Source organism: Micromonospora andamanensis, assembly GCF_016863495.1.
Lineage (GTDB): Bacteria > Actinomycetota > Actinomycetes > Mycobacteriales > Micromonosporaceae > Micromonospora > Micromonospora andamanensis.
This window is the reverse complement of record NZ_BOOZ01000043.1, coordinates 1-41,510: the sequence shown is the minus strand read 5'-3', so window position 1 is coordinate 41,510 and position 41,510 is coordinate 1. Positions and strand designations below refer to the sequence as shown.

Sequence of the window (41,510 nt, the reverse complement as noted above, 5' to 3'; positions counted from 1 at the left end):
CCGTCGCTGTTCCGGTCATCTCCGGTGGCCTCCTGTGTCGCCCCGAATCGTGTCACTGGTGTCCTGGTGGCGCTCCATCTCTGACGACGCTGCGGGCTCCATGGCGGCCCTTCTCGCTGGTGGAGGCCCCAGCGTAGGTTTGCCGTTCGTCTGAGTCAATGACCATGTTTTGGCGAGGTGACGACACATGGATGCATCCCCGTGTGCTTAACTCGCGCTTCGAGGTTGATGTGGCAACGAAGACGGACAGAGGGAGCGGACAGCCGGTGGTCGAGCGGATGACGAGCGCGGCACGTCGTGAGCAGCTGGTACGGGCCGCGACGACGATCCTCGCCCGGGGTGGGCTTCGGGGCCTGACGACCCGTGCGGTCACGGCAGAGGCAGGAGCGTCGCTGGCGAGCCTGCACTACGCGTTCGACGGGGTCGACTCCCTGCTCAGAGCTGTCCTGCAGCACAGCCTCACGGTGACGCGAAACGAGTTGTCACGAGAGCTTCCCCAGGGACTACCACTCGACGCTGCGGTCCGGACATGCGTCGCCGGCATCTGGCGACTTGTCGAAGCGAACGAGGAACTGCAAACCTCGCAGTACGAACTCACCCTGCACTTCCTACGCAACGCGAGTGACGACGCCGGAGCCCGACAGTACCGGAGCTACGTGCAGATCATCGAAGATCAGATACGGTTCATGACGAAGGTCGACGACCTTCCGGACCAGCGCATGCTGATGGCTCTGTGCCGACGGCTCGCGGCGATCCTCGACGGCCTCATCCTGCAACATCTGGTCGAGCCGGACCCGGGGCGGTCGAGGAACGACCTCAGGATGCTGACGGATGCCGTGCTCCACGGCCTGCGTGACGACCAGACGTCCACCGATTGGGTCACCATCGACGCCGCCGGATCGGTCATCCCGCCGTCAGCTGTAGTGCTGGAACCGGGGCCATAGCACCGCCCACGACTCCCGCGGGTCCCGGCAGACGGTGATCGGACGGCCCTGCTCCTCGTTGCCCACGCCCAGGCCGTGATCCAGGTGCTCGGCGACCTCACAGGAGGCGAACCACTGCCGGACAGTGCTCCCGTCCTCGCCGAAACCCACCAGAACGGCCACCCTGGCCCTCTCCGGCGGGCTACCCAGGCGGTGCAGCTCGTTGTGTCCGCTGTAGAGGCGGGCCGTCGACAGGCCGGAACCGTAGCGGTGCAGGGCTCCGTACTCGCCGTAGTTGCTTGTGATGACGACGGCGCTCGCCCTTTGCTGGGGCGGTAGAGCCGTCACGACGTCGGTGACCTGACGCGTGTACTCGGGCCAGCCGATCTGGTCCCTGGTCGCCTGGTTGATCTCGGTGATGCCGAGTTGGGCCTGCGCTGCGATGGAGAACACCGGCAGTGCGAACGCCACCGCGGCGACGACGTTGACGACGACCGCCGCCGCCAGCGCGACGCGACGTGGCACCGTGCCGGACCACATCTCCGCCCGTGCCGCACCAACCGCGTAGATCGTCAGGAAGAGACCGAGGCTGTAGTACGGCTGAGCGGCCAGCAGGAACATGACCACCAGCAGAATCCCGTAGCCGACAGCGAGCGCGCGCACCGGTCGCAGGGCCGGACGGCGCACCAGCGCCACCATGCCGGCGATGAAGATAGGCACCAGCGTGAGGCCGACGAGACTGAGCTGAAACGGCACCAGGAGGATGCGCGCCTCCTCACCCTTGTTCTCCTGCAGGGCCTGGGCCATGGTGAGCTGCGGGAAATCGTTGACCACCTGGTAGGCGACCATCGGTGAACCGAGCGCCAACGCCAACAGGGCACCGGCCCAGAGCCATCGGGAGGCCAGTGCCGACCGTGGCCCGACGAGAAGCAGCGCGACCGCAAGCACGGCCAGCAGCAGGACGACCAGCAGCTTGAACCACAGCGAGACTCCGACCACCGCGCCCACGGCGAGCCACCAGCGAGGCTCCTGCCGCAGCAGGGCCCGCATCGCGAACAGCAGGACCAGCACCCACGCCACCATGTCGACGGTGGCCGTGAGCAGGACGTGCCCGAACACCAGCGGGAACGTGCCAGCGGCACCGACGGCGGCCAACCCTTGTCCCCACCTGCCGGCACCGACCTCACGGGCCACCAGGGCGAGCAGTACCGCCACGCCGACGGTCGCCAGCATCGCCGGTACGCGCAGACCCCACAGCGAGTCGCCGAAGATCTGCACGGACGCGCGGGCGAGCAGTGGCGTGCCAGGAGGTTGATCGACATAGCCCCACGACGGGTGGAAGCCCAGGACGCGGAAGTACAACTCGTCACGGTGGTAGCCGTACCTGGACGCCGTCGCCATCAGCGCGACCGCTACCACGGCAGCCGCCACGGCCACCGGCGCGAAGGCGAACGGAGGTAGTGACGCCCGGGAAGGACGCGCCTTCTCCGTGTCAGCCTGTGGAACACCCGCCATGAATCGCCTCGGCCTCGTTTGTGTCCCCTTACGGGGCTCCAGCTATGCTGACCTGCCACCCCCGCGGGGCACCCGCATGCCAGCGACGCACCGTTACCTGGTGGCAGGCTACGAGCGGCACCGGCGGAAGTCCCAACAGTTACAGATTTGTCGAATGAACGCCCCGGGTTATGCGGAGGCCGATGCGTGTCAGGCGGAGCAGGTTCGGGTGGTGGTGTTCGCGAATCCGCTGACTGAGCAGCGGCGGAGCGTCCTCGGCGAGATATTCGGCTGCTGCGTGATCAGCGGTGAAGACCACTTCACGCGGGACGACGTCCCTGCCTTTTCGGGATAACAAGATCGTAAGATCGGGGCATGCTCGAATCCCAACGCGAAGCCGTGCCACCCAACGACGACGGCGAGCTCGACACCGCCCTCGCCTTCTTGTCCTTCGCTCGATCATGCGTGCTCAAGAAGGTCGCCGGCTTGAACGAGGAGCAGCTGCGGCGCCGCCTGGTCGTCTCCGACACCACACTGCTGGGGCTGGTCCAGCACCTGACCCACGCCGAACTGTATTGGTTCGGCTACACGTTCGCCGGCGACCCGCGCTACGCCGACGTCGACTTCGACATGGTGGTCGCACCAGACCGGTCCCCAGACCAGGTCATCGCCGACTACCGGGCTGCGATCGCCGACAGCGACGCCCACCTCATTGCAGCCGCCGGCCCCACCGTGCTCACCGCACAGCCCGTCGGCGACGCGCCTCGTACGCTTCGCTGGGTGCTCGCCCACATGACGAGCGAGACCGTCCGGCATGCCGGCCACGCCGACATTCTGAGAGAGCTCATCGACGGCACCACCGGGCGGTAAGAGATCGCGACTCGGAGCCGTTGACCGGTCCGATGCTACGCAGCCGCGTCGAGCGCTCGGCGACCACCACGGCCCGAAGGACCGCCAGGGTGACGGCGAGGAACACACCCCCTCGGCTCCCAACCTTTCACGCCAGCGGTGGGAGGAGGTTGCCAGAGGAGGCGTCGACGGGGCGGTGCCGTCCCAGGAGGCGAAAGGGGCCCGGTTCGGGAATCGGGTGATGTCGCCGACCTCGACCAGCAGCCGGGCGCCGCCGGAGGGTCCGATGCCGTGCAGGCTCGTCAGGGTGGTGCCGGTGGAAGCGACGAGTCCCTTGCGGCCCTGGCCGGTGGCGAACACCCGCGCCCGGGCGGACAGCTTCGGTGGCGCGTCCTGCGAACTGACTGCTGCGGCGTGGGCAGTGTTTGCAGCTGCCCGACCCCGGGCGCTCGTGGCCCCCGGGGTCGGTACGCGAGCGGGCCGCACGGCTGCTTGGCGTGCTGCGAGGCGCCCGGTCGCCGGCTTTCGCTGGGGTGTCAGCGCGCCGAGCGGCCCGGCGTGACAACCGCGGCGATGCCGGCGGCAACACCGGCGGCAATCGCGGCGGTGAGGAAGCCGTCACGGAAGCCGGTCAGGGTGTCGCCGATCAGGCTGGCGGCGGCGACGCTGGAGACGACCGCGGCGCCGATGGACGCGCCGAACTCGTGGAAGGTGCTGACGATGCCGGACGCGATGCCGGCCTCGTGCGGCGCAACCTGGCCCAACGCCGTGGCGGACGCGACGACGAACAGCGCCCCGGTACCCGCCGCGGCGATCGCGACGCCGGTGGTGATGGCGGTCGGATTCATCGACAGCGCCGGCACGGCCATGCCGGCCGCAGCGACGACCAACCCGGCGACGGCAAGCTGGCGGGCACCGAGCCGGCCGATGACGCGGCCGGTGAGGTTCGCACCCAGCATGGTGGCCACCGCAATCGGCAGGAACAACAGACCGGTGTGCAGGGCTCCGTAGCCGCGAGCCTGCTGGAAGTAGAACGTGCCGAGGAAGAACACCGCGACCATCAGAGCGGTGGCCATGAGGATGAGGAACGTGCCGGTGGTGACCGGCCGGCGCGCCAGCAGGGCGGCATTCATCAGGGGCGAGGCGGCGCGCTTCTGCCAGGCGACGAACGCGATGTAGCCGATCACAGCGGTCAGGAGCAGCCAGCCGGTGGCGGCGGTCAACCAGCCGTGGTCTCCGGCGCGGATCAGCGCGTAGATGACGGCGCCGGAGGAACCGGTGACCAGCAAGGCGCCCAACAGGTCCAGGCGCCCGCCCGTCGCGGTGCTGCGGCTGCTGGGCAGTGTGCCGGCGAGCGTGGCGATGATCACCAGCCCGACGGGCACGTTGATGAAGAACACCCACGGCCAGCCCGGCCCGGCGGTGATCAACCCACCCAGCAGGACGCCGAGCGCGGCACCGCCGCCGCCGAGCGCCGACCATACGCCCAGGGCTCTGCTGCGTTCCTCGCCATCGAACAAGGTGACCACCAGCGACAACGCCGCGGGTGACAGCAGGGCCGCCCCGATGCCCTGGGCGACGCGGCCAGTGATCAGGACCTCGGCGGAACCGGAGAGGCCGGTTGCCAGTGATGCCGCGGTGAAGATCAGTAGGCCGGCCAGGACCCCCTTCTTACCGCCTATCAGGTCGGCGATGCGACCACCGAGAAGCATCAGCCCGCCAAAGGTCAGGGTGTATGCGCTGACCGTCCACGTCAGCGCGGCGCGGCTCAGCTCCAGATCGGTTTCCATGTGCGGCAGCGCGATGGCGACCACTGTGACGTCCAGGATCAGCATCAGCTGGGCGACGCCGAGGAAGCCCAGGATGCGCCAGCGTTGCGGATGTGGCGCCGACGGCGCGCTCGTACGCGTCTCATGTGTGGTCATGGTCAGCCTTCCTCAACCAATAACTCGTATGACTGGGTACGACTTACAACGGTGAAGGCTAACCTGTACATTCCCGTACGAGCTAATCTGGGGGCATGGTTTCTGCCGAGACGCCGACACCACGGCGGCGCGCCGATGCCGAGCGCAGCATCGCCCGCATCGTTACCGCTGCCCGGGTGAGCCTCAGCCGCAATCCCGACGCGACAGTCGACGACATCGCCAAGGCCGCGGGCGTGGGCCGGATGACTCTCTACGGCCACTTCCGCACCAGGTCGGAACTGGTTGAACGCGCCCTGGTCGACGCCCTCGAGGCCGGCGACAAGGTCCTCGCCGACGTGGATCTCGGCGGCGACGCACGTAAGGCGATGGCTCGCCTGCTGGCATCCAGCTGGCAACTGGTCGCCGAATCGGCAGCGTTGCTCACCGCGGCGCAGTCAGTGTTGCCCGCTGGCCGGCTGCAGGACTTGCACTCCGACGCGGCCGAACGCGTCGAGGGCCTGATACGGCGCGGTCAAGAACAAGGCGTGTTCCGCACCGACCTGCCCCTGAGCTGGCTGGTCAGCTCGATGCACTACATACTGAACGGTGCCGCGCAAGAGAACCGCGCCGGCCGCCTGGACGCCACGCAGGCCACGCAGGTCGTCGCCGCCACGGTCCTGTCCATCCTCTCCGCACCAGCCGCCGAGAACCTCACCACGCCATAAGAGCAAACGAGCCGCAGGCAAACCCACCGTCTGGGTGACCGCAGCCGTCCTGTTCGCCCAGCGGCTGTGGCCACGTGCACCAGATGGTTGGCCGCGCTCCCCGCTCTGACAGGAGCGCTACGTGCGCGTCGGCTGCGAGGTCGACCAGATTCGCGACGAGGTCCGGGGCGTCGGGCAGGTCGGGTCGCATCAGGTAGACGGCGTCGGCGTCCTTGACCGCTTCGGGCCACGTGGTCGGGTCGGCCCAGTCGAACGGGGTTTCCGCGCCGGGCCGGGACGAGCCCTTCCGGACGGTGACGCCGGGGACGTTGCTCAGCCGGGTCACCACCTCTCCGCCGGTCTTGCCACGGGCGCCGGTCACGAGGATCCTCATGGCCGCACCACTGCCTTACCGGTGATGGGCGCCCCGCTGGAGAGCAGGGAGAGCAGGGCCTCGGGCACCCGCTCGATGCCGTCGAGGACCGTCTGGTGGTAGGTGACGTCGCCGTCGCGCAGCCACCGGGTCATCTCGGCGCGGAAGTCCGGCATCCGGTGCAGATGGTCGGTGACCAGGAAGCCGTAGGTCGTCACACGCTTCGTCACCAGATCGAAGAGGTTGCGCACCCCGTACGGCTCGCGGCCGTCGTACTGGCTCACCATGCCGCAGAGTGCGATCCGTGCGCCGACCCTGAGGTTACTGATCGCAGCCTCCAACTGGACACCGCCGACGTTGTCAAACACCACGTCGATGCCGTCGGGCGCAGCTTGTTCCAGGTGTTCGCGCACGTCGCCGTCGTGGTAGTCGAAGGCGACGTCGTACGTCCCGCGCAGGTAGTCAACCTTCGCGGCCGACCCGGCGCTGCCGATCACCCGGCCCGCGCCCCGCAGCCGGGCGATCTGCCCGGCGATGCTGCCGACCGCGCCGGCCGCACCGGTGACGAACACCGTGTCGCCGGGCTGCACCGCAGTCAACTCGCTGATGCCGATCCAGGCGCTCAACCCGGTGGGGCCGAGGGGGCCCAGGAATGCCTCGGCGGGCAGCCCGTCGACGTCGATCGGGGAGACGGCCGCCGCGTCGGCCACGGTGACCTCACGCAGGCCGGCGAAATGCTCCACCACCTGACCGGCCGCGAGTTGCGGCGTACGGGACTCGACGACCACGCCGACCGCCGAACCCTCCAGCGGTGCGTCGAGCGGGAACGGCGGAATGTAGGACGGCCTGTCGTCCATCCGTCCGCGCATGTACGGGTCCACCGACAGGTGCGTGTTGCGCACCACCACCTGGCCGGGACCGGGCTCCGGTACGTCGGTCTCGATCAGGGCGAAATCGTCAGGGGACGCGTTGGTGCGCGGACGGCGCACCAGGTGCCACTCGCGCGCCTTCGTCAGTGCGGCTGTCATCGGGTCTCCTTAAATGCTTTACTCAATCAAGTATCATGCTAGGCGCAATGCCTGAGGCAATCAAGCTTTCTGGTGGGGTGATCGCATGGCGGTTGCCGCCAGGCCCCGTTACCGCGTCCACCGAGGCCGAACGCGCTGGCCGACAACGGCCACGACGGAGATCGAGGCTCAGTAGTAGGTATCTTCGTGGGACTTGCGGTACTCGACGATGTCGTCGAGCCGGCCGGCGGCAGCGTTGGTAACCCAGTCGGGGTTGCCCAGCAGAATCCGGCCGAGCGCAACGAGGTCGAACTCGCCGGCCGTCGCCCGCTGGACCAGGCCGGAGATCGACTCGGGGCCGCCGGGCCGGAGGAAATCACGGGTCAATCCGACCGAGCCCACCGTGATCGTCGGCAGTCCGGTGAGCTGCTTCGCCCAACCGGCAAGGTTCAGTTCAGAGTCGGGGAATGCCGGCTCCCAGAATCGCCGCTGAGACGCGTGCAGCGCACTCGCGCCAGCCTCGACGAGCGCGGTCAGGATCTGGTCCAGCTCGGCAGGGGTCTCCGCGATTCGGGCGTCGAACCGCCGTTCCTTGAACTGGGAGAACCGCACTATCACTGGCCGGCTCGCCGGGAATTCCGCACGAACGGCGCGCACGACCGCAGCCGGGAACGCTGCGCGCCGAGCCGGCGAGCCGCCGAACGCGTCGGTGCGCCGGTTGGTGAACGGCCACAGGAACTCGTCCAGTAGGTAACCGTGAGCGGCGTGAATCTCGATCGCGTCAAACCCGGCCCGGGCCGCCACCCGTGCCGCCTGAGCGTACGCATCGAGCAACTCGTCAATGTCGGCGGCGGTCATCGCGTGGCTTGCCGGGCGGCCCGACTCACGCACCCCAGACGGCGTCCACGCAGCGAGCCCGTCAATCGGCTCTCGCAAGCTGCCGAGGTGCCACAGCTGCGCCGCGATCCGGCCGCCCACGGCGTGCACGTCGTCGACCACACGCCGCCAGCTTGCCTCGGCGGCACCCGCGGTCATCCGCGGCACCGTGTCCTCGTGGCCTGCGCTCGGATGGTCGACCCAGACTCCCTCGGTGACGATGAGCCCGACGCCGTGCTCGGCGCGGCGGCGGTAGTACGCGGCGACCTCGGGCGCCGGCACCCCACCCGGTGAGCGGAACCGAGTCATCGGCGCCATGGCAAACCGCGAACTCAACGACATACCGGCGAACGTGACAGGCTTCAGCAGCGGCGCCAGTGCGATACTGCCAGCCGGGCGAGCGGTGAGGTTGGCTGTCATGCCCTCACCGTAGGAGTTGACACCAGTGTCAGGGGCAAGCCGCTGGCACAGTCAGATCAGGCTGCGGCGCCTGCGCCCGATACCTGCGGCTGCTCGTCAACAGCCATGTCGTCGATGATGTCCTCCAGCGCCGACACCGTCCGGGCGAGCTGCGCCATCTCCGCGACGATGCGATCACGCTCCTCGCCAAGGCGGTCGGTCAACCACGAGGTGCGGATGTCCGGATTGGTCATGCAGGGCAGCAGCTCATACATGCGCCTACTACTCAGGCCCGCGTCGAACAGCCGCTGGATCAGCCGCACCCGCTGCACCGCCGCCTCCGAGAAGATCCGCTGGCCGCTCGCCGTACGCGTGGAAACGAGCAGTCCTTGCTCTTCGTAGTACCGGATCGACCGGGCACTCACGCCGGTCCGGGCCGCAAGATCGCCGATCCGCATCGCGTCCCTCACACCCAACTCCCGTAGCCTCGACTCGGACCTCGAATCTATGCCGTCCCGGCGTCGTAACGAACCATTCGCCTGACGAAACCCTCACCGCAGGAACTCATCAGCCGATGAACATGTCCAGGTGAAGGCCACTGACGACGCCCTTGCGACGTTCGACACGTTCATCGCCGGCTGCCCGACATGGCGGCGTCAGGCTCTCCCTGGCCTTCACTGACGGCGCCCTTCGCCGGGTGCCGGAGGAGGCGCGGTCTCGTGACGTGCTGCCAAAGCCGCCAGTTCAGTCCGGTTCGCGATGTCCAACTTGGCGTAGACGTGCGCCAGATGCGCCTTGACAGTGCTGCGGCTCACGAACAGCTGACCGGCGATCTGCGGGTTGTTCAAGCCCTTGACGGCCAACTCAACGACCCGCAGTTCCGTCGGTGTCAGGCTGTCCCAGCCGGCGTCCGGCCGGTCGCGTCGACCGCGACCACGCCTCGCGAACTCCATGACAACGTCGAACGGCATACGCTCGCCCACTGCCGTCAGGTCGTCGAAGACCAGGGCGCCGAGGCGCTCGTGCAGGACCGCCCGGTCCCGTTCGTGAACGGTTTGCAGCTCCGCCGAGCGGGGGTGGCCGAGGTCGCGGCGCAGAGCGGTCCCTGCGGCGGAGAGCTGGGCGGCCACGTCATGGCGCCCACGCCGGACGGCGACATGGGCGAGCCCGTCGAGGCTGTCAAGACATGCTGGGCGCAGCCCGCACCGGAGGCGGATCGCGAGCGCCTCATGATGACGGTCCGTGGCCGCCTCGGCGTCCGTGTCCACGGCGAGCCACGCCAACTGCTCCAGACTGTCGGCGAGCGTCGCCGGAATGTCGAGCCGCTGCGCCGACGCGTACGCCTGCTCGGCGAAGTAACGGGCTTCAGTGATGCGGCCGGCCATCCGCAGCGCTGCCGCCCGTTGCGGCAGCGTCGGGGTTGTGAGGTGGGTGTGCCGAGCATCCGGTGCGGCCCCAGCCGCCTCCAGCCACCGCACTGCCGGAGCGATGTCACCCCGCCTGAGATGCAGCCCACCGAGCGCACCGGCCAGCCAGGGCACGAACGTGGCGGGTGCGGTGCCGTCGAGCAGGCCACGGACGGGCTCCAACAGGGTGAGCCCGCCCTCGACATCGCCGGACAGTCCGCGGATCACCGCGAGCACCGCGCGGGACGAGCCGACTCGGTGGTGGTCGAGCAGCGGCGCCGCCACGGTGACGGCTGCCTCGGCGAGCAGGCGTGCCTCGGTCAACTCGCCAGTCTGGGCGAGGTCGGCGGCGAGGACGCCCATCGCGGTCGCCGCGACCCCGCGATCACCGCGGGCGCCGAGGCGGTCGATCGCCGTCCGCAGCAGCGTACGCGCCGTGGCATGGCGGCTCCGCAGGTGATGAATGATGCCCTGTAAAGCACGCGAGCCGTCCACGACAAAGCCGTCACCGGCGGCCATTCCGGCATCCTCGGCCGCCATGGCGAGCTCGAGTGCGACGTCGAGATCGTCGTACATGGTGCCGACCGCGAGCAGGAGTGCCGGTAGGCTGCGCAACCCGGGGTCGGCGAGCTCATCGGCGATCGCGAGGCTGCGCGCCGCAAGCTGCGCCTCCGCGTCGACCGGGTTGTTGGTGTCCGCGACGAGCGCGGCGGCGGTGAGCAGTCGAGCGAGGAGCTGGCGGTCGTCGGCCGGGCACCGGTCCAGCGCGCGACGCAGAAACCGCGCGCCCTCGGTGCCGTGCGCGGTGAGATGCCACCACCAGCCCAACTCGGCCGCCAGGCGAACGGCCGGCGCCGGATTGTCCTGCTCGAGCCCCCACGCCAGCGCGGCTCGGTACTCGTCGTGATCCGTGCCGATCTGCGCCCGCCATGTGTCTTTGTCCCGATCCAGCAGCGGCGACGCCCGCTGGGCGCAGCGGAGGAAGTAGGCGAGGTGACAGCGGGCGGTCTCCGCGTACTCGCCCGCTGCGAGTAGCTGCCGGTGGGCATAGCCGCGCATGGTTTCAGCGAGCCGGTACCGGCCGGCGCCCGGACCCGTCTCCGCGATCACGAGCGACTTGTCGACGAGGCTGTGCAGGAGGTGCTCTATGCCGGATGTCTCATCGGATGGCACGCACACCGCGCCCGCCGCGGCCGAGTCGAAGGTGGCAGCGAACACCGCCATCCGGCGCAGCGCGCGCTGTTCGTCGGCGCTGAGCCGGTCGTAGCTCCAGTCGATAGAGGCCAGCAGAGTCTGGTGCCGGCCGGCGACGCCGCGGGGGCTGCGCACGAGCAGTCCGAACCGGTCGTCGAGCGCAGCCTCGATCTGCTCCGGCGAGGTCGACCGCACCCACGTGGCGGCGAGCTCGATGGCCAGCGGCAGTCCGTCCAGGCGTGAGCAAAGGCGGCGGATGCTCGCTGCTTGTGCGTGGTCGGCCGCGAAGGCCGCGTGGACAGTGCGAGCCCGCTCGGCGAACAACGCGGTGCCGTCGGCAGGTGACATCGCCGGCACAGTCCAGACCGTTTCGTTGGCAAGGCCCAGCCGCTCCCGGCTGGTGGTCAGTACGGCGGCTTCCGGACACGCGGACAGGACGGCGGCGACCAGGTCGGCGACCGGCTCGAGCACATGCTCGCAGTTGTCGAGCACCAGCAGCATGCGCCGTGGGCGCAGCCAGGCAGTGAGCGATCGGATCGGGTGCTCTGCGACGAGTACGCGCACCCCGACCGTGGCGGCGACCGCAGCGGCCACCGAGGTCGACGGCTGTGCGCTCAGGTCGACCCACCGCACGCCGTCGGGCCACAGTCCGGCGATGTCCGCCGCCGCGCGGGCGGCGAGGCGGGTCTTGCCGACACCGCCGGTGCCGATGACGCTGACCAGCCGGTCACGCACCAGCAGACCTGTCAATTCACGCAGCTCCTCCGCACGCCCGACGAAGCTGGTCCGGAACGTCGGTAGGACCGTCGTCTGCGGATCCAGCGCGTTCAACCGCCGCGTTGACTCGCACCCCTCCCGAACCAGGTCGAAGACGCGCTCAGCGTCGCCGAGATCGAGCGGTTGGCGCACGCCCAGATCGCGCAGCAGCCACCCGGCCGGCAGCGCCGCGCGCACGAACGGGGCGGCCGCGGCCGACACCAACACTTGCCCACTTGCGGCCATCGTGCTGATCCGAGTCGCCCGTCGTGGTAGCGGCTTCCCTTGCTCAAGGTGCACCGTGACGTCTAGCCCGATGCCGGGTGCGGCCTCGGAGGGAAGTGCGTCGGCCAGCGGTAGGAGTGCGTCGAATGCCTCGCCGAACGTCGGGAACCAAGCGACGGCGGCCGAACCTCCGGTGGCGTTCACGATCATCGGCAACCCGGCCGGCCAAACAGCCGCGGTCCCATCTTGCGCGGCCCTGCCTGCCACGGTGGGTTCAATGGTGGAGGCGACCGCCACGGCGCCGAAACGGTCGGTCGCGTTCTGCGGTGCCCAGGCGTCGGCCGGTTCGGGCATTGGACCAGTATGCAACTGCCGGTGTGCGCCCGGGCCACCTGGCCAGCCCTTAACCCCTGGTCATGGCCAGGTGGCTGATGTTTCGTCGCCCGCCCCGTACCAGGCTCCAACGTGCCGCCGGTGATCGCGACCGGCCTGACCGAGGGGTGAGCGATGACGAAGGTAATCGCCGACATGTCGATGTCGATCGACGGGTTCATCGCCGATGCCGCCGATGGCGTCGATGAACTATTCGAATGGTACGGCAACGGCGACGTGGAAACGGCCACCGCGCATCCAAACATCACTTTTCCTACGTCCGTCCCGAGCGCAGATCGCCTGCGCCAGGCGCTGAACGACGTCGGTGCCCTCGTGGTGGGCCGCCGGCTGTTCGATCTGACAAACGGCTGGGGCGGCCGTCACCCGATGGGCGTCCCGGTCTTCGTGGTCACGCACCGGGCCGCCCCGGACTGGCTGGCCCCCGACGCTCCGTTTGTGTTCGTGCACGACGGGGTGGAGGCTGCTGTGGCCGCTGCGCGACAGGCGGCCGGTGATCGGCTGGTAGGAGTCGCCAGTGCCTCGATCACCCAGCAGTGCCTGCGGCTCGGCCTGCTCGACGAGCTGCACGTCAACCTCGTGCCGGTGCTGCTCGGCACCGGGGTCAGGTGGTTCGAGAAGGTGCCCGGACCGGTCTGGGCACACGATCCGCAGATCCTCGAGGGCACCCGGGTAACGCGCCTGGTGTTCCCGCTGGACAGGTCACGATGAGCGGCTCGAGCGGTCCTGCGTCGGCCGACGCCTTCGTCGAGCAGTTCAATCAGCTCGGCGGTGACCCGCCCATGCGGGATATCTTCGCGCTGGCTAAGCGGTTCGTCGCCATGCCGGTCAGCGAGGTGGAAGCGCTGCTCGAGCAACAGGCGCACGCACTGCGCGTCGGCGCGGTCAGCATCATGGACTGGCAGGCCCGCAGCCGCCGCACGTCGCCCACCGTCCGCGCGGCGCTGTTCGAGCTGTACGTGCGCCGCCACGACCGCATCGACAACTGGGACCTCGTCGACCGGGCCGCGCCGTCGGTCGTCGGCGGGCACCTCATCGACAAGCCACGCGATCCTTTGTACGCCATGGCGCGATCTGCCAGTCAATGGCCGCGCCGTACGTCGATCGTCGCGACGTACCACTTCATCCGACACGGTGAGGTCGACGACACCTTCGCCATCGCCGAGATCCTCGCCCATGACACGGCGGACCTGGTCCAGAAGGCTGTCGGGGGTTGGGTGCGCGAGGCCGGCAATCGCGCGCCGGAGCAACTACTGGCCTTTCTGGACACCTACGCCGCCACCATGCCGCGCACCGCGTTGCGCTACGCGATTGAACGGCTTCCGCAACAACAGCGGCACCACTACCTGAGCCGGCGAGCGGCCATCGGGAACAAAACAACCAACTGAGGAGAGGAACCGAACGTGACTACGACGAGAATTGAACAACGCCCTGAGCAGCCCGTGATGCTGGTCCGCACGGTGGTGCCCGTCGACCGGCTGATGTCCGCGCAAGGTGAGGCACTCACCGCGTTGTGGTCGGCACTGCGGCAGTCGGACATCGACCCGGCCGGTGCGCCCTACGTGCGATACCACACCTTCGGCGACGACACTGACATGGAGGTCGGAGTGCCGGTGACCGCGCCGCCGGCCAGCCCGACGATCGGAGGGGTGACGGCCGGCACACTTCCAGGTGGCCGGTCACTCGTCGCGACGCACGAGGGCTCCCACGACCGCCTGAACGAAGCTTATGGGGCGTTGCAGGGGGCTGTCCGGCGCGACGACCTGACTGAGGTGGGCGCGGCGTGGGAGGAGTACCAGTGGATCGACCTGCGCAGGCAGCCCGACCCGGCGAGCTGGCCCGCCCCGGACGTCTGGGTCACCGAGGTGGTGCTACCGATTCGCTGACCTAAGCCTGGCTGGCCACCAGTTCGCCAGGCCTACGAGCGACGGGGTCGCTGCCGGGTAGGCGACACGAAGCTGATGTGTAACCGGGCACTGCAAGCCTGGCGCAGAAGGTCGCATCGCGGAAGGGATGATCGATGACCCCTTTCTGGTGGCGAGGCAAGCTGTGAGGGCTGCTGCGGAGACCCGTCCCGTCCGGGGCGGGTCTCCGACAGCGACGGTGGCGCAACGAGGCCGGACGCCGGGGCTTGCGGCGAAACTGCCGTCGGCGGTAGGGGCGGGCACCTTGTGAAGGACGTTTTCATGGCTGAGCGCCGGGTCCAGTTCGGACGACGAACTGCCGCGATCACCGCCGTCTTGTCGGTGGCGGCAGGAGGCTACCTTCTCGTGTCGGGCATGACCGGGGATTCGACACTGGGCATCGGTGTGGACGGCACCGTCGGTTCGAGTGCGGCGGGGTCGGCTGTCGAGGTCGGCGGTACCGAGGTGCCGGTCCTCGACTCTCCCAGCCATTCACCATCGACGACGTCGACCCGCACGCCCCAACCAACGGGTTCACCGTCGGTGACCCCATCTCCCGCGCCACGGTCGACCAGCCCAGATCCGGAGCCGCCGCAGTCCACGGCAGGGCGTCCGAACAGTAGCAACACCGGCTACCGGGCCGGGGTCGACCTCAGAGCCTGGACCGGTCCCACCTACGACAGTTCGTCCAACCGGGTTATCGACGGCTTTCGCCTGGCGGGCTCGTACACCTTCACCGGCAAGAACGTGACGTTGCGGAACTGTGAGATCACCGGGGGAGTGACACTTGCCCTCGCCTCGGGCGTGACGATCGACAGTTGCACGATCAGGGGCGGTGTCGCCATCTCCAGCAGCCAGAAGGTGACTATCCGCCACACCAACATCCACGACTTCGGTGCGGACGGGATTCACATCACTTCTGACCGCGACGGGATACGCGTGGCCGATGTGACCATCGCCAACAGCTACCTCCACTCGCCCTCGCCTGCTTGTGACGCGCACGCCGACGGTATGCAGGTGCGCGGGGTGGACAGGTTGACCCTGCTGAACAACCACATCAACATGGGTGCCTGGCGGCAGGTGTGCGGCAAGGACGCTTTGAACGCCGCCGTGTTCCTGCAGGACGCCAACGGCGGCAACCAGAGTGTCACGCTGCGGGACAACCTGCTTGTCGGCGGCGGTTTCACCTTCTATCTCGGCGCCGGAACGCGCACGAAGCTGATCGACAACGTCATCAAGCGGGGTCGGTACGGCTGGGTCAACAGCACGTCGGACGCGGGCGATGTCATCCAGGCCACGAACAACGTCAACGAGAACGGTGTCTGCCTGAAGGCAAGCGACGATCGCGGCATCGGCTTGAACGGCTGTACCCGGTAGCGTCGGGGAACCGCACTCAGCGAACACGAGCTGTGTTCGGTCCCGCAGGAGGTGTGACGACCCGATCGGCTCTGAAAGGGGCTTACCTGTATGCACTCGATGGGTGGTCAGGATGTCCAGCGAGCGGTGACTGAGATGGTGCGCGTCCTGACGCCATACGAGTCAGCGGACTGGCGGAACCGAGCCGGCACACTGGATTGGAGTTGCTGGACGACGGCAGCGCACGTAGCCCATGACCTGCTGGCATACGCCGGGCAGGTTGCTGCTCGACCAGACGACGCCTACCTGCCGTTCGACCTCAAGGTTCGTGACGATGCGTCTGCTGGAGACCTACTGCGCATAGTCACGGCGTCCGGCCGACTGTTGAGCACCGTGTTGGCCGCATCCGAGCCTTCGGCACGTGCCTGGCATTGGGGGCCGACCGACCCGAGCGGCTTCGCCGCGCTGGGGGTGAACGAGACCCTGATGCACACGTTCGACATCACCGCAGGGCTCGGGATCACCTGGCATCCGCCGGAAGATCTGTGCGCGGCTGTGCTTTCCCGTCTCTTTCCTGATGTTCCAGGAGACGATCCGGTCCGCGGACTGCTGTGGTCCACCGGGCGCGCGGATATTCCCGGTCGTCCTCGCCGTACCTCGTGGATCTCGAAGGCGGCCGTCGAGTAACAGTGGTCCGTTGGCCGGGCCCGGGTCTGTACCCGGACCGCGACACTCCCGTCGACGCCAGCATCCCGTCGTCAGGAGTGCCAGAGGGTTCTCGGACCGTCGTTCGAGACGTCGGACCGGGCGTGGCCGTCGCGGCGGGCACGAGGTGACCCGCAACCACACGTGTCAGCGGCGGCGAATTGGTTCGCGGGTGTCCCAGCGATCAGTTCATCGAGTGCATGGATCAGTTCCGGACACCGCTGCGCGGGCCGAGGGCTCGGACACTCGAGGGCGTGACCGAGTAGGCATCTCGCCGCTTGGGCCCGCGCGATGAGGTCGTCGACCTCGGCGATCCGGTCGCGAACCACCGTGCGCCATGTCTCCTCCGGAGCGTCCAGCAGTACGCCTGCGGTGCTCAGTGGGATACCCAACCCGTGCATGAGCTGGACCAGCGCTGCGCGGCGCAACTGCTCGGTCCCGTACATACGGTGCCCACCTCGCCGTTCGGCCGGCGGGACAAGCCCCCGCTCGTCGTAGTAGCGCAGGGTCGACGTGGTGAGGCCGAGCGCGGCTGCGGTCTGACCGATGGACATCAACGGCATCGCTCTATTTGACTTCAAGTCGGCAGGAAGTGCCAACGTCTCGTCGTATGCAACGGAAAGGGACACATTCGATGTCGGGACGTTTCGGTGCGGTGATCATCGGTGGCGGGCAGGCCGGCTTGGCGGCGGGTCAGTACCTGCGTCGGCTCGGGGCCGACTTCGTCGTCCTCGACGCCGGTGAGGAGGTCGGCTGGACCTGGCGTCGCCGTTGGGACTCACTGCGCCTGTTCACCCCCGCCCGTTTCAACCACCTACCCGGTCTCCGGTTCCCGGCTCGTCCCGACCACTACCCCAGCAAAGACGAGATGGCTGACTACCTGGTCGAGTACGCCAATCGGTTCGCGCTGCCGGTCCGGCACGATCGCCGGGTTCGTGAACTGAAGCGGGACGGTACCCGGTTCACGATTCGAGCGGACGGCGGCGACTTGGAGGCTGACCATGTGGTGGTCGCCACCGGGCCGACGATGATTCCCCACCGACCGTCGTACGCTGGACGGTTGGACGTCCCGCAGTTGCACTCCAGCGATTACCGAAACCCCGATCAGTTGCCCGACGGGCAGATCCTGGTCGTCGGCGCCGGAAACTCGGGCGCGGAGATCGCGCTGGACCTCGCTCCCACCCGTCGTGTAGTGCTGGCCGGGGCCGACACCGGACGTTTGCCGGTGCCGCTCGGTGGCCTGCGCTACCGTCTGTTGAACCGGCTGCTCACGGTAGACAACGCCATCGGCCGCCGTATCGCCTATCGGTCGACCGGCCGGGGTAGCCCGCTGGTTCGGACCCGGCCGGAGGACCTTGCCACGGCCGGCGTCGTACGCGTAGCCCGGGTCATCGACGCGGACGGCGGACGGGCCCTGCTGGCCGATGGCCGAAAGGTCGACGTTGCGGCAGTGGTGTGGTGTACCGGCTATCGGCCCGACTACCACTGGATCCGCATCCCGGTGTTCAACGACGGGCGTCCGGTGCAGCATCGTGGCGTGGTCGCAGGCTGCCCCGGCTTGTACTTCGTCGGACTGCCCTTCCAGTCCGGCTTCGCCTCCTCCCTGGTCGGCGGGGTCGGCCGGGATGCCCGCTACGTCACCGACCACCTCGCCGCCCGGCGGACTGCTGTGGGCCGTCCGACGGCACCGCCCGGGCCCTGGGATGCGGATGTGACGTGATCGCGTCGCTCAACAACTGGAGGAGCGTGGGTGTGGCACTCGCGTCACCGACTTCTACCCGGAGGCGGACGAAGGGTCGTGGTCAGGGTGGCCCGACGGGGGGAGCGAGCCACCCTGACAGCGCTAGGAGCCGCACGCGGCCGCGAATGTCCTCATGAGACAGGCTCAAAGCACATTGAGTCTAAGGTGGACAGGCTTCATCAAAGCTCCTGGACGGCTTCACCGCTGAGACACGTACTGTCGTAGTGGGTGAACGCCGCGTGGTCTCGACGATGGCGAGCTGAGGCGGCACCTGGGGGGGCGCGGAGCAGCAGACGGACGGCATCGAACGGCGCGTCAACCGGCTCGAGCAGCGCCGCAGCGTTGTCGTCCGCTAGTCGCCGCCACACTTCGAGGTGCCTCGGCGTGGCTCATCGGGCTGGGCGAGCCTGAGTGGCGGGACCTAGGCACCCGAGAGGAGGTCCAGCAGGGCGTCGCCGCGCTCGGTGCGACGGACGTGCGTCTGACGGCCCCGACGCTCGCGGTATAGCAGACCTGCGTCGACAAGTGAGGTGCAGTGGTAGGTGACGACGCTGGGTGCGCAGTGCAGCAGGCAGGCAAGTTGGCTCATGCTCAGCCCCGAGCCGGCGTGACGTAGCAGGGTGGCCCGCATGGGGCCGAGCACCAGAGCGAGGGGGTCCTGCCTGCGTCCGGGCCGTTGTTCCTGCCAGGTCCTCCAGAGGTTCGGTACCGGATAACCCAGCCACAGCATGTCCGCCATGTCGGGATCGAAAATCGAGGCCCCGACGCCCGACACGGTCGGAGTCAGCACCAGCCGCCTACCGTCGAGGGCGAAGTGCGCCGGGTGGCGGTCGGGGATCAACAGGGACTCGTCGCGGAAACGCCAGCGTGGATTGATGTCGGCGAGAACAGCGTCGAGCGCGCCCCGCACCGATGCAGTTCCCACCCGGACGATCTCCCGGTCCAGCAGCGGCTGCGCGCGCTGCCAGTGCGGATGGAAAACCTCCCACACCGACCGCAGCATCGCTACGTAGGCGTCCACCCATCGGCCCGGGCGCCGCAGGGCCCAACCCCAGTGATCGGGGGTCGTTTCACCGTAGAGCTCCGTGACCTGCTCGGTGAGCCGCTCGTGGGCGGCCGTCGCGATCTGGTTGAGGTGACTCTCGAAGTCCACGTCACACAACGCGACGGAGGGTGTCAGGCAATGGGGAATGCTCGACGCCGAAGGTCCGAACATCGGGGTGAGCAGGCGGGTCGCCTCGTAGGGAAGGTTGGACCGTACCGCCGACCGTAGGAACGGTGGAACTCCCTGCGGCCGGCCAGCGGCGTCTCCCAACAGGGACAACACGCTCGCCATTGGCATGATCTTCACATCGATGCGGAGATCGTCCAAGCGCCCGAAGCTCACCTGACTGTGTATCGATGCTGGCTTGACCATAGCTGCTGCGACCCCCCTCCGGTCGCCTCCGGCGTGACGCACCGCCGACGTGTGACACCGTCGACGCGATCGTGAGCCGGAACGTTCGCTGCCATGATCGCAATGCCCAGCGTCAGGCGAGCGTCAGCACTGCTTCGGGTCGACGTCAATGCAGCGTCCTTCGCCCGGTGGTTCCGCTTTGGCGAGTCCTCTCGCTCGATCATCACCGTGCGGGATGAGCGCTGTCGACACTGACCACCACCGTCCCTCCGTCGTCCATTCAACGAGGTCAGCCGTCAGCGTGAAGCTGCAACGAAGGCGCGTGCTGGCAGGCTGCAACGTGGCCGCGCATTCCCTGCGGTCGGCAATGAACGACGAACGTGAGAGGTGGACGAATGTCGCCAACGCCCAACCATCTCGTCGCCGATGAGGCTGTCGAGTTCATCGCCCTGGACGGTGGGCCGCAGCTTGACTCGATTTTTGAGGAGGAGTTCAGCCTCAGCCCGGACGAGATCGTCGCTGGAGGATCTTCTGGCTCGGTGAGCACCTGCGGATCTAGCGTCTGCACGTTCGGGTACAGCCCCACCGAGCAGGTCGGCGACCCGATCGCCTACGTGACGTCTCCGGCCGAGATGTAGCGCATTGCCCGAGGTGCGGGGGAACCCGTGGCGGGCGGGCGGCGGGACCGCTCGCCACGGGCGCCTCGATGTCAAGTCGAAGGGAGTGGCGATGGCAGAGCCGGCATCAGTCGATACGCGGCCGATGAAGAACCTCGTGGCTGCGTCGTACGTCGCCACGGTGCTGCCGTGACAGTCGACCAGCTCGACGCGCGGATCCGGCAGCACGCCCGCCGGTACGGGAAGCGGCAGGCGCTCGTGGTCGTCAACCGTCGCAGCACCGTGTCGATGTCCTGGGCCGAGTTGGATGAGGCAACTGGGCGGGTGGCCGACCGGATCTCATCCGCAGCGGGCAGTCCGTATTGTCAGGTCGCCACGCTTGTGGACCACGACGTGGCCGAGATCGTGGCACTCGTTGCCGCCATGCGGGTGAGCGCGCCGGCTGCGGTACTCAATGCCCGTCTACCCGCCGCGTTGCAGGACGCACAACTGTCCCGCATTCGTGACAGCGGATACATCCCCGTGGCGGGGCAGGCCTTGACGTCGTCATGGCCCGGTCTGCAGCGACCGAGGGGCATGAAGCCGCCGCATGTTGCCTTGGCGCCGCACGCCGTCCTGCTGGCCTCGGGTGGTTCCACCGGGCGGCCCAAACTGGTCATCGATCACCTCATTCGGGCTGCCCCGGTCCGGCCCGCTGTGGCCCGACCCTTCCTGCACACGGGATGGAGCGCTGGCCAGCGGCAGATCGTCTGCAGTCCGCTCTACCACGCAGCCGGGCTGACACCCTTCGTCGAAGGTTTGGTGGCCGGTAACACCATTGTGGTGGCACACCCGTTCGACGCATCGACATTCGGGTCCCTGATCGAGGAACAGGCCGTCGACTGGGTGCAGATGACCCCCTATCACATGACCTCCCTGCTGATGAGCGGAAGCGGTCCGGAAGGCTGGAAACGGCTGCCCCACCTGGTACACCTGGCCGATCGGTGCCCGGGTCGGGTCAAGCGACGGTTCCACGCGGCGCTTGGCGACCGGAAGGTCTTCGAGATGTACGGCGCCAGCGAGGGTATCGGCATGACGATGGCTCGCGGCGACGAGTGGGAGGAACGACCCGGCACTGTCGGCCGGGGGTTCTTCACCCTCCTGCGCATTGTGGATGACAACGGCAGGACCCTCGGCCCCGGCGCCGTCGGCGAGGTGCACATGCGCACAGGTGTGCGTCATCACGAGACGTATCTGGGTGCGGCTGCTCGCCTCCGCTTCGGACCTGATGGCTTCGCCACCCTGGGCGATGTCGGCCACCTCGACCAGGCTGGTTACCTGTACCTCGCACCTCGGCAGTTGGCCGTCATCAACGTAGCCGGGGTGACGGTCAGCCCTGGGGATGTGGAAGCCGAACTGATCGAGCACCCGCAGATTGTCGATGTCGCGGTGTGCGCCCAACCCGACGGCGTCTTGGGCGCGCGGGTCGTTGCGGTAGTTGTTCCCGCAGTCACTGCTCCCACAGCCGACGAGGTACGCCGCTGGGCCACCCAACGAATGGCTCCCGCCCAAGTGCCGTCACGGTACGTGTTCACCGCCGCGCTTCCGCGTGGCGATACCGGCAAGCTCGATCGGGTCGCGTTGTCGGAGCTGGTCCGTCAGACAACCCTCGGCAAAGAAAAGGACTCGCTATGTGGCAGGTAGTCGACCTCGGTGGGGCTGGGCATCGACTCCGGGAGCGTGCCGAGATCAACGATGTCGCGGCTGTCCGTTCACCGGACGGCCGTCTCTACGTGCTTCTGGAGCGGCAGGGCCTCGTCTACGGCCCCTGGGCGCGGGACCTCGTGCTAGACGAGGTCGACGAGGACCACGCGAATGTGTCTGTCGTCGTGGTGGGCACCGTGCCTCGATGCGCACGAACGGGCGCGCTTGACGATGCGGCGTGCATCGCGATCGGCGAGCAGGCTGCGGAGAATCCGGGACGGGTCTTCAGCCTCGATCCACCCGCTACCGAGGAGGAGCGGGTGCTCAGTGAGCTGATCGTGGAGTTGCTGCCGATCCGCAGGTTGAGCATGACGGACAGCTTGCCCATGGTCGGCGCCGACTCACTCGTCCTGGCGGAGCTGAGTGCGGCGCTGACCGTGCGGTTCGGTGTTTCTCTGAACGCGATGACACTCTTCGAGGCGGACAACGTCCGCGAGTTGGCGGCGGCCGTCTTCGGTGGCGCGTTGAACAAGCGCGATGATGTCGCCGGGTGACGTCGTGCGTGCATCGGCAGGTACCTGGTCGGCCGGTGGGTTGCCGCGCACCCGTTTTTCCCGCGTCCGTCGTAACGCCGCCCGGGGAATGTCGTGAGGATCAGCGAGTCGCTGCACGGGGTCGCGGACATCCTCGAGCGGTCCATCCACGAGGGACGAATCCTCGGCGGTCATCTGTACGTCAGCCATCGCGACGACATCCTGGCCGACGTCGGATTCGGCGACGTGGTGCCAGGTATTCGGTCACGAGCCGAGGATGTCTGCGAGATGCTGTGCGCGACGAAGCCGCTGACTGCGGTGTGTGTCGTCCGTGCGGCGGAGGACGGTCTGCTCAGCCTTGACGATACGTTGGCCAGGTGGGCGCCGGCTGGGGCGGCCCCCAAGGTCGCTGCCATTTCAGTTCGCGAACTGCTCACGCATTCGAGTCGACTGCCCAATTATCTCGGGCCGCAGGTGTATGACCTTTCGTTCGACGACTACCTCGCCGCTGTATTCAAGTCCCAGTTCCCGGACGGCTTCTGGGAGGCGCACTCCGTCTACAATATCGCTCAGGGTTGGCACCTGCTCGGCTGGGTGTTGCAGCAGGTGTATTCCCTCCCGCTGACCGACGTTGTAGCGGAGACGGTTCTCAAGCCACTCGACTTGACGAGAACATACCTTCTTGACCCCGGTGAGCCGGCCAAGCCATTCCATCGCCGTTCGGTGGAGGGCGAATGGGTCGCCATCCAGAATGCGGATGAGGTCGCACGCGCCACACGGCTCAACCCCGCGTACGGCGGATCGGCGACACTCGGTGATCTCGGACGCCTCTATGAGCACCTCGGGGGATGTCTGTCCCATGACGGGATTCTGCGTACCACGACGATGCGCCAGATGATCACAGACCACGGCGGCCTCCGGTTCTGGCATGGCGACGAGAGGCGTCCTTTCGGCTTGGGATTCTATCTGTCGGGTGGCGCTGGCGGGCTCGGAACCGCCTGGGATCCCGGCAGCTTCGGACATCCAGGAACGATATCTTCTCGTTGCGTCGTGGCCGGATTGTGCGATCCCTTGTCGAATACCGTCGTCGCCTTTCGAGTATCCAGCGTGGGCACCGCGAACAATGATTTGTTCGGGAAGGTTGGTCGGGCCATCCGCGCAAACCTGCAACTTCCCCTGGCCGAGTTATGAGGTTGGTGCCTGCAATGGCTGAAACTCACGTGAAGCACTGGCGAAGGCGCACCGTGCAAGAGTCTCCCACGGCGGTGTCGCGCCCAGCGGTGGTGGAACGGCCGGACGCGAAAGGGGGGATGCAGTTGGAGGCAGCCCGCTCGCGTGATTCATTGATTGGACCGCAGATGTGACAGCCCTGCCCGGGATTGGGCGCGTCGTCTGCACATAACGCCGTTCGAGTCGGAGCCCGTTCAGGATCCACAGAGGGAGTGACCGTGCAGCAACCGGCACCAGCGGACCGGTGGCCGATCGAAGACCTGGTCGGCGCCTACGGGATCGCCGCCAAGCCGCGGTCACTGGACACGCGAGGCTGGCTGCCTCCCGATGTGTCCGTCTACATCTGCTCGATCGGGGACGTCGGGTGGTTACGGGGTGCCTCTGTGCCGGAGTTCAGCGACGGCGCAGGCCGCACGTACCGGGATCCTGAGCTGGCGCGGCGGATCGCGATATGTGAGGCGGTCGAACGCTACGCGGGCCTGTACTCGCGGCCGGCACCGATCATCACCGCGACCGCGCGGGAACTCGGCAGCCGCGCCCTGTCGCTCGACGAGGTCGCTCGCTGCTCGGCAGCTGAGTTGCGCCGGCCGGACTGCCCGGTGGTCCTGCCGGATCCGGATGCGGTGATCCGCTGGACCGAAGCCGTCGAGCTGACCAACGAGGAGCATCGGCTGATCCCGTTGATGATGGCGCGGATGTGCCCACCGGTGATGCCTGCTGAACGGTTCTGGTTGTCCATGTCCACGGGCTGCGCGATCCACCGCACCCCCGCGCAGGCGCTGCTGGGCGGCCTGTACGAGGTGATCGAACGGGACAGCATCTCGGTGGCCTGGCTGCGGCGGCTTCCGCTGCCGAGGCTGGATCCCGCAGCGGTCTCCACCGATGTGGCGGAGATCGTGTCCTGGTTCCGCGACCGTCACATCACGGTGCACCTGTTCGACGCGACGACCGACGTTGCCGTTCCGTCGGTGCTGTGTGTCGTCGAGTCGCCGAACGACCGGCGGGTGTCCCAGGTGATGGGCGCCGCGGCCGGGTTCGACGTACCCGGTACCGCGTTGAAGGCGGTCCTGGAGGCGACGGTTCTGATCGCCCCACTGTCGGGGCGGATCCGCATCCCGCGCCGGTACCGCGACTTCGCCGATCCGATGGCCGGTGCCGCGAACATGGCCAGGGCGTCACGTCGGCGGGCGTTCTCGTTCCTGCTCGACGGTGCCGGAGAACGGGACACGAGCATTCCGCCGGGTCGCCAGGTCGGGTCGCCGGAGGCGGAGTTGGCGCAGGTGCTCAATGTGCTTCGTCAGCGAGGTATGACGGCGTACGCCACCGACGTGACGCCGCCCGAGGTGGCCGCGGCCGGGTACACGGTGGTGCAGGTGCAGGTACCGGCCCTGCAGCCGGCGTCGCTTGCACCGCAGATGCAGTACCGCGGCCACAACCGGCTCAGGCATCCGCACCCGGCCACCGGACGCGTGCCACGTCAACGTGACCTCAATCGATGGCCACTGCCGATCTCCTGACCCGATCGACCGCGAGAGCGAGTGACACCTGTGATGACGCACCGGAGGGCGGTGGACACGTCCACCTCGGCGTACCTTGCCGTGAGCGGGGCCTTCGCCGACGCGTTGGCCATGAGGCTCGTACCCGCGCTGGGCAGAAGCGGGTATGCCGTGTCCGTGGCGCCTGCTGCTGCCGCCGGCCCGGACGTCGACCACGGCGCGGATTCGGCGCCCACTGGCCCATCGGTCGGCATCCTCGTGGCGGATCATGACGACCCGGCTCCCTCGGGTTTCCGGGCACGCTGGCACCGCAGCGGGAGGCCGTTGCTCGAGGTTGCGCAGAAGCACCCGGACATCCGGATCGGGCCATGGGACATCCCCGGTACGTCGGCGTGTGGCCACTGCTTCCGTATGCGGGCCCGCCAGCACGGCACCGCGACGCCATCACATGAGCCTCCGGTCGGGGCGTTACCCGCCGTCAGCGTCGACGGCTTCCCGCCCTATGTCCTCGCCATTGTGGTGGCGCTTGTGATCAGCGGCCTGGAGCGCCTGGCGACCGATCCAGTGGTACCTCGGAACGAGGTCACCATGGTCGACACCGCACTGCTCACCGTCCGTACCCTGCCCGTTGTTCCGGTCAACGGATGCCCGCACTGCGCCACCCCGGCCCCGCCTGGTCCGTCGCTGCTCACCTGGTCGGCCGGAGCGTCGCGATGACACGGAATCCCCGGTACGTGGAAGGACTTGGGCTCCGGCCGCACGCGGCCGGCATCGACGTCGTAGGCGGCCCCGCGACCCTGCGACTGAAGCGGCCGACCAGGCAGGCCGAGATCCTGGGTGTGGTCGACCTGATCCGCAGCGGTCATTCGCTCGACGAGGCGGCGGTGATCCTCGGCCAACCCGTCGAAGCGATCGATGCGTGGGTCGCGCCGCTGGTCCGGACGGGGGTGCTGACGCACGCGGCCCCCACGAACACCGGTGCCTCCCGACAGATGGTCCGCTACCTCGAACGCACACTCGGCGTGCAGGCCGCAGCAACAGCACTGCACCGCCTGGCGGAAGCCACGGTCTGCCTCCACGGCGACGCTGGGTTTCGCCGCGCCATGGCCGCATTGTTGAAGGACTGCGGTGTCACGACCCTCGACGATCTTCCTCCCGACGTGAGCGGTCGAGTGCTGCTCGTCCGGGGCGGCCCGACCCCACCGGACGACGGAGTGGGCAGCGTGGTGCCGACGTTGTTCGTCACACCGACAAGCAACGGAATGCTTGTGGGGCCGCTGTGCAACGTGCCCGGCGGGCGGTGTTCGCACTGCTGTCGTCCGTGCCGCGCGGGCGACATCGAGTCATCGGCAGGCGTGAGCGATGCCGCGTCGTTCGAGGTGGGTCTCGCCGTCGCCGCCGGTGAGGTGGTCCGGTGGCTGGCCGGCATGGGGTACTGCCGCACCAGCGGCGGCGCAATCGAGGTACGCGGCGGCGGCACTGACCAGACCTTCAAGGCGATCTTCCGGGATCCGACCTGCACCCAGTGCGGGATCCCAGACGGGTTGCCGGCGGACGCGGTCGGGGCATACCAGACGCTCCAGACCGTCGACGTGCCGGTGAAGGAGAACTGGTCTCCGCCGCTGCGGGCTGTGCAGGCGTCCAGTGCGAACAGCACCATCAATGTCTACTCAGTGCCGTCGCTCACCCTTCGCATCCCGGAGCGAACCGGAGCCTTTGGCGTCGTCACCGACGTGTTCGCACCACTGTCGGTGGCTCGGAGCGGATGGCTGTCGGTGGCTGGTGCCGATCTGCTCAACGTCTTCCTGTGTCACCGCGACGACTCAGGTGCCTACGCCGCGTACCTGCTGGATCGGCGGCGAGGCATGGTGCGGCCGATCCCGACCGCGACGTTGCCGCAGCGCTTCCCGCTGCCGGACGGTCGGTTGACCGTCATCGTCGCGGCCACGCTCAACAGAGCCGAGATGATCTTCGGCAGCAGGGCGTTCCTGACCGTGCACCAGGACACCGGATACGCCCTCGGCACCCTGCGGAGCGCACTGGCAGGACATGGTTTCAGCGTTCGGTCGCGCCTGGAACGATCGCTGCCGGGCGATGTGATGCACGCGTTCGGGCTCGACCCCGGCCGGGACCGTGTCACCGCCGTCGTCGACGTGCCGTTACGGCCGGACCTGCCGGTGCCGCGCCCATCCCGACGTGCACGGCGTACCCGTCGCGCGGTAGACCTGGCAGACCTGGCCGCCATGCTCGCGACCGGTACCGGCGACGGGGGCGAGGTGCTCGTCCGCTGGCGGGGCACCGGCGGCATTGATGCCGAGTGCTACCGGTGGTCTGACGGCCGATTGGATGCCGCTCGTCTGGCCGGTACCGAGGTCGATGACGCATTACGTGAGCGCGGCCTGGATCTCGACGCGCTTGTCGTCTTCACCACCGACATCGGTCGCACGCTCGCCGAACAGGGACGGGCCGGCATTGACACCTGCGTGATGGCTCAGGCCCGAGCCGCGCAGGAACTGCACCGTACGGCCCGCGAGCGCGGGTTCGACGCGATGGTCTTCGCGGACCTGCCGTCCACCGCGCTGGTACCAGACGGCAGGGGGTGGCGAAGCGCGTACCGAAGCTTCGCCGCCGTGGGGATAGCAGCCCCCGGCTCGCTCGGCGATGCAGCAGGCTCGGCGGTGCTCTGGTGACCGACAGTTGGCAGGACCACCTCGTCATCCGGCCGCAGTACCCGCTGGGCGCCTCGGCGCGGTCGGACGACACGGTGACCTTCGCATTGAAGCGCTCGACAGTGACGATGAAACGCCTCGACGTCGGCGTGCGTGCAGCGCTCCTTGCGCTGGACACGGGCAGCGCCACAGGTTGGATCTCAATCGGGGACCTGGTACGCGCGGCTCGCGGCCCGTATTCCGAGGCCGACATCGATCGGCTCGTTCTGGAGGTCGGCCGACTGTATGCCCGCGGCGCACTCGCCGTCGCGGTCCACGATGCCGGCCAGATCGTGTGCGAACTTGTCTCGAACAGCAGCCTGGGCGGCTTCGGCCTCGAGCTGCATGACTCGGCGACGCGCTATCGCCTCTCCCGGTTCGCCATCATTCGCCGCATGGACCGTGAACTGTGGGCGGAGAGCCTGGTGGCCTCGGCCTGCCTCCGGATCCACTCAGCCGAACTCGGCGCGGTCATCACGGCGCTGCACGAGCCGGCCGAGGAGACGGACGTGGTCGGCTCCGTCTGGCCGAAAGCCGCGTCGGTCCTTCGGGCCTGCCTCCGGTTGATGGCGGCAGGCGGCATCATCGCCCCGGTCGATGAGGACGGGTTGTTGCCCGAGGACCGCGAGCCGGCGCTGGCGACACGAGATCCGCACGACGTTCTCCTCCACAATCACAGTCGACGTGGGCTCAGCCCGCTGCCGGTGGGTGCGACCTTCCGACACGCGAGCGTGGTCCCGCCGCTTCCCGCGTTGCGTCCGCCATGGCCAGGCGAGCGGATCCCGCTACCGCGTCCGGACCCGCACCGGCTGGCTCGTACCGACATGCCCGTGTCGGTGGCGATGGAGCGGCGCACCTCCAGTCGGGAGTGGGCCGACCAGCCGCTGAATGTCGAGGACCTGGGCGAGTTGCTCTACCGGGTCTTCCGAGTCCGTCACCTGGTAGCCCGCGATCCTGCCGATCCACACAGCTACGAAGTGTCGATGCGACCGCTGCCCAGCGCGGGGGCTGCACACGATCTCGAGGTGTACGTCGCCGCCGGGCGGGTCACCCAGGTTGGACGAGGCCTCTTCCATTTCGACCCGTTGCAGCACACCTTGACGGAAGTGACGACCGACCCGCAGACGCTGTCCATGATTCTCGGGTCGGCGCAGCACAGCGCCGCCGCCACCGCGGAACCGCCTGTGGTTCTCGTCCTCGCGTCCCGGTTCGCTCGATTGAGTTGGAAGTACGAAGGCATGGCCTACGCGGCGACGCTGAAGAACGTCGGCGTCGCCTACAACGCCCTGTACCTGGCGACGACCGCCATGGGTCTCGCCGGATGTGCACTCGGCACCGGAGATGCGATCGCCTTCGCGACCGCCACCGGCATCAAGCCGTACGTCGAATCGCCCGTCGGCGAGTTCATGATCGGACCGGTGAGAATCTGATGCGACGGCACCTGACCGACCATCGCCCGCCCCGCGTGAGACGTGCATCAGGAGAGGCGATCGGCCTGTCGAACGTTCTCGGTGTGACGCCGATGGCGATCGACCTGTTCGAGGCGAAGGCCGTCCGGGAGCTCGATCAGCTCTTCGCGTGGTACCGCTCGACGAGAGGACCGCGGTAGATGTGCGGGATCGCCGGATGGGTGAGTTACCGAAGCGACCTGACGGCCGAGCGCGACACGTTGCTTGCGATGACCCGCACCCTTGCCGCCCGCGGCCCGGACGGTGAGGGCCTGTGGGCCGACACGCACGTGGCACTCGGGCATCGCCGGCTCGCCGTCATCGACCCCGACGGTGGGGCGCAGCCGATGTCGGCGATGTCCAACGGCCGCACCGTCGCGGTGGCAACCTACAACGGCGAGATCTACAACTACCGGGAGCTGCGTCACGAGCTGGAGCTCGCCGGGCACACGTTCGACACCCGCAGCGACACCGAGGTGATGCTGCACGCCTACCTGCAGTGGGACGTCGACTTCGTCAGCCGGCTCAACGGCATGTACGCGATCGCCATCTGGGACGCCCGCACCGAAGAGCTGCTCCTGGTACGCGATCGACTGGGCGTCAAGCCGTTGTACTACGCCCCGCTTCCCGGAGGCGTCCTGTTCGGATCGGAACCGAAGGCGATCCTGGCCCACCGGGAGTTCTCCGCGCGAGTCACCCCGGAGGGCCTCGCCGGGCTTCTGACGAACCTGCGCAGCCCCGGATACGCGCCGCTGCGTGGACTGCGCGAGGTACGGCCGGGCCACCTCGTGAAGGTGTCCCGTTCAGGCTGCACCGAGCGCCGGTACTGGGGGTTGGACGCACACGACCATTCCGATGACCTCGGCACGACGGTCAGCACGGTCCGCAGCCTGCTCGAAGACATCGTCGACCGCCAGGTGGTCGCCGATGTCCCATTGTGTACGTTGCTGTCCGGAGGGCTCGACTCCAGCGCCATCACCGCCTTGGCGGCCAGAACACTTGACACGCCGGTCCGCTCGTACGCGCTGGACTTCACCGCGCCGGCCGGGTTCGTGCCCGATCCGGTCCGGACGAGTGCTGACGCGCCGATCGCCGCACTGATGGCCGGACACCTCGGCGCGCAGCACAGCACTGTCGAGTTGAGCGCCGAACAACTGGCTGCCCAGGAGGTCTTCGACGCCGTCCTGCGGGCCCGCGACCTGCCTGCCTGGGGCGACCTCGACAACTCGCTCTACCTGCTGCTCGACCGGGTTCGTCAGGGGGCCACAGTCGCGTTGTCCGGTGAGGCCGCCGACGAACTCTTCGGCGGATACCTGTGGTTCCACACCCCTGAGGCGATTGGGGCCGACACCTTCCCGTGGTTCGCGCGGCTCATCGACTGGACGCCGCAGCGCGGAGGTTCTGTGCTCGACCCGACCTTCATGTGGGGGGTCGTGCTCCCCACCATCAGACAGCAGTACGAGGAGGCCCTCGCGGAGGTGCCCCGGCTGTCGTCCGACAGCCCGGCGGAGCGTCGGATGCGCGAGGTGTCGTCCATGTTCCTGACCCGCATGCTGCCGGAGATGCTCGATCGCAAGGACAGGATCAGCATGGCGGTCGGCGTGGAGGTGCGGGTGCCGTTCTGCGACCACCGACTCGTCGACTACGTGTTCAATGCGCCGTGGGCGCTGAAGACCCATGATGGGCGGGAGAAGAGCCTGCTGCGCTCCGCAGTGGCCGATCTGCTGCCAGACGTGGTGGCGCAGCGGGTGAAGGTCCCGTATCCGGCGACGCAGGATCCCGGGTACGAGCGCGCGATCCGGCGTCGGTTCGCCGCCATCGTCGCTGACCGGAACGCCCCGGTACGCCCGCTGCTCGACCTGGCAGCGGCACGCGAAGCCCTCACCCGCCCGGTAGGACAGGCAAGTATGCAGCACGAGCGGCTCGAGTTGGAGCGGATCGTGACCATGAACGACTGGCTCAGCCGATATGGGCCCGAGCTGATCTGATTCCCGCTCGTTCAACCCCGTCAGAACGGAGGTTACTGTCACTGTGAACTCACCTGTGGAAGAGCTCAAGGCGTGCGTCGACGGTACGCATCGCGTCCGCCAGCCGGACGAGACGCTGCGCTGGATCGAGCCCATGTTCGCCGAGGTCGGCATCACCCGGCTCGCTGACGTCACCTGGCTGGACGAGATCGGGATCCCGGTCTACCAGGCGATCCGGCCGGACTCGCGATCCCTGTGTGTCTCCCAGGGCAAGGGACTGACTCCCGACCTGGCGAAGGTGTCTGCGGCCATGGAGTCGATCGAGCTCTGGCATGCCGAGCAGATGCCGGCCGGACACCGTACCGCCTCACCGCGCCAGCTCGCTGGCGAGATCGGCTACCAGGTCGATGAGCTCAATCTCGGGTACAAGAGCACCGTCAACCAGGACTGCACGCTGGAGTGGTCGTCCGCGACAGTCATCCGCACCGGAGTGTCGACCTGGCTGCCGACCGAGTTGCTGAACATGGACGGCGTCGTCGGCGATCGATGGATCGTGCCGCGTTTCGACACCACCACGAACGGCCTGGCAAGTGGAAACAATCTCACCGAGGCCCTGCTGCACGGACTGTACGAGGTGATTGAGCGGGACGCCCTCGCGCGTCGGCACACCGAGCCGCAGCCCTTGCAGGTTGTCGACCTCGACACGGTGACCGGACCGGCTGTCTCGCTGCTGGACACCATGAGCCGAGCCGGCGTGTCCGTGTCCGTCACGGTCGTGCCGAGCCCGGTGGGGCTGCCGGTGTTTCGGGCCCGGATCTGGAGCGACAATCTGCTGCTGCCGTTCGGCGGCACCGGCTGTCATCTCGACCGCGATGTTGCCTTGTGCCGAGCTCTGACCGAGGCGGCGCAATCGCGTGCAACTGTCATCGCCGGCGCTCGGGACGACATCAAGCCCTTGGACTATGCCCGGGCCGCCAAGGCTGGCCGGGAGCGACCCGCAGAGTTTGACACACCCACCGACGGCCTCGACTACACCCGGATCGGTACGGTCCGGGAACCGAACCTCGCCACGGACCTGCGGATCACCGCCGACCGCGTGGTGGCGGCCACGAGTCGAGAGCCGATGTACGTCAATCACACGCGCCCCGACCTGGGAGTGCCGGTCGTGCACGTTGTCTGTCCTGGTCTGAGGTACGACGTTCTCTCTCATTGAGGTGCTGTATGCGTTACCTGTTCATCGGACCGAGCCTGCCGGACGTTCGTGATCATCTTGACGGCACCGTTCAGGTGCTGCCGCCCATCGCCGCCGGTGACCTGTTCCGGGTGCCGCTCACCGCGGACGACGTAGTGGGGATCGTCGACGGCTATTTCCACCACACCGCCGCAGTGCGCCACAAGGAGATCTTCGCTGCGCTCGCGGAGGGTGTCCGCGTCATGGGCGCGAGCAGCATGGGTGCATTGCGGGCCGCGGAGATGTACCCGTACGGCATGGAAGGCATCGGCGAGGTCTACGCCGACTACCGCTCCGGCCGCCTCGTCGGCGACGACGAGGTGGCGCTGCTCCACGGCCCTGCCGAGGCGGGCTACCCGGCGTTCTCGCAACCGCTGGTGAACCTCCGTGCCACGATCGCGGCAGCCGTCCGCGACGGGATCATCGAGCAGGTCCACGCCGACGACCTGGCCGACGCGCTGGCCGCGATGCCCTATGCCCGGCGCCATTATCGAACGCTCGTCGAGCTGGCCGAAGCATTGGATCTCCCCGCCGGTCAGGCACAGAAGATCGGGCGGTACTGCCAGACCAACACGGTGGACGTCAAGAGACTGGACGCCCTACGGCTGCTGGAGCGGTTGGCAGCTGACGACCCTCCGGTGGACCCGCCGCGGCCCGCCCTGCACCGCACGTCGTTCACCGCGAATCTGGAGTTGGCGTCGCGTGGTGAGTCACCCGACGGCACCCTGCCGATGCTGAGGGCCGTCTCGCTCGTCAACATCTGTCAGTTGTTCGCCCACGACTATCCGGAGTTCCACCGCGACCTGGTCTATCGGTTCATCGCGCAGGAGTGCGCGCTCGGATGCGCCGTCCACCGCGCCGAGCTGAGCCCAGCGCAGATCGCCGTCGAGCACGGGCGGCACCGCGGGTACTACTCCGATCGGCCGGACCAGGGCGACTTCACGTTTCTCGCGCGTTGGACGACCGAAGCCGAGCGTGCGACGAGATCCACGGAGGAACTCCTCGCCATCTTCGTCCCCAGGGCGTTCCGCGTGAAGCCCGGCATCGCCCACAAGACGGGCGCTATCACGGTGCTGCGAGACACCACGGCCTGGACCCGCGCCGTCCGGATCGCCCGGGCGACCTCGCAGATCGAAGCTCGACTCCGGATCGCCAACCGGGACAGCGCCACCCTCGCCCCCGAGCGGGTGGCGGGGTGGTTCGCCCGGCACTGGAAGGTCGACCCGGACGACGTGGAAATCGCCGCGCTGGACCGTGGCTTCGAGTCGATGAACGCCTTCCTCGGCGTTGCCAAGAGCTACTACCTGCTCACGAAAGTCAGTCCGGCGCTTGTCGATTTCACAGTTGGTAACGGAGGGGAATAACCGTGCGCATCCTCATGATCACGCATGCCTATCCGCCGACCTTCGGTGGCACCGAGAGTCATGTGTGGGACATCTGCCACCAGTTGTCGTCCCGCGGTCACCAGGTGCTCGTCCTGGCCGGTGGTGAGGATGTGCCGACGCTCGGATCGGTGCCCGTCCACCGGCACCTGGCTCTGTCCGCTCGGTCGATCCTGCGGGCCAGGGAGAACCTGCCGGGCAACGCCCCACCCGACACCCGCCTGCTCGCGGAGATCCGGTCATGCCTGGCAGGGGAGTTCGCCGACTTCAAGCCCGACATCGTCCATGTCCACAACGCGCATCACTTCGGACCCGAGCTGGCCCGCGCCTGTCTGGACCTTGCCGAGGTGCCGGTCGTGAACGGCGTGCACGACCGGGTCGGGGAGTACCTGTACCCGGAGGTGCTCGACTGGCCGTGGGCGCTCGTGGTGTTCGTCAGCGGTCACCTGCGGGACGCCCTCCCGACCGGACGCCCGGCGGTCACCCGCTGGCTCGGTATCGACATGGACAGCTTCCGGCCGAACGGGCCGCGCGACGAGCGCCTTGAGCAGCTTGAACGGCCGGTCATCTTCCATCCGGCGCGCCTGCTGCGGTGGAAGGGCGTGGAATGCGGAGTGCGGGCGTTCGCCAGGTTGCACAATGATTTCGGCGGCACACTTGTGCTCTGCGCCTCCGAGGACATCGTTGACGACCCGCAGGACGTAGCCGCGTTTCGGCGGGAACTGGTGACCATCGCCGAGGACCTGGGAGTAGCGCAGGCGGTCCGCTTCACAAGCTTCGATCGGCAGCGCATCGCCGACGCGTACCGGGCGGCCGATCTGATCTGGTACCCGACTATCGACGCGGAGCCGCTCGGCCTGGTGCCGCTGGAAGCGATGGCGTGCGGCATACCGCTTGTGGTCTCCCGGTCGGGCGGGATGCAGGAGACGGTGGTCGACGGCGAGACCGGACTGATGGTGCCCCCCGGTGACCCGGATGCGCTGGAGTCCGCCGCCAGACGCGTTCTGTCGGATCCCTCCCTGCGGGCGGCGCTCGTGCGGCAAGGACTGCTCCGCGCAGCACGCTTCGACAACACGGCATACGTTGACTGGCTGGAGCGGACGTACCTGATGACTGTCGAAGCGGGCACCGAGCGGGAGCGGTAGGCAGCGGTGGCTGTCGACCGCACCATCCACCACGACCTAGACCAGGGGGCTCCGGCATGACAGACGATCCACACCGCTGTGTGGACCAGCGTGACGTGGACGCGATCCTCGACGAGTTTCTTCGGTCTGTCGACGTCCCCGGTGTCGCGGTGAGCCTCTTCACCTCGAAAGGGGTGACGGCCCGGGCGGCGCGGGGAGTGAGTTCGCTGGAGAGCCCGGACATTGCCATGACGCCCAGGACGGTAGGCGTTGTGCACAGCCTGTCGAAGGTGATGACCGGGACCGCCGTCGGCGTGCTCGCAGCGAGGGGACAGGCCGACCTCGACGAACCGATCGTCCGTCACCTGCCGAACGTCGCGGGGCGCGACCGTTTCGCGGACACCACGATGCGGCATCTGCTGAGCCACTCCGCGGGCTTCGTCCGCGGACCTGTGCCGTTGCTGTCCGAGGCGACGCGACGCGACCCGCTGGAGCAGTACGTACTCGGCGCCTGTCTCGGGGCACCGCGATTCGCCGAGCCCGGTGAGGTCTTCGGGTACAGCGAACTTGGCATCGTGGTCGCGGGTTACGTCCTCCAGCGCATCGTGCGGAAACCGTTCGTTCAAGCGATGCGCGAGCTGTTGTTCGAGCCGGCCGGCATGCACCGCACCACGCTGGATCCGTTCGTCGCCATGACGTTTCCGCTGTGCCAGCAGCACGTCAGGACGTCCTCGGGTAACCTGGTCGTACGCCGCAGATTTGACGCCAACCTCATGACGGCGCCCAGTGCCGGAGTGTTCAGCTGCGCCGAGGACCTCGCTCGTCTCGGCGTCGTCCACCTGCGCGGTGACCGGGGCAACCGTGGCCGGCCCCTGCTCACCGCCACCGCCGCCGGGCACCTGCACGAGCCGTGCGTTGATGTGGGTCTGGACATCGAGCGTGGCTACGGTGTCGCCATAGCGTCCGGCCCCCGGTACGGCGACGTGCTGAGTGTCGGCCATGAAGGCCACTACGACGGCAACTGGAGCAAGCTGCAGCTGATACCCGACCTCGGAATCGGAGCAGCGTGGCTGGACAACCGCGGTGAGGATCCGACGTTGCGGCCGCGAAGGCAGGAGTGCTTCGACCAACTCCTTCATCTGCTCGGCGCGGGCGAGCGGTCCTGGCAGCGCGACGAGGAAATAACCGGTACGTCGGACTCCGCCGATGTGGACCCGGCCGCCGTGGCGGGCACCTACGGCCGGCTGGCAGGCCGGGCGCTGACGATCACCGCCGAACCGAACGGGTTGCGCGCCACCGACGGCGTCACAAGCGTGGAGTACGCGCACCTTGGCGGCCGTCTGTACGTCGCATCCCCTGCTGCGACCGGCGCACTCAAACACATCCCGTGGGCGCCCGACCCGGACTCCACCCGATCTGCGTTGTCCGTCGTGGGGCCCGCACGGACACCGACCCATGTCCTCCTGAACGGACTACCGTATCCGCGGTTGCGATAGCGCTGACGACGCTCCTGGGAGCTGTACCGACTTGGTCGGCTCATGCTCGGCTCAGGTTGGCCCGCTGCGCCGTCCAGCTCGGCGGCCACGAGGTGCCACACGGTCCGGCCGCGGCGACCGTGTCACTCGTCTCCGCTGCGGCCGAATGAGCGGCGGTAGCCGGCCGGCGTGGTGTTCACCAGGGTTCGGAATCGCCGGCGGAGGTTGGCTGCCGAGGACAGTCCGACTCTGGTCGCGATCGTCTCGACAGTGAGGTCCGTTTCCTCAAGCATCGCTCGCGCCGCCGTGATGCGCCGGTGAAGTAACCATTGTCCGGGTCCGACGCCGAGCTGTTCGGTGAATCGGCGGGCGAGGGTGCGTGGGGAGACGTTCGCCCTGGCGGCGAGGTCGCTGACACTGAGCGGCTCGTGCAGCCTCTCCGCGGCCCAGTCGAGAACCGGTGCCAACGATGCCGGCGCATGTACGGGCGAGGGCGCGGCGGCGTACTGCAGCTGACCGCCCTCACGATGCGGCGGCATAACCATGTGTCTGGCGACCTGGGCGGCATGGGCGGCACCGTGGTCCCGGCGTACCAGATGCAGGCAGAGGTCGATCCCGGCAGCCGTGCCCGCGCTTGTCGCGACATCGCCAAGGTCGATGTACAGGATGTCGGTGTCGACCTCGACGTCCGGGAAGCGGGCGCTGAATTCGGCGGCCATCCGCCAGTGCGTGGTGGCCCTACGCTGATCGAGCAGCCCGGTCTCCGCGAGCAGGAAAGCACCGGAACAGATCGCGACAAGGCGCGCGCCGCGCCCGTGTGCCCGCCGCAGCGCGTCAACGACGGTCGGTGGGGCTGGTTGCTGGCGGCCTTGCCAGCCGGGGAGCACCACCGTGTCGGCCGTGTCGAGTGCCTGCAGCCCCCGGGTGACCGCCATCTCGTACCCGGCGATGGTCGGCACATTGCCTGGTTGCTCGGCACACACCTCGAACTGGTAGTGCATGGGCAGTCCTGGCCGCTGTACGCCGAACACCTCGGCGGCGCAGGCAAGCTCGAACGTGGCCTGCGGCGGTAGGACGAGAGCGACGACCCGGTGAACCACCATGGCAGGAAAGTACCCGATGATGTCAATCCTGACAATTGGCGGTGAGAGAGGGCACCACGAGCATTACCCGCATGGCAAACGAGAACGGTGATGTACAGATTCTGCAGGTCGACGAGGTTGACCCTGTCGAGGTCGTGCCCGGCATCGTCCGACGACGCCTTCCCGCGACCGAGTGGGCACGGGGCTGGTTGTACGACTTCGCTCCGGGAGCCGAGTGGCCGGAGGTGGATGTCCACGAGGGCGAGGAGCGCTACTACGTGGTGTCGGGCGAGTTCATCGACTGCGGTCGTCGCTTGGGTCCGGGCAGCTACGTTGTGTTCGCGCCAGGTAGCCGGCACCGTCCGCGCACCGAGACCGGTGCGCGCATGATCGGCATCAGTATCCCTACCCTGTAGGAACGTGTCGCAGCGCGATCACCAGAACGGTGAGGTCCCGGTCGGAGCGGCTCGCGATTGCGACCCGTGTCGAGCGGAAGCGACGGTGAAGCACGCCTGTCGTCAGGCTGAAGGCGGGTCAGGTTAGCGTCGCTCGCCGCCGCCAGCCTGACGACGGCGATTACCACAACGTACGATTGGACCAGAAATGGCTGGTTATGCCATCGCCCACCTCAGGACGCCGACTGCGAACGACGAGGTGTTCGAGTACCTCGAGCGGATTCAGGCGACGCTGGACCCCTTCAACGGCCGATTCCTGGTGCACGGCGGGGCGCTCGACGTCCTCGAAGGAACGTGGCCAGGTGCGGTTGTTGTCATCGAGTTTCCCGACACCGACAGTGCTCACTCGTGGTACGACTCGGCCGCGTACCAGGCGATCCTGCCGTTGCGCACCGGCAACATCGAGGCTGATGCGGTGATCGTCGCGGGTGTGGGGCCAGCCTACGACGCGTCCTCGACGGCTGCCGCCATGCGTGCCCAGATCAACGGCGCAAGCTGACACCAGATCGGCATCAGCATCCTCACCCGTGGACTTCGGTAGAAGTCGGCCGCAGGCCACCGACTGATGTCGGCGGGGGATTTGAACGCGGCACAGCAGTAGCCAACAGACCGAGCACCTAGGCTTCGAGTGTGATGTCCGGCGAGTATGGATTGAAGCGTCACTTCACCGGCGAGGCGGCCCGGCTCCTCGGCGGGCAGATCCGAACCGTTCTGCCGACGTTCAATGTCGACGGCTACGCCGACGAGGTTGACCGGCGAATCCCAGGTAAGGAACTCAAGGATCGGGTCTTGGTCCTGGCCGAGGGGCTGCGCAGCCGGCTGCCCGCCCGGTACGTCGACGCGGTCGAGGTGCTGGTGTCGATCCTCGGTGATGAGCTTGGTGAGGGCGAAGGCATGTTCAACACAAGTTGGTACCTCATGCCGGTAGCCCGGTTCGTCGAGGAGTACGGCCTGGACGATCCGGACGCATCGTTGGATGCCTTGACGGAGATTACGAAGCGTCACACGGGCGAGTACGCGATCCGCCCCTTCATCGATCAGCACTACGACACAACGATGAAACGGATCTCGGCCTGGAGCGTCGACTCAAGCCCCAACGTGCGTCGGTTGGCCAGCGAGGGCACTCGTCCCCGCCTGCCCTGGGCGCGGACACTCACCCGCTTCGTCGAGGACCCACAGCCGGTGCTGAAGATCCTGGAACCGCTGCGCAGCGATCCCTCGGAATACGTTCGCAAGTCCGTCGCCAACAACGTGAACGACATCACCAGGGACTCCCCGGCGATCGCCCTGGACACCGTGCGGCGCTGGCTCCGGGAGAGCCCCACCCCGCAGACCAACTGGATCGTCCGGCACGGATTGCGCACGCTGGTCAAGAAGGGCAACCAGGAGGCACTGACTCTTCTCGGTGCGACGGGCGGCGAGCACGTCGAGGTCGTCGCCCTGCGGTGCTCGCCCGCGTCGGTGCGGATTGGCGACAAGGTCATGCTCCGGCTCGACGTCGAGAACACCGACGACCGGCCGCACAGCGTCACGCTCGACTACGTGGTGCACCACGTCCGCAGCGGCGGGCGCAGCATCCCCAAGGTCTTCAAGCTGGCCAGAGTCGACCTGGCTGCGGGGGAGCGGCGGTCCATCGAGAAGGCCCACCCTATGCGGGAGATCGCCACCCGCCGTTACTACCCGGGCGAGCATCTCGTTGACATCCAGGTCAACGGTTTGGTCAAGGCCACCGGCAGTTTCGAGCTGCTCTGCAGCACGGGCGGTGCCGGACACCGCGACGATTGACCAGGCTGCGGACGTGGCTCAACTGTTCCACCTGCTGGTCGGCTCAGGCCGGGCGGGTCGACGTGTCCGTGGCATGGGCGGCGGCCGAGCGGGTCGATCCGCGAGAGCAGGTGGCCGCTTCGCCGGGGCATCCGCTGCCTGACGGCGATGGCGACGATACGGCGGTGCGGGCGAACATCGCCGCCCGCTACGGCGTGGCCCGCCTGCTCGTCGAGCTGCTGGCCGAGGCTTCATCGGACCCGACTCCGGCCATGACGGCGCTGCTGCACGCGCTGCGCCGGCTGGCCGAGCTGCTGCTGCGGCGGGTCTCGCAGAAGCCGCTGCAATCGGCCGAAGTGGCGGCGACGCTGGTGCCGGCGCTGTGGCGGCAGGCGGTGCCCGCCGGCCGGCGCCCGCCGACCGGGCCGGGTGAGCAGACGGATCAGGTCGGCGACGTGGTTCAAGGATCGAGTGGACGACGGGATCGAGGCAGGGTAGGACAGCGACGAGGCGCCCGGGAGGGGCTCTTTCTTGGTCGATACTTGTCCTACCAGGAGCCTCACCTCGCCCGGCTACCGGCCTCCTCCACGTTACTGACCTGCACCATCAGGTTGGAGAGGGCTCGTTGATAGGTTTCCGTAGGCCGTCGTACCCGTCTCGCTGAGGGGGATCGCCGAGTAGGCGAGGCGACCGATCTGATGGACATGCTCAGTGCCCGGAAGAAGGGCCTGGCGGTGGCCCTGGAGAACCCCTTCCCACCGCATCCCGGCGAGATCATCCTGCCGCTCGCCGCCTTCGCTGCCAGCCGGGGCGAGATGAGCCTCTGGTCGGCAATCTTCTGGACCACGCTGCCCAACATTGGGTCAGGAACGCTTTCTCCTACCGGCCGTCGATTGTTGGGATAGCGAGCCGGTCGTCGAGCGTCTGTAAAGGGTGAACGAGGAGACCTGGGGGTTGGGTGGACGAAGACGAACGGGCGCGGCTGGCTGAGTTCGTGGCGAGCCGTGCGCCGGCATTGATGCGGGTTGCCTACCTGCTGACCGGCGATCTCGGCGATGCCGAGGACCTACTCCAGTCAGCGTTGGCGAAGACGATCCCGAGGTGGGGAAGTATTCGCCACTCCGATCCGGAGGGGTACCTGCGGGCGGTTATGTACCGAGAGCAGGTCAGCTGGTGGCGGCGGTTACGTCGTCGGCGGGAGGTGCCGATCGGGACCAGCGATTCTGGGGTTAGAGATTCGAGCGCGGACGCGGATCTACGGCTGGCGTTACGGGCCGCGCTGTGGCAGTTACCGCCAAGGCAGCGAACCGTAGTGGTCCTTCGCTACTACGAGGATCTGCCAGAAGCCCGGGTCGCCTACCTATTGGGCTGCTCGGTTGGGACAGTTCGCAGCCGCACCCACCGGGCGATCACCCGCCTGCGTCAACTTCTGCCGAACATGGAACCCCTGGAGCTGCGGCGATGAGCGACCCGTTCGACCACCTACTCCGCTCCACCCTCTCTGAAATAGCCGAGGAGGCACCGACTGTGCAGGACCCATTAAGCAAGGCGGAGCGGCGGGCACGTAATCGCCGCCGGAGCACCGTGGCGGCGAGTGCGGCGGGAGTGCTGGCCGCCGTTCTGATCGGCGTTCCGTTCGCGTTTGCCGATCGTGGAAACGATAACGATCGACCGTCCCAGCCTGCGAACATCGTCCCAACGCCGAGCCCGACG

At 67.9% G+C, this 41,510-nt stretch carries 39 protein-coding genes and 2 pseudogenes; 30 read left to right on the top strand and 11 right to left on the bottom strand.

What is annotated here, in order from left to right; all coding sequences use genetic code 11:
- The first annotated feature begins 278 nt into the window (after positions 1-278).
- Positions 279-944, top strand: a complete 666-nt coding sequence (locus Van01_RS26525) for a TetR/AcrR family transcriptional regulator (protein ID WP_204013095.1) — start codon at positions 279-281, stop codon at positions 942-944.
- Here Van01_RS26525 and Van01_RS26520 read toward each other — a convergent pair.
- Entirely contained in the window at positions 915-2,438 is a 1,524-nt protein-coding gene (locus tag Van01_RS26520) for a glycosyltransferase family 39 protein (RefSeq protein ID WP_204013092.1), read from the bottom strand. The two genes, Van01_RS26525 and Van01_RS26520, sit on opposite strands and share 30 nt — an antisense overlap.
- 100 nt (positions 2,439-2,538) lie before the next feature.
- Here Van01_RS26520 and Van01_RS26515 point away from each other — a divergent pair, with 100 nt between their 5' ends.
- Positions 2,539-2,772: a hypothetical protein gene (locus Van01_RS26515; protein ID WP_204013089.1), complete on the top strand. Its 234-nt coding sequence runs from the start codon at positions 2,539-2,541 to the stop codon at positions 2,770-2,772.
- A gap of 20 nt (positions 2,773-2,792) precedes the next feature.
- Positions 2,793-3,287 carry a DinB family protein gene (locus tag Van01_RS26510; protein ID WP_204013087.1) on the top strand — a complete coding sequence of 165 codons (495 nt, stop codon included), beginning with the start codon at positions 2,793-2,795 and terminating at the stop codon, positions 3,285-3,287.
- 174 nt (positions 3,288-3,461) lie between these two features.
- On the opposite strand, the pseudogene Van01_RS33250 reads toward Van01_RS26510, so the two are convergent.
- Positions 3,462-3,626, bottom strand: a pseudogene (locus Van01_RS33250) (transposase); the annotation flags it as partial.
- 176 nt (positions 3,627-3,802) lie between these two features.
- Positions 3,803-5,191, bottom strand: coding sequence for an MFS transporter (locus tag Van01_RS26500; protein ID WP_373306295.1), 1,389 nt, complete (start codon positions 5,189-5,191; stop codon positions 3,803-3,805).
- Between the two features lie 95 nt (positions 5,192-5,286).
- Here Van01_RS26500 and Van01_RS26495 point away from each other — a divergent pair, with 95 nt between their 5' ends.
- Positions 5,287-5,895 (top strand): TetR/AcrR family transcriptional regulator, encoded by a 609-nt coding sequence (locus Van01_RS26495; RefSeq protein ID WP_204013082.1) that lies wholly within the window; start codon positions 5,287-5,289, stop codon positions 5,893-5,895.
- Here the strand turns inward: Van01_RS26495 and Van01_RS26490 are convergent.
- The 5 genes from Van01_RS26490 to Van01_RS26470 form a co-directional block, all read right to left on the bottom strand.
- Complete coding sequence (locus tag Van01_RS26490) at positions 5,882-6,256, bottom strand: SDR family oxidoreductase (RefSeq protein WP_204013080.1); 375 nt, start codon at positions 6,254-6,256, stop codon at positions 5,882-5,884. The two genes, Van01_RS26495 and Van01_RS26490, sit on opposite strands and share 14 nt — an antisense overlap.
- A gap of 8 nt (positions 6,257-6,264) precedes the next feature.
- The gene (locus Van01_RS26485; protein ID WP_204013078.1) at positions 6,265-7,275 is read right to left on the bottom strand and encodes an NADP-dependent oxidoreductase; all 1,011 of its coding nucleotides are present in this window, start codon (positions 7,273-7,275) and stop codon (positions 6,265-6,267) included.
- 168 nt (positions 7,276-7,443) lie between these two features.
- Positions 7,444-8,550: an oxidoreductase gene (locus tag Van01_RS26480; RefSeq protein WP_204013076.1), complete on the bottom strand. Its 1,107-nt coding sequence runs from the start codon at positions 8,548-8,550 to the stop codon at positions 7,444-7,446.
- A 56-nt stretch (positions 8,551-8,606) separates the two neighbouring features.
- On the bottom strand, positions 8,607-8,987 hold the full coding sequence (locus Van01_RS26475; RefSeq protein WP_204013100.1) for a MerR family transcriptional regulator: 381 nt from the start codon (positions 8,985-8,987) through the stop codon (positions 8,607-8,609).
- A 216-nt stretch (positions 8,988-9,203) separates the two neighbouring features.
- Entirely contained in the window at positions 9,204-12,131 is a 2,928-nt protein-coding gene (locus Van01_RS26470; protein WP_204013075.1) for a helix-turn-helix transcriptional regulator, read from the bottom strand.
- 486 nt (positions 12,132-12,617) lie between these two features.
- On the opposite strand from Van01_RS26470, the gene Van01_RS26465 reads away from it, so the two are divergent.
- The 5 genes from Van01_RS26465 to Van01_RS26445 all read left to right on the top strand — a co-directional run bounded on the left by Van01_RS26465 (position 12,618) and on the right by Van01_RS26445 (position 16,447).
- Positions 12,618-13,211: a dihydrofolate reductase family protein gene (locus Van01_RS26465; RefSeq protein WP_239093936.1), complete on the top strand. Its 594-nt coding sequence runs from the start codon at positions 12,618-12,620 to the stop codon at positions 13,209-13,211.
- Positions 13,208-13,888 carry a DNA alkylation repair protein gene (locus Van01_RS26460; protein WP_204013073.1) on the top strand — a complete coding sequence of 227 codons (681 nt, stop codon included), beginning with the start codon at positions 13,208-13,210 and terminating at the stop codon, positions 13,886-13,888. The genes Van01_RS26465 and Van01_RS26460 overlap by 4 nt, the downstream gene beginning before the upstream one ends.
- A gap of 15 nt (positions 13,889-13,903) precedes the next feature.
- Positions 13,904-14,386, top strand: coding sequence for a GyrI-like domain-containing protein (locus Van01_RS26455; RefSeq protein WP_204029806.1), 483 nt, complete (start codon positions 13,904-13,906; stop codon positions 14,384-14,386).
- Between the two features lie 300 nt (positions 14,387-14,686).
- Positions 14,687-15,781 carry a right-handed parallel beta-helix repeat-containing protein gene (locus tag Van01_RS26450; RefSeq protein ID WP_204013068.1) on the top strand — a complete coding sequence of 365 codons (1,095 nt, stop codon included), beginning with the start codon at positions 14,687-14,689 and terminating at the stop codon, positions 15,779-15,781.
- Between the two features lie 99 nt (positions 15,782-15,880).
- On the top strand, positions 15,881-16,447 hold the full coding sequence (locus Van01_RS26445) for a maleylpyruvate isomerase N-terminal domain-containing protein (protein WP_204013067.1): 567 nt from the start codon (positions 15,881-15,883) through the stop codon (positions 16,445-16,447).
- A gap of 71 nt (positions 16,448-16,518) precedes the next feature.
- Here the strand turns inward: Van01_RS26445 and Van01_RS26440 are convergent, their stop codons facing one another.
- Entirely contained in the window at positions 16,519-17,019 is a 501-nt protein-coding gene (locus tag Van01_RS26440) for a MerR family transcriptional regulator (protein ID WP_204013065.1), read from the bottom strand.
- Positions 17,020-17,099: 80 nt separating this feature from the next.
- Between Van01_RS26440 and Van01_RS26435 the strand changes: the two genes are divergently transcribed.
- Positions 17,100-18,185, top strand: a complete 1,086-nt coding sequence (locus Van01_RS26435; RefSeq protein WP_204013063.1) for a flavin-containing monooxygenase — start codon at positions 17,100-17,102, stop codon at positions 18,183-18,185.
- Positions 18,186-18,627: 442 nt separating this feature from the next.
- On the opposite strand, the gene Van01_RS26430 is transcribed toward Van01_RS26435, so the two are convergent.
- The gene (locus Van01_RS26430; RefSeq protein ID WP_204013061.1) at positions 18,628-19,359 is read right to left on the bottom strand and encodes a helix-turn-helix domain-containing protein; all 732 of its coding nucleotides are present in this window, start codon (positions 19,357-19,359) and stop codon (positions 18,628-18,630) included.
- A gap of 638 nt (positions 19,360-19,997) precedes the next feature.
- Here Van01_RS26430 and Van01_RS26425 point away from each other — a divergent pair.
- From Van01_RS26425 to Van01_RS26365, 13 genes are all read left to right on the top strand, one after another.
- Positions 19,998-20,240 (top strand): hypothetical protein, encoded by a 243-nt coding sequence (locus tag Van01_RS26425; protein WP_204013059.1) that lies wholly within the window; start codon positions 19,998-20,000, stop codon positions 20,238-20,240.
- 27 nt (positions 20,241-20,267) lie between these two features.
- Complete coding sequence (locus tag Van01_RS26420) at positions 20,268-21,902, top strand: class I adenylate-forming enzyme family protein (RefSeq protein WP_308442427.1); 1,635 nt, start codon at positions 20,268-20,270, stop codon at positions 21,900-21,902.
- Positions 21,890-22,456 carry an acyl carrier protein gene (locus Van01_RS26415; RefSeq protein WP_204013054.1) on the top strand — a complete coding sequence of 189 codons (567 nt, stop codon included), beginning with the start codon at positions 21,890-21,892 and terminating at the stop codon, positions 22,454-22,456. The genes Van01_RS26420 and Van01_RS26415 overlap by 13 nt, the downstream gene beginning before the upstream one ends.
- Positions 22,457-22,549: 93 nt before the next feature.
- Positions 22,550-23,626, top strand: a complete 1,077-nt coding sequence (locus Van01_RS26410; RefSeq protein WP_204013051.1) for a serine hydrolase domain-containing protein — start codon at positions 22,550-22,552, stop codon at positions 23,624-23,626.
- Positions 23,627-23,883: 257 nt separating this feature from the next.
- The gene (locus tag Van01_RS26405) at positions 23,884-25,182 is read left to right on the top strand and encodes a YcaO-like family protein (protein ID WP_204013048.1); all 1,299 of its coding nucleotides are present in this window, start codon (positions 23,884-23,886) and stop codon (positions 25,180-25,182) included.
- Positions 25,183-25,485: 303 nt separating this feature from the next.
- Positions 25,486-25,878 (top strand): TOMM precursor leader peptide-binding protein, encoded by a 393-nt coding sequence (locus Van01_RS26400; RefSeq protein ID WP_204013045.1) that lies wholly within the window; start codon positions 25,486-25,488, stop codon positions 25,876-25,878.
- Positions 25,875-27,851 (top strand): hypothetical protein, encoded by a 1,977-nt coding sequence (locus tag Van01_RS26395; protein ID WP_204013043.1) that lies wholly within the window; start codon positions 25,875-25,877, stop codon positions 27,849-27,851. The genes Van01_RS26400 and Van01_RS26395 overlap by 4 nt, the downstream gene beginning before the upstream one ends.
- Positions 27,848-29,299, top strand: coding sequence for a SagB family peptide dehydrogenase (locus Van01_RS26390; protein ID WP_204013041.1), 1,452 nt, complete (start codon positions 27,848-27,850; stop codon positions 29,297-29,299). Before Van01_RS26395 ends, Van01_RS26390 begins: the two co-directional genes overlap by 4 nt.
- A 179-nt stretch (positions 29,300-29,478) precedes the next feature.
- On the top strand, positions 29,479-31,305 hold the full coding sequence (gene asnB, locus Van01_RS26385; RefSeq protein ID WP_204013039.1) for an asparagine synthase (glutamine-hydrolyzing): 1,827 nt from the start codon (positions 29,479-29,481) through the stop codon (positions 31,303-31,305).
- A gap of 43 nt (positions 31,306-31,348) precedes the next feature.
- Positions 31,349-32,497, top strand: coding sequence for a YcaO-like family protein (locus Van01_RS26380; RefSeq protein WP_204013037.1), 1,149 nt, complete (start codon positions 31,349-31,351; stop codon positions 32,495-32,497).
- Positions 32,498-32,505: 8 nt separating this feature from the next.
- Positions 32,506-33,879: a TfuA-like protein gene (locus tag Van01_RS26375; RefSeq protein WP_204013035.1), complete on the top strand. Its 1,374-nt coding sequence runs from the start codon at positions 32,506-32,508 to the stop codon at positions 33,877-33,879.
- Between the two features lie 2 nt (positions 33,880-33,881).
- Complete coding sequence (locus tag Van01_RS26370) at positions 33,882-35,042, top strand: glycosyltransferase family 4 protein (protein WP_204013032.1); 1,161 nt, start codon at positions 33,882-33,884, stop codon at positions 35,040-35,042.
- Between the two features lie 56 nt (positions 35,043-35,098).
- On the top strand, positions 35,099-36,517 hold the full coding sequence (locus tag Van01_RS26365; RefSeq protein WP_204013029.1) for a serine hydrolase domain-containing protein: 1,419 nt from the start codon (positions 35,099-35,101) through the stop codon (positions 36,515-36,517).
- Between the two features lie 122 nt (positions 36,518-36,639).
- On the opposite strand, the gene Van01_RS26360 is transcribed toward Van01_RS26365, so the two are convergent.
- Positions 36,640-37,599: a helix-turn-helix domain-containing protein gene (locus Van01_RS26360; RefSeq protein ID WP_204013027.1), complete on the bottom strand. Its 960-nt coding sequence runs from the start codon at positions 37,597-37,599 to the stop codon at positions 36,640-36,642.
- A gap of 71 nt (positions 37,600-37,670) precedes the next feature.
- Between Van01_RS26360 and Van01_RS26355 the strand changes: the two genes are divergently transcribed.
- The 7 genes and pseudogenes from Van01_RS26355 to Van01_RS26325 form a co-directional block, all read left to right on the top strand.
- Entirely contained in the window at positions 37,671-37,994 is a 324-nt protein-coding gene (locus tag Van01_RS26355; RefSeq protein ID WP_204013025.1) for a cupin domain-containing protein, read from the top strand.
- Between the two features lie 187 nt (positions 37,995-38,181).
- Positions 38,182-38,532 (top strand): DUF1330 domain-containing protein, encoded by a 351-nt coding sequence (locus Van01_RS26350; protein WP_204013023.1) that lies wholly within the window; start codon positions 38,182-38,184, stop codon positions 38,530-38,532.
- A 134-nt stretch (positions 38,533-38,666) separates the two neighbouring features.
- Positions 38,667-39,818, top strand: a complete 1,152-nt coding sequence (locus tag Van01_RS26345; protein ID WP_204013022.1) for a DNA alkylation repair protein — start codon at positions 38,667-38,669, stop codon at positions 39,816-39,818.
- Positions 39,819-39,880: 62 nt separating this feature from the next.
- Positions 39,881-40,426, top strand: coding sequence for a hypothetical protein (locus Van01_RS26340; protein ID WP_204013020.1), 546 nt, complete (start codon positions 39,881-39,883; stop codon positions 40,424-40,426).
- 69 nt (positions 40,427-40,495) lie between these two features.
- Positions 40,496-40,702 carry a DedA family protein gene (locus tag Van01_RS26335; RefSeq protein WP_373306294.1) on the top strand — a complete coding sequence of 69 codons (207 nt, stop codon included), beginning with the start codon at positions 40,496-40,498 and terminating at the stop codon, positions 40,700-40,702.
- Positions 40,703-40,755: 53 nt separating this feature from the next.
- A complete protein-coding gene (locus Van01_RS26330; protein ID WP_204013017.1) occupies positions 40,756-41,262 on the top strand; it encodes a SigE family RNA polymerase sigma factor in 507 nt (168 codons plus the stop codon).
- A pseudogene (locus Van01_RS26325) lies at positions 41,259-41,510 on the top strand (hypothetical protein); the annotation flags it as partial. The gene Van01_RS26330 and the pseudogene Van01_RS26325, both read left to right, overlap by 4 nt.

Excerpts from the sequence above, each read along its gene's own strand:
- Van01_RS26525 (WP_204013095.1), top strand. The coding sequence starts at position 279 with ATGACGAGCGCGGCACGTCGTGAGCAGCTGGTACGGGCCGCGACGACG.
- Van01_RS26520 (WP_204013092.1), bottom strand. The coding sequence starts at position 2,438 with ATGGCGGGTGTTCCACAGGCTGACACGGAGAAGGCGCGTCCTTCCCGG.
- Van01_RS26510 (WP_204013087.1), top strand. The coding sequence starts at position 2,793 with ATGCTCGAATCCCAACGCGAAGCCGTGCCACCCAACGACGACGGCGAG.
- Van01_RS26500 (WP_373306295.1), bottom strand. The coding sequence starts at position 5,191 with ATGACCACACATGAGACGCGTACGAGCGCGCCGTCGGCGCCACATCCG.
- Van01_RS26495 (WP_204013082.1), top strand. The coding sequence starts at position 5,287 with ATGGTTTCTGCCGAGACGCCGACACCACGGCGGCGCGCCGATGCCGAG.
- Van01_RS26485 (WP_204013078.1), bottom strand. The coding sequence starts at position 7,275 with ATGACAGCCGCACTGACGAAGGCGCGCGAGTGGCACCTGGTGCGCCGT.
- Van01_RS26480 (WP_204013076.1), bottom strand. The coding sequence starts at position 8,550 with ATGACAGCCAACCTCACCGCTCGCCCGGCTGGCAGTATCGCACTGGCG.
- Van01_RS26475 (WP_204013100.1), bottom strand. The coding sequence starts at position 8,987 with ATGCGGATCGGCGATCTTGCGGCCCGGACCGGCGTGAGTGCCCGGTCG.
- Van01_RS26470 (WP_204013075.1), bottom strand. The coding sequence starts at position 12,131 with ATGGCCGCAAGTGGGCAAGTGTTGGTGTCGGCCGCGGCCGCCCCGTTC.
- Van01_RS26465 (WP_239093936.1), top strand. The coding sequence starts at position 12,618 with ATGACGAAGGTAATCGCCGACATGTCGATGTCGATCGACGGGTTCATC.
- Van01_RS26460 (WP_204013073.1), top strand. The coding sequence starts at position 13,208 with ATGAGCGGCTCGAGCGGTCCTGCGTCGGCCGACGCCTTCGTCGAGCAG.
- Van01_RS26450 (WP_204013068.1), top strand. The coding sequence starts at position 14,687 with ATGGCTGAGCGCCGGGTCCAGTTCGGACGACGAACTGCCGCGATCACC.
- Van01_RS26445 (WP_204013067.1), top strand. The coding sequence starts at position 15,881 with ATGGGTGGTCAGGATGTCCAGCGAGCGGTGACTGAGATGGTGCGCGTC.
- Van01_RS26440 (WP_204013065.1), bottom strand. The coding sequence starts at position 17,019 with ATGTCCATCGGTCAGACCGCAGCCGCGCTCGGCCTCACCACGTCGACC.
- Van01_RS26435 (WP_204013063.1), top strand. The coding sequence starts at position 17,100 with ATGTCGGGACGTTTCGGTGCGGTGATCATCGGTGGCGGGCAGGCCGGC.
- Van01_RS26425 (WP_204013059.1), top strand. The coding sequence starts at position 19,998 with ATGTCGCCAACGCCCAACCATCTCGTCGCCGATGAGGCTGTCGAGTTC.
- Van01_RS26415 (WP_204013054.1), top strand. The coding sequence starts at position 21,890 with ATGTGGCAGGTAGTCGACCTCGGTGGGGCTGGGCATCGACTCCGGGAG.
- Van01_RS26395 (WP_204013043.1), top strand. The coding sequence starts at position 25,875 with ATGACACGGAATCCCCGGTACGTGGAAGGACTTGGGCTCCGGCCGCAC.
- asnB (WP_204013039.1), top strand. The coding sequence starts at position 29,479 with ATGTGCGGGATCGCCGGATGGGTGAGTTACCGAAGCGACCTGACGGCC.
- Van01_RS26375 (WP_204013035.1), top strand. The coding sequence starts at position 32,506 with ATGCGTTACCTGTTCATCGGACCGAGCCTGCCGGACGTTCGTGATCAT.
- Van01_RS26365 (WP_204013029.1), top strand. The coding sequence starts at position 35,099 with ATGACAGACGATCCACACCGCTGTGTGGACCAGCGTGACGTGGACGCG.
- Van01_RS26360 (WP_204013027.1), bottom strand. The coding sequence starts at position 37,599 with ATGGTGGTTCACCGGGTCGTCGCTCTCGTCCTACCGCCGCAGGCCACG.
- Van01_RS26355 (WP_204013025.1), top strand. The coding sequence starts at position 37,671 with ATGGCAAACGAGAACGGTGATGTACAGATTCTGCAGGTCGACGAGGTT.
- Van01_RS26350 (WP_204013023.1), top strand. The coding sequence starts at position 38,182 with ATGGCTGGTTATGCCATCGCCCACCTCAGGACGCCGACTGCGAACGAC.
- Van01_RS26345 (WP_204013022.1), top strand. The coding sequence starts at position 38,667 with ATGTCCGGCGAGTATGGATTGAAGCGTCACTTCACCGGCGAGGCGGCC.
- Van01_RS26335 (WP_373306294.1), top strand. The coding sequence starts at position 40,496 with ATGGACATGCTCAGTGCCCGGAAGAAGGGCCTGGCGGTGGCCCTGGAG.